This window comes from Actinomadura sp. ATCC 39365 (assembly GCF_054392275.1).
The window spans coordinates 9,675,978-9,731,050 of record NZ_CP184335.1 but is presented as its reverse complement, the minus strand read 5'-3'; the positions used below and the strand labels follow the sequence as shown (position 1 = coordinate 9,731,050).

The 55,073-nt window shown below is 72.1% G+C and carries 55 protein-coding genes and 1 pseudogene (2 of these 56 cut by a window edge); 27 read left to right on the top strand and 29 right to left on the bottom strand.

The features are described 5' to 3' along the window. Both ACNF49_RS46560 and ACNF49_RS46555 read right to left on the bottom strand, forming a co-directional pair. Window positions 1–1,067 carry the 5' portion of a glycoside hydrolase family 18 protein gene (locus ACNF49_RS46560; RefSeq protein WP_482941723.1) on the bottom strand. 178 nt of this gene lie to the left of the window's left edge, so the window shows 1,067 of its 1,245 coding nt (coding positions 1–1,067); it begins with the start codon at window positions 1,065–1,067; its stop codon lies beyond the left edge, outside the window. A 62-nt stretch (window positions 1,068–1,129) separates the two neighbouring features. Then, window positions 1,130–2,335, bottom strand: a complete 1,206-nt coding sequence (locus ACNF49_RS46555; protein ID WP_482941722.1) for a styrene monooxygenase/indole monooxygenase family protein — start codon at window positions 2,333–2,335, stop codon at window positions 1,130–1,132. A gap of 55 nt (window positions 2,336–2,390) precedes the next feature. Here ACNF49_RS46555 and hemW point away from each other — a divergent pair, with 55 nt between their 5' ends. After that, a complete protein-coding gene (gene hemW / locus ACNF49_RS46550) occupies window positions 2,391–3,608 on the top strand; it encodes a radical SAM family heme chaperone HemW (protein ID WP_482941721.1) in 1,218 nt (405 codons plus the stop codon). On the opposite strand, the gene ACNF49_RS46545 is transcribed toward hemW, so the two are convergent. The 3 genes from ACNF49_RS46545 to ACNF49_RS46535 all read right to left on the bottom strand — a co-directional run bounded on the left by ACNF49_RS46545 (window position 3,601) and on the right by ACNF49_RS46535 (window position 5,883). Next, complete coding sequence (locus ACNF49_RS46545; RefSeq protein ID WP_482941720.1) at window positions 3,601–3,945, bottom strand: DUF4870 domain-containing protein; 345 nt, start codon at window positions 3,943–3,945, stop codon at window positions 3,601–3,603. The two genes, hemW and ACNF49_RS46545, sit on opposite strands and share 8 nt — an antisense overlap. 283 nt (window positions 3,946–4,228) lie before the next feature. Continuing rightward, the gene (locus ACNF49_RS46540; protein ID WP_357985309.1) at window positions 4,229–5,038 is read right to left on the bottom strand and encodes a DUF3097 domain-containing protein; all 810 of its coding nucleotides are present in this window, start codon (window positions 5,036–5,038) and stop codon (window positions 4,229–4,231) included. Window positions 5,039–5,055: 17 nt separating this feature from the next. Then, entirely contained in the window at window positions 5,056–5,883 is an 828-nt protein-coding gene (locus ACNF49_RS46535) for a DUF456 domain-containing protein (RefSeq protein ID WP_482941719.1), read from the bottom strand. A gap of 156 nt (window positions 5,884–6,039) precedes the next feature. Here ACNF49_RS46535 and hrcA point away from each other — a divergent pair, with 156 nt between their 5' ends. Genes hrcA through ACNF49_RS46520 form a run of 3 tightly spaced genes read left to right on the top strand, consistent with a single transcriptional unit; the run spans window position 6,040 to window position 8,942 of the window. Beyond that, window positions 6,040–7,053 carry a heat-inducible transcriptional repressor HrcA gene (gene hrcA, locus ACNF49_RS46530; RefSeq protein WP_357985315.1) on the top strand — a complete coding sequence of 338 codons (1,014 nt, stop codon included), beginning with the start codon at window positions 6,040–6,042 and terminating at the stop codon, window positions 7,051–7,053. An 11-nt stretch (window positions 7,054–7,064) separates the two neighbouring features. After that, window positions 7,065–8,207 (top strand): molecular chaperone DnaJ, encoded by a 1,143-nt coding sequence (dnaJ, locus tag ACNF49_RS46525; RefSeq protein WP_352352467.1) that lies wholly within the window; start codon window positions 7,065–7,067, stop codon window positions 8,205–8,207. A gap of 9 nt (window positions 8,208–8,216) precedes the next feature. Beyond that, window positions 8,217–8,942, top strand: coding sequence for a 16S rRNA (uracil(1498)-N(3))-methyltransferase (locus tag ACNF49_RS46520; protein WP_482941718.1), 726 nt, complete (start codon window positions 8,217–8,219; stop codon window positions 8,940–8,942). A gap of 18 nt (window positions 8,943–8,960) precedes the next feature. Here the strand turns inward: ACNF49_RS46520 and ACNF49_RS46515 are convergent, their stop codons facing one another. Next, the gene (locus ACNF49_RS46515) at window positions 8,961–9,587 is read right to left on the bottom strand and encodes a hypothetical protein (RefSeq protein ID WP_482941717.1); all 627 of its coding nucleotides are present in this window, start codon (window positions 9,585–9,587) and stop codon (window positions 8,961–8,963) included. Beyond that, window positions 9,584–10,096 carry a SigE family RNA polymerase sigma factor gene (locus ACNF49_RS46510; RefSeq protein WP_049573205.1) on the bottom strand — a complete coding sequence of 171 codons (513 nt, stop codon included), beginning with the start codon at window positions 10,094–10,096 and terminating at the stop codon, window positions 9,584–9,586. The genes ACNF49_RS46515 and ACNF49_RS46510 overlap by 4 nt, the downstream gene beginning before the upstream one ends. A gap of 279 nt (window positions 10,097–10,375) precedes the next feature. Between ACNF49_RS46510 and ACNF49_RS46505 the strand changes: the two genes are divergently transcribed. From ACNF49_RS46505 to era, 8 genes are all read left to right on the top strand, one after another. Then, on the top strand, window positions 10,376–10,720 hold the full coding sequence (locus ACNF49_RS46505; protein ID WP_357985324.1) for a histidine triad nucleotide-binding protein: 345 nt from the start codon (window positions 10,376–10,378) through the stop codon (window positions 10,718–10,720). 90 nt (window positions 10,721–10,810) lie between these two features. Beyond that, window positions 10,811–11,848, top strand: a complete 1,038-nt coding sequence (locus ACNF49_RS46500; RefSeq protein ID WP_352352470.1) for a PhoH family protein — start codon at window positions 10,811–10,813, stop codon at window positions 11,846–11,848. Then, window positions 11,845–12,321 carry an rRNA maturation RNase YbeY gene (ybeY, locus tag ACNF49_RS46495; protein WP_352329052.1) on the top strand — a complete coding sequence of 159 codons (477 nt, stop codon included), beginning with the start codon at window positions 11,845–11,847 and terminating at the stop codon, window positions 12,319–12,321. Before ACNF49_RS46500 ends, ybeY begins: the two co-directional genes overlap by 4 nt. Then, on the top strand, window positions 12,318–13,613 hold the full coding sequence (locus ACNF49_RS46490; RefSeq protein ID WP_357985328.1) for a hemolysin family protein: 1,296 nt from the start codon (window positions 12,318–12,320) through the stop codon (window positions 13,611–13,613). Before ybeY ends, ACNF49_RS46490 begins: the two co-directional genes overlap by 4 nt. A 308-nt stretch (window positions 13,614–13,921) precedes the next feature. Beyond that, a complete protein-coding gene (locus ACNF49_RS46485) occupies window positions 13,922–14,575 on the top strand; it encodes a hypothetical protein (RefSeq protein WP_357985331.1) in 654 nt (217 codons plus the stop codon). A 10-nt stretch (window positions 14,576–14,585) separates the two neighbouring features. After that, window positions 14,586–14,903, top strand: coding sequence for a cytidine deaminase-like protein (locus ACNF49_RS46480; RefSeq protein WP_482941716.1), 318 nt, complete (start codon window positions 14,586–14,588; stop codon window positions 14,901–14,903). Between the two features lie 7 nt (window positions 14,904–14,910). Next, window positions 14,911–15,381, top strand: coding sequence for an NUDIX domain-containing protein (locus ACNF49_RS46475; RefSeq protein WP_357985346.1), 471 nt, complete (start codon window positions 14,911–14,913; stop codon window positions 15,379–15,381). 18 nt (window positions 15,382–15,399) lie between these two features. Next, window positions 15,400–16,308 carry a GTPase Era gene (gene era, locus ACNF49_RS46470; protein WP_498703542.1) on the top strand — a complete coding sequence of 303 codons (909 nt, stop codon included), beginning with the start codon at window positions 15,400–15,402 and terminating at the stop codon, window positions 16,306–16,308. A 30-nt stretch (window positions 16,309–16,338) separates the two neighbouring features. Here the strand turns inward: era and ACNF49_RS46465 are convergent, their stop codons facing one another. Both ACNF49_RS46465 and ACNF49_RS46460 read right to left on the bottom strand, forming a co-directional pair. Then, complete coding sequence (locus tag ACNF49_RS46465; RefSeq protein ID WP_357985337.1) at window positions 16,339–16,812, bottom strand: hypothetical protein; 474 nt, start codon at window positions 16,810–16,812, stop codon at window positions 16,339–16,341. Window positions 16,813–17,022: 210 nt separating this feature from the next. After that, a complete protein-coding gene (locus tag ACNF49_RS46460; RefSeq protein ID WP_482941715.1) occupies window positions 17,023–19,590 on the bottom strand; it encodes an AfsR/SARP family transcriptional regulator in 2,568 nt (855 codons plus the stop codon). A 79-nt stretch (window positions 19,591–19,669) separates the two neighbouring features. Here ACNF49_RS46460 and ACNF49_RS46455 point away from each other — a divergent pair, with 79 nt between their 5' ends. Further along, entirely contained in the window at window positions 19,670–21,979 is a 2,310-nt protein-coding gene (locus ACNF49_RS46455) for a WD40 repeat domain-containing serine/threonine protein kinase (RefSeq protein WP_482941714.1), read from the top strand. A 1,102-nt stretch (window positions 21,980–23,081) separates the two neighbouring features. Here the strand turns inward: ACNF49_RS46455 and ACNF49_RS46450 are convergent. Continuing rightward, the gene (locus ACNF49_RS46450) at window positions 23,082–23,522 is read right to left on the bottom strand and encodes an ATP-binding protein (RefSeq protein WP_357979301.1); all 441 of its coding nucleotides are present in this window, start codon (window positions 23,520–23,522) and stop codon (window positions 23,082–23,084) included. 107 nt (window positions 23,523–23,629) lie between these two features. Between ACNF49_RS46450 and ACNF49_RS46445 the strand changes: the two genes are divergently transcribed. Continuing rightward, complete coding sequence (locus tag ACNF49_RS46445) at window positions 23,630–24,403, top strand: helix-turn-helix domain-containing protein (RefSeq protein ID WP_357979303.1); 774 nt, start codon at window positions 23,630–23,632, stop codon at window positions 24,401–24,403. Continuing rightward, window positions 24,394–24,633: a DUF397 domain-containing protein gene (locus ACNF49_RS46440; protein WP_357979305.1), complete on the top strand. Its 240-nt coding sequence runs from the start codon at window positions 24,394–24,396 to the stop codon at window positions 24,631–24,633. The genes ACNF49_RS46445 and ACNF49_RS46440 overlap by 10 nt, the downstream gene beginning before the upstream one ends. 32 nt (window positions 24,634–24,665) lie before the next feature. Here ACNF49_RS46440 and ACNF49_RS46435 read toward each other — a convergent pair whose 3' ends face one another. Both ACNF49_RS46435 and ACNF49_RS46430 read right to left on the bottom strand, forming a co-directional pair. After that, the gene (locus ACNF49_RS46435; RefSeq protein ID WP_358011266.1) at window positions 24,666–25,145 is read right to left on the bottom strand and encodes a hypothetical protein; all 480 of its coding nucleotides are present in this window, start codon (window positions 25,143–25,145) and stop codon (window positions 24,666–24,668) included. A gap of 324 nt (window positions 25,146–25,469) precedes the next feature. After that, entirely contained in the window at window positions 25,470–26,201 is a 732-nt protein-coding gene (locus ACNF49_RS46430) for a Mut7-C RNAse domain-containing protein (protein ID WP_357979309.1), read from the bottom strand. Between the two features lie 26 nt (window positions 26,202–26,227). Between ACNF49_RS46430 and ACNF49_RS46425 the strand changes: the two genes are divergently transcribed. Continuing rightward, a complete protein-coding gene (locus ACNF49_RS46425; RefSeq protein ID WP_482941713.1) occupies window positions 26,228–27,127 on the top strand; it encodes a TAXI family TRAP transporter solute-binding subunit in 900 nt (299 codons plus the stop codon). On the opposite strand, the gene ACNF49_RS46420 is transcribed toward ACNF49_RS46425, so the two are convergent. The 6 genes from ACNF49_RS46420 to ACNF49_RS46395 all read right to left on the bottom strand — a co-directional run bounded on the left by ACNF49_RS46420 (window position 27,118) and on the right by ACNF49_RS46395 (window position 33,966). Next, window positions 27,118–28,443: a sensor histidine kinase gene (locus tag ACNF49_RS46420; RefSeq protein ID WP_357979313.1), complete on the bottom strand. Its 1,326-nt coding sequence runs from the start codon at window positions 28,441–28,443 to the stop codon at window positions 27,118–27,120. The two genes, ACNF49_RS46425 and ACNF49_RS46420, sit on opposite strands and share 10 nt — an antisense overlap. Next, on the bottom strand, window positions 28,440–29,105 hold the full coding sequence (locus ACNF49_RS46415) for a response regulator transcription factor (RefSeq protein ID WP_357979315.1): 666 nt from the start codon (window positions 29,103–29,105) through the stop codon (window positions 28,440–28,442). Before ACNF49_RS46415 ends, ACNF49_RS46420 begins: the two co-directional genes overlap by 4 nt. 9 nt (window positions 29,106–29,114) lie before the next feature. Further along, window positions 29,115–30,425, bottom strand: a complete 1,311-nt coding sequence (locus ACNF49_RS46410) for an MFS transporter (protein ID WP_357979317.1) — start codon at window positions 30,423–30,425, stop codon at window positions 29,115–29,117. 108 nt (window positions 30,426–30,533) lie between these two features. Then, on the bottom strand, window positions 30,534–32,660 hold the full coding sequence (locus ACNF49_RS46405) for a glycoside hydrolase family 6 protein (RefSeq protein ID WP_482941712.1): 2,127 nt from the start codon (window positions 32,658–32,660) through the stop codon (window positions 30,534–30,536). A 26-nt stretch (window positions 32,661–32,686) separates the two neighbouring features. Continuing rightward, window positions 32,687–33,661, bottom strand: coding sequence for a GNAT family N-acetyltransferase (locus ACNF49_RS46400; RefSeq protein WP_482941711.1), 975 nt, complete (start codon window positions 33,659–33,661; stop codon window positions 32,687–32,689). Window positions 33,662–33,720: 59 nt separating this feature from the next. After that, window positions 33,721–33,966 (bottom strand): DUF2630 family protein, encoded by a 246-nt coding sequence (locus ACNF49_RS46395; RefSeq protein ID WP_352327988.1) that lies wholly within the window; start codon window positions 33,964–33,966, stop codon window positions 33,721–33,723. 38 nt (window positions 33,967–34,004) lie between these two features. On the opposite strand from ACNF49_RS46395, the gene ddaH (ACNF49_RS46390) reads away from it, so the two are divergent. Together ddaH (ACNF49_RS46390) and leuA are read left to right on the top strand one after the other, a co-directional pair. Further along, window positions 34,005–34,751, top strand: a complete 747-nt coding sequence (ddaH, locus tag ACNF49_RS46390; protein ID WP_357979323.1) for a dimethylargininase — start codon at window positions 34,005–34,007, stop codon at window positions 34,749–34,751. Window positions 34,752–34,990: 239 nt separating this feature from the next. Then, window positions 34,991–36,697: a 2-isopropylmalate synthase gene (leuA, locus tag ACNF49_RS46385; protein WP_482941710.1), complete on the top strand. Its 1,707-nt coding sequence runs from the start codon at window positions 34,991–34,993 to the stop codon at window positions 36,695–36,697. A 67-nt stretch (window positions 36,698–36,764) separates the two neighbouring features. On the opposite strand, the gene ACNF49_RS46380 is transcribed toward leuA, so the two are convergent. After that, window positions 36,765–37,460 (bottom strand): TetR/AcrR family transcriptional regulator, encoded by a 696-nt coding sequence (locus ACNF49_RS46380; protein WP_357979327.1) that lies wholly within the window; start codon window positions 37,458–37,460, stop codon window positions 36,765–36,767. A 117-nt stretch (window positions 37,461–37,577) separates the two neighbouring features. Between ACNF49_RS46380 and ACNF49_RS46375 the strand changes: the two genes are divergently transcribed. The 3 genes from ACNF49_RS46375 to ACNF49_RS46365 are packed head-to-tail and all read left to right on the top strand — an operon-like array spanning window position 37,578 to window position 39,726. Next, a complete protein-coding gene (locus ACNF49_RS46375; RefSeq protein WP_482941709.1) occupies window positions 37,578–37,931 on the top strand; it encodes a YrdB family protein in 354 nt (117 codons plus the stop codon). Between the two features lie 2 nt (window positions 37,932–37,933). After that, window positions 37,934–38,845, top strand: a complete 912-nt coding sequence (locus ACNF49_RS46370; RefSeq protein WP_482941708.1) for an NAD-dependent epimerase/dehydratase family protein — start codon at window positions 37,934–37,936, stop codon at window positions 38,843–38,845. Beyond that, window positions 38,842–39,726 carry a Gfo/Idh/MocA family protein gene (locus tag ACNF49_RS46365; protein ID WP_357979333.1) on the top strand — a complete coding sequence of 295 codons (885 nt, stop codon included), beginning with the start codon at window positions 38,842–38,844 and terminating at the stop codon, window positions 39,724–39,726. Before ACNF49_RS46370 ends, ACNF49_RS46365 begins: the two co-directional genes overlap by 4 nt. Here ACNF49_RS46365 and ACNF49_RS46360 read toward each other — a convergent pair. The 4 genes and pseudogenes from ACNF49_RS46360 to ACNF49_RS46345 form a co-directional block, all read right to left on the bottom strand. Then, window positions 39,710–40,534, bottom strand: a complete 825-nt coding sequence (locus ACNF49_RS46360; protein WP_357979335.1) for a trypsin-like serine peptidase — start codon at window positions 40,532–40,534, stop codon at window positions 39,710–39,712. The two genes, ACNF49_RS46365 and ACNF49_RS46360, sit on opposite strands and share 17 nt — an antisense overlap. Before the next feature lie 71 nt (window positions 40,535–40,605). Next, window positions 40,606–41,610, bottom strand: a complete 1,005-nt coding sequence (locus tag ACNF49_RS46355) for an acetamidase/formamidase family protein (RefSeq protein ID WP_357979337.1) — start codon at window positions 41,608–41,610, stop codon at window positions 40,606–40,608. After that, window positions 41,607–42,974 carry an APC family permease gene (locus ACNF49_RS46350; RefSeq protein ID WP_357979339.1) on the bottom strand — a complete coding sequence of 456 codons (1,368 nt, stop codon included), beginning with the start codon at window positions 42,972–42,974 and terminating at the stop codon, window positions 41,607–41,609. The genes ACNF49_RS46355 and ACNF49_RS46350 overlap by 4 nt, the downstream gene beginning before the upstream one ends. A gap of 57 nt (window positions 42,975–43,031) precedes the next feature. Beyond that, window positions 43,032–44,014: pseudogene (locus ACNF49_RS46345) on the bottom strand (substrate-binding domain-containing protein). Window positions 44,015–44,161: 147 nt separating this feature from the next. Here ACNF49_RS46345 and ACNF49_RS46340 point away from each other — a divergent pair. Continuing rightward, window positions 44,162–44,647, top strand: a complete 486-nt coding sequence (locus tag ACNF49_RS46340) for a MarR family winged helix-turn-helix transcriptional regulator (protein ID WP_357979343.1) — start codon at window positions 44,162–44,164, stop codon at window positions 44,645–44,647. On the opposite strand, the gene ACNF49_RS46335 is transcribed toward ACNF49_RS46340, so the two are convergent. The 3 genes from ACNF49_RS46335 to ACNF49_RS46325 all read right to left on the bottom strand — a co-directional run bounded on the left by ACNF49_RS46335 (window position 44,616) and on the right by ACNF49_RS46325 (window position 46,671). After that, window positions 44,616–45,098 carry a cupin domain-containing protein gene (locus ACNF49_RS46335; protein WP_357979345.1) on the bottom strand — a complete coding sequence of 161 codons (483 nt, stop codon included), beginning with the start codon at window positions 45,096–45,098 and terminating at the stop codon, window positions 44,616–44,618. The genes ACNF49_RS46340 and ACNF49_RS46335 overlap by 32 nt on opposite strands. Window positions 45,099–45,126: 28 nt before the next feature. Beyond that, on the bottom strand, window positions 45,127–45,321 hold the full coding sequence (locus ACNF49_RS46330; RefSeq protein ID WP_357979347.1) for a hypothetical protein: 195 nt from the start codon (window positions 45,319–45,321) through the stop codon (window positions 45,127–45,129). Between the two features lie 72 nt (window positions 45,322–45,393). After that, a complete protein-coding gene (locus ACNF49_RS46325; RefSeq protein ID WP_357979349.1) occupies window positions 45,394–46,671 on the bottom strand; it encodes a Glu/Leu/Phe/Val family dehydrogenase in 1,278 nt (425 codons plus the stop codon). A 216-nt stretch (window positions 46,672–46,887) separates the two neighbouring features. On the opposite strand from ACNF49_RS46325, the gene ACNF49_RS46320 reads away from it, so the two are divergent. The 4 genes from ACNF49_RS46320 (at window position 46,888) to ACNF49_RS46305 (ending at window position 51,017) form a co-directional block, all read left to right on the top strand. Continuing rightward, on the top strand, window positions 46,888–48,441 hold the full coding sequence (locus ACNF49_RS46320; RefSeq protein ID WP_498703534.1) for an alkaline phosphatase D family protein: 1,554 nt from the start codon (window positions 46,888–46,890) through the stop codon (window positions 48,439–48,441). Window positions 48,442–48,450: 9 nt separating this feature from the next. Then, the gene (locus tag ACNF49_RS46315; RefSeq protein WP_482941705.1) at window positions 48,451–49,167 is read left to right on the top strand and encodes a class I SAM-dependent methyltransferase; all 717 of its coding nucleotides are present in this window, start codon (window positions 48,451–48,453) and stop codon (window positions 49,165–49,167) included. Window positions 49,168–49,240: 73 nt separating this feature from the next. Then, window positions 49,241–49,831 carry an RNA polymerase sigma factor gene (locus ACNF49_RS46310; protein ID WP_352352506.1) on the top strand — a complete coding sequence of 197 codons (591 nt, stop codon included), beginning with the start codon at window positions 49,241–49,243 and terminating at the stop codon, window positions 49,829–49,831. Next, window positions 49,824–51,017, top strand: a complete 1,194-nt coding sequence (locus ACNF49_RS46305) for a CU044_5270 family protein (protein ID WP_482941704.1) — start codon at window positions 49,824–49,826, stop codon at window positions 51,015–51,017. Before ACNF49_RS46310 ends, ACNF49_RS46305 begins: the two co-directional genes overlap by 8 nt. Before the next feature lie 140 nt (window positions 51,018–51,157). Here ACNF49_RS46305 and rocD read toward each other — a convergent pair whose 3' ends face one another. The 3 genes from rocD to ACNF49_RS46290 form a co-directional block, all read right to left on the bottom strand. Further along, complete coding sequence (rocD, locus tag ACNF49_RS46300) at window positions 51,158–52,363, bottom strand: ornithine--oxo-acid transaminase (protein WP_352323415.1); 1,206 nt, start codon at window positions 52,361–52,363, stop codon at window positions 51,158–51,160. A gap of 1 nt (window position 52,364) precedes the next feature. Continuing rightward, on the bottom strand, window positions 52,365–53,162 hold the full coding sequence (gene ddaH / locus ACNF49_RS46295; protein ID WP_352323414.1) for a dimethylargininase: 798 nt from the start codon (window positions 53,160–53,162) through the stop codon (window positions 52,365–52,367). A gap of 121 nt (window positions 53,163–53,283) precedes the next feature. Beyond that, window positions 53,284–53,772 carry an Lrp/AsnC family transcriptional regulator gene (locus ACNF49_RS46290; RefSeq protein ID WP_357979360.1) on the bottom strand — a complete coding sequence of 163 codons (489 nt, stop codon included), beginning with the start codon at window positions 53,770–53,772 and terminating at the stop codon, window positions 53,284–53,286. Between the two features lie 91 nt (window positions 53,773–53,863). Between ACNF49_RS46290 and ACNF49_RS46285 the strand changes: the two genes are divergently transcribed. Beyond that, window positions 53,864–55,073 carry the 5' portion of a GH1 family beta-glucosidase gene (locus ACNF49_RS46285; RefSeq protein ID WP_482941703.1) on the top strand. Its footprint extends 1,139 nt past the window's final position, so 1,210 of the gene's 2,349 nt are visible here — the first part of the coding sequence; its start codon is at window positions 53,864–53,866; its stop codon lies beyond the right edge, outside the window.

Genomic DNA, 55,073 nt, shown 5'->3' with positions numbered 1-55,073 from the left:
GTGCGCAGGTCCCGGTAGCGCTTGCCGGGCTTGGCCGCCAGGTCCTTGTAGTCCTCGCTGCCCGGCCCCCACTTGCCGGCTGCCGGTCCGGTCGCGGGCTGCCAGAGGCCGTCGCCGCCGCCGGTCACGCCGGTCCAGCCCTGCCCGTACGCGGGCACGCCCACGACGATCTTGCGGCCGGGCGCGCCGCGCGACAGGTAGTCGCGGACGGTCTGGTCCACGCTGTACCTGACGGGGTTGGGGTCGCGGCGGTCGTTGAACAGGTTCCCGTTGTGCCCGGTCCGCGATTCCCACGTGCCGTGCAGGTCGTACCCCTGGACGGTGGCGAAGTCGAGCGAGCGGAACACGCGGCGCACCTCGAACCCGGCGTCGATCTTCGCGGCGGCGGCCGGGAGGAAGGCCGTGAGCTGGGAGCTCGCCGAGAAGGCCCGGAGCTGGGCGCGCAGTTCCTCGACGAAGAGGGTGAAGTTCCGCCGGTCCTCGGGCCTGATCACGTTCCCGTCGTTGCCCGCCGAGCCCGGCCACTCCCAGTCCAGGTCGACGCCGTCGAACACGCCGGCGCCCGCGCCCGGCTCGAGGCCCGGCAGGTTGCCGCGCAGCCACAGGTCGACGCACGACCGGGCCAGCGCGGACCGCGACTCGGCGGTGAGCACCGCGTCGGAGAAGTACTTGGACCCGGTCCAGCCGCCGAGCGAGATCAGCACCTTGAGGCCGGGGTGCTTGGCCTTGAGCTTGCGCAGCTGGTTGAGGTTGCCGTTGAGCGCCTGGCCCGGCTGGTCGGCGACGCCGTCCACGCTCTGCTCGGCCGGCACCGGGCGCTGCCAGTCGGCCCAGGGGTCGGCCGAGTAGCAGGAGCCCTCGGCGTTGACGAAGCCGAAGGCGTAGTTGAGGTGGGTGAGCTTGGCGGCGGCGCCGCTGGTATCCACGTCCTTGACGTGGTAGTTGCGCCCGTACACGCCCCACTGGATGAAGTAGGCGACCCGCTTGAATCCGGGATGGGCCTCGGCGGGCGCGGACACCGCCGTGAGCCCGAGTAAGAGCGAGAGTGCGAGGAGGATCTTCTTCACGGGCGCTCCTGGGGGTGAACTTATAAGAAACTTTCCTATAAGTTGACGCGATCGTAGAACCGTCACCCCGTGCCGTCAACGACGCGCGCCACCTCCTCGGCGCTGGAGAACAGCCGCCACGCGCGCGCCGGGTCGCCGAACAGCGACAGCACCAGATCGGCCACCTCCTGCCTGGTCGCGGCGGCGGCGAGCAGGGTCAGGACGTGCTCCGCCGGAGGCCGCAGGAAGGCGTTCGTCCACGCGACGACCGGCTCGGCCGCCACCCACATGCGCCGGGCCGTCTCCCGCGCGAACGCCGCGTCGTACGGCCCGCCCGCCGCGACGGCGTCGGCCGCGATCCAGGCGCAGGCCGAGCCCAGGTTCGCGCCCTGCCCGGTGATCGGGTCGTTGGTGACCCAGGCGTCGCCGATCGCCAGCGCCACGCCGCCGCCGGGCAACTCGGCCACCGCCTCGCGCACCACCGGCGTGATCGCGCCCTGCAGCAGGTCCTCCGGCCCGAGCAGCTCGAACGCGGCCGGATCGAGCTGCTCGGCCAGGCGCGGCGCGTGCTCGGGCAGCAGGGCGAGCAGCGTCTTGCAGAACTCGTCGGCGGGCACCCGGGCCAGCACGTCGAGCGGCCCGCCGGGGATCGCCTCGACCAGGACGCCGCCCCGCACGCCCGACCGCGTCATCATCGCCATGCACAGGATCTCGCCGCAGTCGGGCGAGATGTTGAAACCGAAGGCCGGCCCCGGATCGAACCCGTGGAACAGCCCGGCGGCCAGGATCCGCTGCGGCGCCTCGTACGGAGACCACGCCGGAACGCGCGGGAACAGCTCGCGCACCGAGCGCCGCCCGGTGGCCACCACCATCAGCTCGTGCCCTCGGGACCAGCGGGCGACCTGGCCGGCGTCCGGCGGGAGGGGATCGACGACCAGGTGGCCGCCCCTGCTCGTGTAGTCGTCCATGAGCGCAGGCAGCAGCACCCGGAAGTCGACCCCGTGGAACGGCTCCGTCACGCGGCCGGTGAACTCCAGCGGCGGATCGCCCTTGATCGAGAGGCTGCCGCTGACCAGCAGGCAGCCCGGGTCGAGGAAGTGCAGGCTGCCCAGCTCCCGCTCGCGGTCCTGCGCGCGGCCCATCCTGCCGACCGTGTTCGGCAGCCGCCCACGGCCCAGGTCGGCCGCGTCGCCCTCGCTGTAGAGCGTGGTCGCGACGCCGAGCTGCTGGAGTCGCAGGGCCAGCGTCAGCCCGGAGATCCCCGCGCCCACGATTCCGACGCCCGTCATGTGCCGCCTCCTTCGATGGCTCGGAGCACACCCGTGAGCAGGCACACTGGATGACGTGCCATCCACCCTGCCCGACGGCGATCCGGCGCCCGCCTCCGGCGAGCTGCCCGACAGCGCGCTGCGCGGGCTCGGCGAGCGCCCGTTCGGCTTCTACGTGCACGTGCCCTTCTGCGTCACCCGCTGCGGCTACTGCGATTTCAACACCTACACCGCCGCCGAGCTAGGGCCCGGCGCCTCCCATCGCGACTACGCCGACACGGTCGTGGCGGAGGTGCGCCTGGCCCGGCGCGTGCTCGGCGACGCCGACCTGCCCGTGGAGACGGTGTTCTTCGGCGGCGGCACGCCCACGCTGCTGCCTCCCGAGGACCTGGCGCGCGTCCTGGCCGCCATCGACGCCGAGTTCGGGCTGCGGCCGGGGGCGGAGGTCACCACCGAGGCCAACCCCGAGTCCGTCGACCCCGCCTACCTCGACAAACTCCGCCAGGGCGGCTTCAACCGGGTCAGCTTCGGCATGCAGAGCGCGCGTGAGCACGTGCTGCAGGTGCTCGACCGCAGGCACACGCCGGGCCGTCCGGCACGGGCCGTCAAGGAGGCGCGGGCGGCCGGGTTCGAGCACGTCAACCTCGACCTGATCTACAGCACGCCGGGGGAGTCCGACGACGACTGGCGGGCCTCGCTGGCCGCCGCGATCGAGGCCGGGCCCGACCACGTGTCGGCGTACTCGCTGATCGTGGAGGAGGGCACCAGGCTCGCGGCCCGGATCCGGCGCGGCGAGCTGCCGATGCCCGACGACGACGTCGCCGCCGACCGCTACCTGATCGCCGAGAAGATGCTGACCGAGGCCGGTTTCGGCTGGTACGAGGTGTCCAACTGGGCGACCTCCGAGCAGGCCCGCTGCCGGCACAACCTGCTCTACTGGACCGGCGGCGACTGGTGGGCCGCCGGCCCCGGCGCCCACAGCCACGTCGGCGGCACCCGCTGGTGGAACGTCAAGCACCCGGCCGCCTACGCCCAGCGCCCGGCGGCGGGCACCTCGCCCGCGCACGCGCGCGAGGTGCTCACCGACGACGACCGGGCCGCCGAGCGGCTGATGCTGGAGCTGCGGCTGGTCTCCGGCTACCCGCTCGCCGAGGTCGCCCCCGGCGCGCGCACGTCCGTGGCCAGCGCGCTGGCGCGCGGGCTGCTGGAGCCCGAGCCGTTCAGGGCGGGCCGGATGGTGCTCACCCTCAAGGGGCGGCTGCTGGCCGACGCCCTGATCACCGAGCTCATGTGATCAGGCGGATGGCGAACGGATAGCGGTAGTTCTCGCCCCGGTTGGTGGCTATGGCCGCCTGCACGTGGAAGATCAGCGACACGATCCACACGATCGGGAACAGCAGCAGGCCGACCAGCACGATCGTCAGCACGGTCGCCACCAGGTAGCCGATGAACATGGTGATCTGGAAGTTCAGGGCCTCGGCGGCCTGGTCCCTGACGTAGGGGGACTCGTCCTTCTTCATCAGGTAGATGATCAGCGGGCCGATCCAGGAGACCAGCAGGCCCAGCAGGTGGGAGAGCATGGCCATCGTGGTGTCGTCGCTGCCGCGGCGCGGGCCGAACCGGCCGGGCACGTACGGCCCGGCGGGGTAGCCGTAGCCCGGCTGCTGCCCGTAGCCCGGGGCCTGGCCATGGCCGGGGGCTGGCCGTAGCCCGGCGGCGGGGGCACGTAACGGGGCGGCGAGGGCATGGGACCGGGGTGCGGACCGGGGCCGCTCGGCGGCTGCCGCCCGTAGTCGGGCTGGGAGCCCGGCTGCTGGCCGTAGCCGAGCTGTGGGCCCGAGCCCTGGCCGCGGGGTACGTCGGAAGGCGGGACGTAAGGGGTGGAGTCGTCGGCGGGCGGCGGCGGGTCCTGGCTCATGATGCCTCCGTAACGAAGTCGATCAGTTCCTCGACCCGGCCGAGCAGCTCCGGCTCCAGGTCGGTGTAGGACGAGACGGCGCCCAGAATGCGCCGCCAGGCGTCCGCTGGCTCCATGCGCCAGCCCAGTGCGGCGAGCACGCCCTCCTTCCACGGCACCCCGCGCGGCACGTCGGGCCACCCCGGGATGCGCAGCACGGACGGTTTGACCGCCTGCCAGATGTCGATGTACGGATGACCCACGACGAGCACGTGCGGCGAGGTGATCCGGGCCGCGATCCGGCTCTCCTTCGACCCCGGCACCAGGTGGTCGACCAGCACGCCCAGCCTGCGGCCCGGCTCGGGGGCGAACTCGGCCACGATGGCGGGCAGGTCGTCGACGCCCTCCAGGTACTCGACCACGACCCCCTCGACGCGCAGGTCGTGGCCCCAGATCTTCTCCACGAGCGCGGCGTCGTGCACGCCCTCGACGTAGATCCGGCTCTCCTTGGCGACCCGGGCCCGCAGCCCCTCCACGGCGATGGACCCGGACGCGCTGCGCCTGGGCCCCGCCGGGGCCGCGGCCGCCGGGCGCACCAGCGTCACGGCCCTGCCCTCCAGCAGGAACGCGGCCGGCGCCAGCGGGAACAGGCGGCGTTTGCCGAACCGGTCCTCAAGGGTGACGGCCTCCTTGTCACAGGCCACCACGGCGCCGCAGAAGCCGCTGTCGGCGTCCTCCACGACCAGGTCGAGTTCGGCGGGTACCTTCGGGATCTTGCCCTTGCCCGGCCGCCGCCAATTGCCCGCCAGCACATCACCCTCGTACACACGGGGACCGTAGCAAATCACCCGCTGACCGCAAGGCGCTTACGCGCGCCGCTGCGCCGTACGAGGATGACGACGGTGCCGATGATGCCGATGAGCAGGCCGGCGCCGGGGAACAGGAACAGGGCCGCGACCCCGCCGAACATGCCGCCCGCCGCGGAGAGCAGGTCACGGCCCACGCCGAAGCGGGCCGACGACTCCTCCTGCGTGGCGCAGGTCAGCTGGTAGTCGCCCTTGGCGGGGGCGTTGACGGCGAGGATCTGCTGCCAGGTGGTCCCGCCGGCGCTGAGCGTCTGGGTGCCGGAGACCTTGACCAGCCTGGCCTGGGCCGGGCCGCCGGAGATCTCGCACTGGTAGTTGACCCGCGTGTCGGTGGCGATGTAGACGGCCGGGCGCTTGGCGGGGTCGATCGCGACCTTCACGCTTTCGCCCGCCGCGAACGTGGTCGTCGGGGCCGTGTCCGTGACGCTGCTCAGCACGCCGCCGGCGAACACGACCACGCCCACGACGCCCAGCACGACGGCGACGGCCCACACGACGGCGATCCACCACAGGCGCGGCTTGATCGCCTTGCCGTCGATCCTGGCCGGGAACTGCGGCTGCCGGCCGTACTGGTTGTGGGCGCCGTACTGGTCGGGCTGGGCGTACTGGTCAGGCTGGGCGTATTGGTTCTGCTGGCCGTACCCGGGCGGGGGGCCGTACTGGGCGGGCGGCTGTTGTTGCTGGTAGGGCGGCTGGCCGTACTGCTGGGGCTGGTACGGCTGCTGACCGTACTGGTTCGGCTGACCGTAGTAGGGACCCTGCCCCTGGGGCGGTCCGTACTGCGGGGGCTGGGAATTGTCGGTCATGCGGCAAGTGTGAGGCCTGTCGCTTGTAAGTCGCTAGCAACAGGATGGGACCTGGTGTTATCGCACCTTGTGGGCGAGAGCCGTACACTTGGCACTCGGGAACACGGAGTGCTAGACCTGTCGTTTCCCTGTTAGGCAGAGGCAGGAGGTGAGCACGTGCTCGACGATCGGAAGCTTGCGGTGCTCCGCGCCATTGTCGAAGACTACGTGTCCACCAACGAACCGGTGGGCTCCAAGGCGCTGGCGGAGCGCCACAACCTCAAGGTCTCCCCGGCAACGGTCAGGAACGACATGGCCGCTCTGGAGGAGGAGGGCTACATCACCCAGCCGCACACCAGCGCGGGCCGCGTGCCGACGGACAAGGGCTACCGCCTGTTCGTCGACCGGCTCTCGCAGGTCAAGCCCCTGTCGGGGGCCGAGCGGCGGGCGATCGAGACCTTCCTCGCCGGCGCGGTCGACCTCGACGACGTGGTCTTCCGCACCGTGCGGCTGCTCGCGCAGCTCACCAGGCAGGTCGCGGTCGTGCAGTACCCGACGCTGACCCGTTCCACGGTCAGGCACGTCGAGCTGGTCCCGCTCAACGACCGGCGGGTCATGCTCGTGCTGATCACCAACACCGGGCGCGTCGAGCAGCGCGTGATCGAGCTGCCCGAGGTGGTGGAGGACGACCGCATCGCCCATCTGCGCGCGGTGCTCAACTCCTGCCTCGACGGCTGCGGGCTGGGCAACGTCCCCGAGCTGGTCGCCGACCTGCCCGAGCGGCTGCCCGCCGAGGATCGGCCCGCCGTGGCCACGATCCTGTCGGTGCTGCTCGAAACCCTCGTCGAACGCCATGACGAGAAGATCGTGTTCGCCGGCGCGGCCAATCTCGCGGGCGCCGACTTCGCCACCGGCCTGCGCGACGTGCTGGAGGCGCTGGAGGAGCAGGTCGTGCTCATGCGGTTGCTCGGCGAGACTTCCACAGACACCCCGTCCGCGCTCACCGTGCGCATCGGCTCGGAAAACCCCTACCTTCGCGGCACGTCCATCGTCGCAACCGGATACGGTTCTGGCGACAACCAACTGGCCCGGCTCGGCGTGCTGGGGCCCACGAGGATGGACTACCCCGTGACGATGGGCGCCGTACGCGCGGTGGCACGCTACGTCAGCCAGATCCTGGCTGCATCTTAAGAGGTCGATAAGTGGCAAACAGCGACTACTACGCCACCCTCGGGGTGCGCCGTGACGCCAGTCAGGACGAGATCAAGAAGGCCTACCGCCGCCTCGCCCGCGAGCTGCACCCCGACGTGAACCCCGATCCTGAGACCCAGGAGCGGTTCAAGGAGATCACGCAGGCCTACGAGGTGCTGTCCGACCCGAACAAGCGCCAGATGTACGACCTGGGCGGCGACCCCTTCGGCGGCGGCGCGGGTGCGGGCGCGGGCGCCGGTGGCTTCGGCGCGGGTTTCCCCTTCAGCGACATCATGGACGCCTTCTTCGGCACCGCGGGCGGCACCCGCGGGCCGCGCTCGCGCGCCAGGAGGGGCCGCAACGCCACCATCAGGGTCGAGCTCGACCTGCGCGAGACGGCGTTCGGCACCACCCGCGAGCTGGTCGTGGACACCGCCGTGCTGTGCGAGGTGTGCCACGGCGCCGGCGCGGCCCCCGGCACCCACCCCGACACCTGTGACATGTGCAGCGGGCGCGGCGAGATCTCCCAGGTCACCCGCTCGTTCCTGGGCCAGGTCATGACCTCGCGGCCGTGCCCCCAGTGCGGCGGCTTCGGCAGCATCATCCGCCACCCCTGCCAGGAGTGCTCGGGCGACGGCCGGGTGCGCACCCGCCGTACGATCAAGGTCCGCATCCCCGCGGGCGTCGAGGACGGCACCCACATCCAGCTCGCCGGCGAGGGCGAGGTCGGCCCCGGCGGCGGCCCGCCCGGAGACCTCTTCCTGGAGATCGTCGAGCGCGCGCACGAGATCTTCGAGCGGCGCGGCGACGACCTCCACTGCACGGTCCAGATCCCGATGACGGCCGCCGCGCTCGGCACGATCCTCGCCGTCGAGACGCTCGACGGCTCCGAGGAGATCGACGTGCGCCCCGGCACCCAGTCCGGCCAGGTCATCACCATGTACGGGCGCGGCGTGCAGCGGCTCAACGAGTCCGGCAGGGGCGACCTGCTCATCCACGTCAACGTCGAGACCCCGATGCGGCTCGACCAGACGCAGGAGGACCTGCTGCGCGAGCTGTCGAGGTTGCGTGGAGAGGAGCGGCCGCCGGGCAAGTTCGCCCCGGGCCAGCAGGGTTTTTTCTCCCGCCTGCGTGACGCCTTCAACGGCAGGTGACGATCACCCGTGACCGTCCCCGTGTTCCTCGCCGAGGACCTCGACGGCGCCGAGCTGACGCTCGACGGGCCTGAGGGGCGGCACGCGGCCTCCGTGCGGCGCCTGCGCGCCGGCGAGCGGGTCGACCTGACCAACGGCGCGGGCGACGTCGCCGAGTGCGTGGTGCGCGAGGTGTTCAAGGACGGCCTCGCGCTCGACGTGCTCGCCCGCTACACCGTCGAGCCGCCCGCGCGGCGGCTGGTGGTCGTCCAGGGGCTGCCCAAGGGCGACAGAGGCGAGCTGGCCGTCGAGATGATGACCGAGGTGGGGGTCGACGTGATCGTCCCCTGGGCCGCCTCGCGCAGCATCACGCAGTGGAAGGGCGACAAGATCGCCAAGGCGCTGGGCCGGTGGCGTTCCACGGCCCGCGAGGCCGGCAAGCAGGCACGCCGGTTCCACCTGCCCGAGGTGGCCGAGCTCGCCTCCACCGCCCAGGTCGAGGGGCTGCTGGCCGACGCGGCGCTGGGGCTCGTGCTGCACGAGGAGGCCGCCGAGCCGCTGTCGAAGGTGGCGCTGCCGCCCGGCGGCGACATCGTCGTCGTCGTGGGGCCCGAGGGCGGCGTCTCTGCGGAGGAGCTGCGCAGGTTCGCCGCGGCCGAGGCGGTGCCCGTGCTGCTCGGGCCCACCGTGCTGCGCACCTCCACGGCGGGGGTGGCGGCGGCGGCCGTGCTGCTCGCGCGTACCGGGCGCTGGTAGGCCCGGCTCAGGGCGCTCTCACGGCGTCGTGTGCGGCACGTCCACCAGCGGGCTGCTCAGGTCGCTCGGGCCGGTGGGCATGTCGTCCGGCGGGCACTCCTCGGAGGGGCACGACGTCGGCGCGTCGGTCGTCTCCGTCGGGGTCGGCGTGGGGGTCGGCGTGATCTCGGGGCACTCCTGGTCGCCGGTGGGCTCGCCGCTCGGGCAGGGCGTCGAGGACGGCGTCGGCGACGGCGTGGGCTGCCTGGTCGACCTGGCCGTCTCCGCGGGCCGGTGGGTCTCGCTGTGGCTCGGCGGCACGACCACCACGGGCGGGGGCTCGGCGCTGTGACTGTCGGGCCTGGGCGGCGTGGACAGCCTGGTGGAGGAGTTGCCGGGGGTGGTGGTCGAGTTGTCCACCACCTTGACGGGCGTCTCGAAGATCTGGGAGCGCAGCCCGGGAACGACCATCACGATCGTCCCCGCCACCAGCACGGCGCTGACCGCCGCCGCGCCCGCACGCCACCAGAACAGGTTACGGACGCCGCGCCGCTCGATGCGGGCGCGGATGATCTGCAGTCCTTCCGGCGAGGGCACGACCGCGTCCGCCTCTGCGCGGAGCGCACGGCGCAGGACGTCGCCGTACTCGTCGGGGGGCTGGGTCATGACATCTTCTCCAGGACGGACCGCAACGCGGCCATTCCACGGGCGGTGTGGCTCTTGACCGCGCCCTTGCTGATGCCCATGGCGTGGGCGATCTCAGCTTCGGACAGATCTCCGTAATAACGCAGAACCAGTGCTTCTCTCTGTCGGGTCGGCAGGGCGCGTAACGCCTCGATGACGGCGGAGCGTTCCAGCTCGCCGATCGCGCCGTTCTCGGCGCTCGGGGCGTCCGGCAGGCCCTTGGGTGCGTACTTCTCGACGACCGCGCGGTGACGCAGCACGGAACGGGACCGGTTGACGACAGACTGACGCAGGTAAGCGAGTGCTTTGTCGGGATCACGCAGTCTGCGCCAGGCGCCGTGAATGGCGACGAACGCGTCCTGCACGACTTCCTCGGCGGTTGCCATGTCACGCACCAGCAACACCGCGAGACGCACCAATGACCGGAAGTGCGCGCTGTAGAGCGCGGTCACGGCCATGTCGGCATCCCACCCGACCGGCACCGCCCCCATCGACCTGTCGGCCAGAAGGGTTTCGGTGGTCACATCAGTGGGACGCGCGGCCTTCCCAGAGGGTTTACTCTCTTCCGGTTCTGAAGGTTTCCCCGGTTCCTTAGGGTGCATTACCCAGTCGTGTTCCTCGCCAGGTGGCGCTCGCCCGACCCTGAATCATCTTTTTTGCTCTGAAGTGTCGCACACTCACCCTAACCGCGCGGATCTTCGGGCGCACGACACCACGGATTACCGATTCGCAACGGCCAGCCGAACGGTCGCTCTCGATAGGGTACTGCCGTGAGCGACTGCCTCTTCTGCAAAATCGTGGCCAAGGAAATTCCGGCCGACGTCGTCTACGAGAACGCCAGGGCGCTGGCGTTCCGCGACATCAATCCGCAGGCCCCGACGCACGTGCTGGTCATCCCGCGCGCGCACTACCCCGACGCGGCGTCTCTGGCCGCCGCCGACGACGGGCTCGCCGACGACGTGCTCAAGGCCGCGCACGCCGTCGCCGTCCAGGACGGCGTGGCCGAGGGGGGCTACCGGGTCGTCTTCAACACCGGCCCCGGCGCCGGCCAGACCGTCTTCCACGTGCACGCCCATGTTCTCGGAGGGCGTGACCTCACGTGGCCGCCCGGCTGATATTGACGCGAGCAATCAGCCTGGTGCCGGATACGATGGGCGGAGAAGAACACCGAACAGACCGGGAGGCATCAGGCCGCTGGCCTGCCCATGTCCGAACTACATGAATCCCGACGCACGGCACCTCCCTCGCGCACTCAAGCCAAGGTGCTGATTCCGGACGAATACCCGATGGTCAGCCTCCTCGGCTCCCGTGACGAGCTGCTTCGCGTCATCGAGGGCGCCTTCAGGGCCGACATCCACGTGCGGGGCAACGAGATCACCGTCACCGGCAGCCCCGACGAGAGCGGCGCTGTCGTGCGCCTGTTCGAGGAGCTGGTCGAGGTGCTGCGCAGCGGGGGCGAGCTCACGCCCGACGCGGTCGAGCGGAGCATCGCCATGCTGCGCATGACCTCCGACCGTCCGGCCGAGGTGCTCTCGCTCGACATCCTGTCCTCCCGCGGCCGCACGATCAGGCCGAAGACCGTCAACCAGAAGCGGTACGTCGACGCGATCGACCAGCACACGATCGTCTTCGGCATCGGGCCCGCGGGCACCGGCAAGACGTACCTGGCGATGGCCAAGGCCGTGCGCGCGCTGCAGGAGAAGCGGGTCAACCGCATCATCCTGACCAGGCCGGCGGTCGAGGCGGGCGAGCGGCTCGGCTTCCTGCCCGGCACCCTCTACGAGAAGATCGACCCCTACCTGCGGCCGCTCTACGACGCGCTGCACGACATGGTCGACCCCGACTCGATCCCGAAGCTGATGGCCGCGGGCACGATCGAGGTCGCGCCGCTGGCCTACATGCGCGGCCGTACCCTCAACGACGCCTTCATCATCCTCGACGAGGCCCAGAACTCCTCGGCCGAGCAGATGAAGATGTTCCTGACCCGGCTGGGGTTCAACTCCAAGATCGTGGTCACCGGCGACGTGACCCAGGTCGACCTGCCCTCGGGCACGGTGAGCGGGCTGCGGGTCGTCCAGGACATCCTGGAGGGCATCCCCGACATCCACTTCGCCCGCCTGTCCAGCGCCGACGTCGTGCGCCACAAGCTGGTGAGCGACATCGTCGACGCCTACGGGCGCTACGACGCCACCCAGGCCGCCCAGGAGCCCAAGGCCATCCACCGGGGGAAACGACGCCCGTGAGCATCGAGATCAACAACGAGTCCGGCGTCGGCGTCGACGAGGAGAACCTCGTCGCGCTGGCCACCCACGTGCTCGGCGAGATGGGCATCAACCCGCTCGCCGAGCTGTCCATCGTGGTGGTCGACGAAGACGCCATGTCCGAGCTGCACGAGAAGTGGATGGGCGAGCCCGGCCCGACCGACGTGCTGGCCTTCCCGATGGACGAGCTGCGTCCCGGCGGCGGCGCGCGCGGCGACGGCGAGAGCCCGGCCGACCCGGCGCTGCTCGGCGACGTGGTGCTCTGCCCGCAGGTCGCGGCCAGGCAGGCCAAGGAGGCCGGGCACAGCGCCCAGGCCGAGCTTGAGCTCCTGTGCACCCACGGCATCCTGCACCTGCTCGGCTACGACCACGCCGAGCCCGAGGAGCACAAGGAGATGTTCGGGCTGCAGGCCCAGATGCTCGAGTCCTGGCAGGAGGTGCGCGACTCGCGGTGAACGCCTGGTTGCTGTGGGCCATCGCCCTTGTGATCATCGGTGGCCTGATCGCCAGTGCGGAAACGGCACTGACGCGCATCTCCAGGGTGCGCGCGGAGGAGTTCGCGCGCGAGGGCCGGCGCGGGGCCGAACGGCTCCAGGCCATCGTCACCGACCCGCCCCGCTACCTCAACCTGCTCCTGCTGCTGCGCCTGAGCTGCGAGCTGGTCGCCACGGTCATCGCCACGTTGCTGTTCATCGACCTCATGCACGACCAGGGCTGGGCCTACGTGGCCGCCGCGGCCGTCATGATCGTGGTCAGCTACGTCGTCGTCGGGGTCATGCCGCGTACGCTGGGGCGCCAGCACGCCGAGCCGGTCGCGCTGGCCGGGGCGCCCATCGTCTACGGCCTGACCCGCATCTTCGGCCCGCTGCCCAAGCTGCTCATCCTGCTCGGCAACGCCCTGACCCCCGGCAAGGGCTTCCGCGACGGCCCGTTCACCTCCGAGGCCGAGCTGCGCGACCTGGTCGACCTGGCCGAGGAGCGCCGGGTGATCGAGCCGGACGAGCGCGAGATGATCCACTCGGTCTTCGAGCTGGGTGACACGCTGGTCCGCGAGGTCATGGTGCCCCGCACCGACATGGTCTACATCGAGCGCGGCAAGACGATCAGCCAGGCGCTGTCGCTCGCGCTGCGCAGCGGCTTCTCCCGCATCCCGGTCGTGGGCGAGAACGAGGACGACGTCATCGGCATCGCCTACCTCAAGGACATCGCCCGCAAGATCCACGAGTCGGGCGAGGGCGGCGGCAAGGAGACGGTCGAGTCGATCATGCGGCCGGCCGCGTACGTGCCGGAGAGCAAGCCCATCGACCAGCTCATGCGCGAGATGCAGGCCCGGCAGATCCACATGGCGATCGTCATCGACGAGTACGGCGGCACCGCCGGCCTGGTCACCATCGAAGACGTCCTGGAGGAGATCGTCGGCGAGATCACCGACGAGTACGACCAGGAGGCCCCGCGCGTGGAGACCATGTCCGAGGGCGCGCTGCGGGTGACCGCCCGCATGCCGGTCGACGAGCTGGGCGAGCTGTTCGACACCGAGATCGAGGTCGACGACGTCGAGACCGTCGGCGGCCTGCTGGCCCACGCGCTCGGCCGGGTGCCGATCGCCGGGTCGCAGGCGGAGGTGGCGGGGCTGGAGCTGACGGCCGAAAGCCTGGCCGGGCGGCGCAACCGCATCAGCACGGTCGTCGTCCGCCGGGTCGCGCCGTCCGAGGAGGACGACGCCCAGGCCGCCGCCGAACGCGACTGACCCACTTTGCGGGCAGATGTCGCAAGCGTTCTACAAGTCGTCTGCAAGTGGGGTCCGGCAGTCTCATACCTGACACCCGGTGCGGTGGGTGTCACGAGGAAGCGTCCGAACGCCGGGTGGGGTTCGCGGCCGGAGGGCGCTCCTGGGGGGACGACGACGTTCCGGCCAGCTAGCCGGTCAGGACGTCGATCGGCGTAAAGGGTGTTCTCGTCTGGAAACCGGGCGAGGGCACCCTTTTTGCGTTTGGTGGAGACTCTGCGGAGATTGCCGCATTCGTCGCCGGGGGAGGCTGCGGTCCAGGGGGAATCATGAAAGCGCGGATCATCGTGTACGGGCTGCTGGCCGCGACCCTGGCGGGCTGCGCGGGCAGCGGCAGCGGCAGCGGCGCGGGCGTGGCGGCCGTCGTCGACGCCCAGGCCATGGCCCAGCTCCGTGAGGTGCTCAACCGGCGGCCGAGCCTGCCGGACGGCTTCGCGCAACGGCCTGAGCAGGCCTGGCGGGTGCCGTTCGGCCGGGTGGACCAGGCGTGCAGGTCCGCGCTCGACGTGGCGGCCGGGCACGCGCCCCAGGAGGGGCTCACCGGCCAGGCGGCGGTCAGCTACCAGGGGGACGGCCTGGGGGAGCGGGCGGCCGTCGGCCTGGCCCGGTACGCCGGCGACGAGGCCGAGGCGCGCTTCGACGACCTGAGCGAGGCCCTGGAGTCGTGCCGGGAGATCCGCACGGCGGGCGGCACCGCCCTGCGGGCCCGCAGGCTGGACGTCGGCGACGCCGCCCGCTCCGGGGACGAGGCCGCCGCGGCACGGTTGCGCGGACGGCTGAACGGCTACCCGTACGCCCTCGACGTCGTGCTGTCGCGGGACGGCGACACGCTGGTGTCGGTCGTGCACGCGGGCATGAGCGACGTGAACCGGGACCGGACGAGGAAGCTGGTCGCCGCCCTGCTGTCGATGTCCACCGCCTAACCTGGTTCCCGTGACTCTCGATCCTGAAGACAGCAAGATCATCACCCTGGCGCGGGCGGTCAGGGCGCGCAACGAGGCCGCCGAGGGCGCCGCCGTGCGCGACGAGACCGGGCGCACGTACTCGGCGACCGGCGTCGCGTTGTCGTCGCTGACGCTGTCGGCGGTGCAGGTCGCGGTGGCCATGGCGGTCTCCGGCGGCGCGCGCTCGCTGGAGGCGGTCGCGCTGGTGACGGCGGGCGAGCCGGCCCCGGCGGACGAGGCGGTCGCGGCCGAGCTGGGCGTCAAGGCCCTGCTCGTGGCCGGTCCCGACGGCACGCTGAGGTCCTGACGTGGGCATGTCGCCGTTCCTGGCCCGGTTGCGCGCCAAGATCGGCAACGACCTGCTCATGCTGCCGTCGGTCAACGGCTGCGTCTTCGACCGCGCCGGGCGGGTGCTGATGGCCCGCCACGGCGACGACGGCCTGTGGGCCACGCCCGGCGGCGGCGTCGACCCCGGCGAGCGGCCCGAGGAGGCGGTGGCCAGGGAGCTGCGCGAAGAGCTGGCCATCGAGGTCGAGGTACGCGGGCTGGTCGGCGTCTACGGCGGCCCCGAGTACCGCACGGTCTACCCCAACGGCCACGAGGTGGCGTACGTCATCGCCATGTACGCCTGCACCCTCGCCTCCGGCACGCCGACCCCGGACGGCGAGGAGATCAACGACTACCGGTGGGTGACCGAGCACGAGGCCGGCGGCCTGACGACGCCGGCCTGGACACCCCTGGCGCTGCCCGACGCGTTCGCCTGGTGGCGTGAACATGGCAGCTGATAAGCGACAATGCACAATGTGACTTCGCCAGACAATCATCGCGCCGGATTCGCCTGCTTCGTGGGAAGGCCGAACGTCGGCAAGTCCACATTGATGAACGCCCTGGTCGGCGCCAAGGTGGCGATCACCTCGTCCAAGCCGCAGACGACCAGGCGGGTCATCAGGGGCATCGTGCACCGCCCCGACGCCCAGATCGTCATCGTGGACACGCCGGGCCTGCACCGGCCGCGCACCCTCCTCGGCGAGCGGCTGGACAGCCTGGTGCTGTCCACGCTCACCGAGGTCGACGTGATCGGCTTCTGCGTGCCGGCCAACGAGCCGATCGGCAAGGGCGACCGCTTCATCGCCGACAAGCTCGCGGCGGTGAAGAAGACGCCCGTGGTCGCCGTGGTGACCAAGTGTGACCTGGCGAGCCGGGAGCAGGTCGCCCAGCAGCTGCTCGCGGTGTCGCAGGTGGCCGAGTTCGCGGCGGTCGTGCCGGTGTCGGCGCGGTCGGGCGAGCAGCTCGACGTGCTGGGCGACGTGCTGATCGAGCACCTGCCCGAGTCGCCGCCGCTGTACGAGGGCGGGCAGCTCACCGACGAGCCCGAGCAGGTGATGGTGGGCGAGCTCATCAGGGAGGCGGCCCTGGAGGGCGTGCGCGACGAGCTGCCGCACTCGATCGCCGTGGTCGTCGACGAGATGATGCCCCGAGAGGGGCGCGACGACCTGCTCGACATCTACGCCCACATGTTCGTCGAGCGGCCCTCCCAGAAGGCCATCGTCATCGGGCACAAGGGCGAGCGGCTGCGCGACGTGGGCACCAAGGCCCGCAAGCAGATCGAGGCGCTGCTCGGCACGCGGGTCTACCTCGACTTGCGGATCAGCGTGGCCAAAGACTGGCAGCGCGACCCCAAGCAGCTGCGCCGCCTCGGCTTCTTCGACTGACCCCGCCGGTGACCCCGCCGGGCCGGGCGGTCAGCGCGCGCGGCGCACCAGGGCCAGCACGGACAACACGACGATCGCGACCGAGCAGGCCAGCGCGGCGAACCAGCCGAACCTGATGACCGGCTCGATCGACAGCAGCCGGCCCAGGTCGATGGAGAGCCGGTCGCCGACGCGCTGCGGGTCGGCGACGAACATCACCAGCAGCAGCGTGGCCACCGCGCCCGGCACCACCGCCAGCGCCGCCACGCGTGGCCGGCCGCCCAGCAGGCCCGTGACGCCGAGCGCCAGCGCGGCCAGCCCGGCGAGCAGCGTGTAGAGGCCCGTGCTGACGTCGATGCCGCGCACGTCGTCGGAGACGCCGCCGCCGAGCAGGTCGCTGCGGGCCTCGATGCCGGCCCAGGGCATGATCGCGGTGAGCACCAGGAGGGCGGCCGCGACGGCGACGGCCAGCGCGGCGCCGCGGCGGGCGGACGTCGTCCGGGCGGGCTTGAGGTCATCGGCCACACGATCACTGTAAGCCGGGCCCCCGGCCGTCACCACCCGACGCGACGGACTCGTCACCAAGCCGGCCACCCACCGCGGCGGGCGGGGGTTGAAAAGGGGGGCGACGGGGACCGGGTGGTGGCCGGCGGGGCCCGAGCGATGGCCGGCGGGGTGCGGAGCCAGCGGGGTGCGGAGCGGCGGGGTGCGGAGCGGCGGGGGCGGGGTGCGGGGTCAGGGGGTGGACAGGAAGGCGCGGGCGTTGGCGGCGGCACGGCGGTCGCCGGTCTCGTCGAAGACCACAAGGGCGGCCGTGGCCAGCTCGCGGGCGCGCCCGGCGGCCCCCTCGGCCCGGTTGACCCCGGCCAGGGCCAGCAGCGCGTACGCGTCCAGCAGGCGGTCGCCGAGCCGTACGGCGATGCCCCTGGCACGTTCGGCGGCCGACCTGGCGTCGGCTTTGGCGCCCTGCGCCAGCCGGACGGCGGCCAGGTCGAGCAGGGTGTCGGCCTGCCGGTGGCGGTCGCCCAGCTCCGTCAGGTGCCCGACGGCCGCCAGGAGGTGCACGGCGGCCTCCTCCAGCCGGCCCGCGCGGCGCAGCACCGCGCCGAGCACGCGCTCGGCGTCGGCGGCGTCCCGCTGGTGGTCGGCCGCCTCCAGGCAGGCCAGCAGCGCCCGCTCGGCCTCCTCCAGCCGGTCCCGCTCCAGGTGCACCCGGCCCAGGCGGCGCCGGGTGTGGTTGACGTCGCGGGTGCGGCCCTGCCGCAGGAACATGCCGAGCGCCAGGCGCAGCTTCTCGTGCGCCAGGTCCCATTCGCGCTCGGCCAGGTGCAGGTCGCCCTGGCCGAGCAGGACGAGCGCCTCGCCCCGGTCGTCGCCGGCCCGCCGCGCGGACTCCAGCGCCCGCTGCGAGACCGCCCGCCAGTCGTCGAGGAACCGGTGCCGCTCCAGGTACGGCCCCAGCAGGTGCGCCAGCCGCCAGCACGGCTCGTCGAGCCCGGCGGCGTGCAGGTCGGCCACCAGGCTCACCAGGAACGGCCGCTCGGCGTCCAGCCACTCGACCGACTCCCTGATGTCCCTGGTCGCCACGGCCGTGCCGGGGTCGCCCGACACCAGCGAGAAGCGCGAGGCCCGCACCCGGGCCAGAACGAGCTCCGACACCTCGGCCAGCACGCCCGGCAGCGGCTGCTCGCGCGCGAACAGCCGGGTCAGGTCGTGCATGCGGTAGCGGATCTGGCCGGCCGCGTCCACGCCGTGCGTCTCCAGCAGGCCGGCGTCCACCAGAGCCTCGGCGCCGCCGCCGAGCCGGTCGGTGAGCCAGTCGGCGAAGTCGGGGGCCGACAGGGCGCCGAGGCCGCGTAACGTCCGCCTGGCCGGTTCTGGCAGGCCCTCGTAGCCGATGGCGAACACGCTGCGGACCGTCTGGTCGCCCGCGTGCAGCCGGTCGAGCCGCTTGTGCTCGTCCTCAAGGAGGCCCACCAGGTAGTCCACCGTCCAGTTCGGGCGGGCCGCCAGCCTGGACGCGGCGATGCGCAGCGCGATCGGCAGGCCGCCGCAGAAGCGGGCCAGCCGGTGCAGGGCCTCGTCCGCGGGCCGTCCGGAGCCGGCCACGAGCAGGGCCAGCGCGTCCTGCCGGTCGAGCACGCCGACCGACAGCCGGGTGGCGCCGGTCAGGCCGCCCAGCGACGAGCGGCTGGTCACGACCGTCGGGCAGGACGTCAGCAGCGGGCGCACCTGGGCCTCGCCGGCGGCGTTGTCCAGCAGGACCAGCAGGCGGCGGTTGGCCGTGTAGGTGCGGAACAGGCGCTCGCGCTGCTCCAGCCCGGCCGGGATGGCCTGGGCCGGGCAGCCGAGCCAGCGCAGGAAGTCCTCCAGGACGGCCGAGGGGGCCGTGGTCTCGCGCAGGTCGGCGTACAGGATGCCGTCGGGGAAGGACTCGCGGGCCCGCCAGGCGGCGTGCACGGCCAGGGCCGACTTGCCCGCGCCGGCCTGGCCGTGCACGACGACGTGGCCGCCGACCACCCGGTCGAGCAGGTCGGCGCGGCCGGTGAAGTTCGCGATGTCCGGCGGCAGCAGCACCGGCGGGCCCGCCGAGACGTGCAGCGACACGTCGTCGTGGAGCATGCGGTGGTAGAGCAGTTGCAGCTCGGGGTCGGGCTCGATGGCGTGGCCGCCGTCGAGCTGGTCGCGCAGCACCGCGTACGCGGCCAGCGCGTCGACCCGGCGGCCGCTGCGGTAGAGGGCCAGCATGTACTGGCCGCGGAAGCGCTGCCACAGCGGGTGCTGCTTGGTCAGCCGTTTCAGCTCGGCCAGCAGCTCGCGGTGGCGGCCGGCGTCGAGGTCGGCCTGGACGCGGCGTTCCAGGGCGAGCAGGCGCAGCTCCTCCAGCTCCTCGCGCAGGCGCCGGGTCTCCTCCCACCGCTCGCCGTCGGGGTCGAGGTCCTCCAGGGCGGGGCCGCGCCACAGCGACAGCGCCTCCTCGTACGAGCCGCGGTCGACCAGCAGCCGGAACCGGTCGACGTCGAGCTGGTGCGCGCCGATCGCCAGCACGTACGAGCCGGACACGGTCGTGATCACGTCCTTGCCCAGGAGCTGGCGGAGCTGGCCCACGTACCCGCGGACGAGGGAGTCGGAGCGGTCGCCGCCCTCGCGTGGCCACAGCAGCCGGCGCAGCCGTTCCACGGTCAGCGGGCGGCCCGCGTTCAGCAGGAACATCGCCAGCAGGTCCCGGTGCTTCGGGGTCGTGGGGGTACGATCACGGCCGCCGTCGCGGACGTCGAGCGGCCCCATGATGCGGAATTCCATGCGGCCTTCCTTTTCGGAGGAGATGTCGATCAGAATGGCACATCTGATGGCTCCCCTGATTTCGTCCGACCCTCACCGCTTGGGGCGTTACTGGCTGGCCGCACGGCTGGGCGCGGGCGGCCAGGGCGTGGTCTACGAGGCGTACGGCGAGGCCGGGGAGCGCGTCGCGGTCAAGGTGCCCAGGTCCGACAGCGCGGAGTCGCGGTCCAGGCTGGTCAAGGAGGCGGCGGCGGCCCAGCGGGTGGCCTCGTTCTGCACGGCCAGGGTGATCGAGGCGCAGGTGGACGACGCGCCGCTGTACATCGTCAGCGAGTACGTGCCGGGGCCGAGCCTGCGGGAGGTGGCCGCGGGGGCGGGGGCGTACGAGGGGGACGCGCTGCGCCGCCTGGCGATCGGCGTCGCGACCGCGCTGACGGCCATCCATCAGGCCGGGATCGTCCACCGCGACCTCAAGCCGGACAACATCATCCTGGGTCCGGACGGCCCGCGCGTGATCGACTTCGGCGTGGCCAGGGAGGTGGGGCCGACCACGACCGGGCCGGTCATGGGCACGCCGGGCTACATGGCGCCCGAGGTGCTCACCGGGCGCGCCGCCACCGAGGCGGCCGACGTGTGGGCGTGGGGGATGGTGGTGCTGTTCGCGGCGCGGGGGCGCGACGCGGTCGAGGCCGGCGAGCCGATGGCGGTCGTGGGCCGGGTGCTGGAGTTCGAGGCGGACGTCACCGGGCTGCCGGAGGAGCTGGCCCCGCTGGTGTCGGCCGCCACCGCCCGCGATCCCGACGCCCGTCCAGCCGCCGGGGACCTGCTGCTCCGCCTGCTGGGCGAGGGCGCCCGCCGGGACGCCGGCGACCCCCTGGCCCGTGGCGGGATCGTGGCGGGGGAGCTGAGGGGGCGGGCCGGGCCCGATCTGGGGGCGATCGCCGAAGAGCTCTACGGCGAGCTGAGCGAGGACGAGCGGACGGCCGTGCCCGAGGTCTTCCTGCGGCTGCTCGACGACGACGGCCTGCGTCCCGTGGAGCGCGAGGAGCTGCCCGAGGCCAAGGCGGTCGACTCGATGCTCGCCGTGTTCGTCTCGGCGGGCATCCTGGCGCCGGGCGGTGGCGCGTACGAACTGGTCGCCCCCGGCCTGGTGCAGGCGTGGCCGCGGCTGCGCGACTGGCTGGCGGGCAACCGCGAGGGGCTGCCCGTGCACCGCCGCCTGGCCGAGGCCGCCGCTGAATGGGACGGCCACGGCCGCAAGCCCGCCGACCTGCTCCAGGGCACCAACCTGGACCGCACGCTGCAGTGGGCCGCCACCGAACGCAAGGACCTCACCCTGGCCGGCCGCGAACGCGACTTCCTGGACGCCGCCGCCGGGCAGGCCCGCAGGCGCACCCGGCGGCGCGGCCTGCTCGCGGCCGTGCTGGCGGTGCTGCTGGTGGCGGCGCTGGGCGGGCTCGGCGCGGCGGAGTACCTGCGCAGGGAGTCGGCCCGGCAACGTGACGAGGCGCTGGCCAGGGAGCTGGCGCTGCGCGCCGCCGGGCTGCGCGAGCTGGAGCCCGCGCTGGCCGGCCTGCTCTCCGTGGCGGCCTGGCGGCTGGCCCCGGCGCTGGTCGAGACGGCGGGCGCGCTGTACGACGCGGGCTCCCAGCACGTCACCGACGTGTTCGTGGCGCCGTACGTGGACGCGGGGAGCGTGCAGGCGCTCAGCACGGACGGCCACGTCCTGGCCTCCGTGACGGACGGCACCGCCCGCCTCTGGGACGTCCCGACCGGCCGGAAGCTGCACGAGCTGGCCGGGCTCGGCGCGGGCGTGCAGAGCGTCGCCGTGAGCCTCGACGGCCGCCTCCTGGCCGCCCTGGACGGCAAGGGCGTGCGGCTGTGGGACACCGTCACCGGCAGCCGCCTCGGCGGCCGGTTCGCGAGCAGGGCGGGCGGGTTCGGGGCGCTGGAGTTCGACCGCACCGGCCGCCGTCTCGCGGTGCCGTACGGCTCCGACGGCGAGCAATGGTGGGACGTCGCCACCCGCACCCCCTCACCGCCCCCGGCGGCGCGATACTCAACGGCGTCAGCCCCGACGGCCGCTACGGCTTCGTCGCCGACGGCGAGGACCGGTCCGAGGTGTGGGACCTGGGCCGCCGCCGGCGGCTGCACCTGCCGGCGCTGCCCGGCACCGGCACCTCCGTCGAGGCCAGGTTCAGCGACGACGGCCGTGCCCTCGTGGTCGTCGAGGACGTGGCCCGCCACGACAAACCCAAGGTCCACCTGTACGAGCTGCCCTCCGGCACCACCGAGTACGAGCTCGAAGGCGAGAACGCCCAGACCGCGGACCTGGTCTTCGACGGCCGGTACGTGGCCACCTGGCGGCCGGCGGACCTGCTCGCCCTGCGGCCGCGCGACAGCCTGGTGACCGCACTGCTGCTCCCGGTGCCGGACGGCGTCACGCAGGTCCGCTTCGACCTGGCGGGCAAGGCCGTACGCCTGCTGAACGCGGCGGGCGGCGTCTCCACCGTCGATGTCTCCACGCTGTTCGATCCCCGGCTCGACGATGAGCTGCCCGACCTGCGGATGAGCCCGGACGGCCGGGTCCTGGCCGTCAAGCGGGACGACCGGCTCGAACTGCTCGACCCGGCGACCCGCCGCCGTCTGGCCGGTCCGATCTCCTGGAAGGGCGACGGCTCGGCGATGGCCTTCAGCGCGGACGGTACGCGGCTGGCCTACGGCGACGGCGCCCGCGTCCGCGTGCTCGATGTCCTGAGCGGGCGGGAGACACACGCGTTCCGGCTGGCCGGGAAGGGGGCGGAGAAGGCCGACGCGCTCGCCTTCGACCCCGGCGGCCGCACCCTGGCCGTGCTGCCGTCCAGGTTCGAGGGACAGCTGCCGCTGGAGCTGCATGACCTCGCCGGCGCGCGGGCGCGGACCACGAAGGTGACGGGCGCCGGGCCCATGAGCTTCGCGCCGGACGGTTCGCGGCTGCTCATGGGAGGCCCTGAGCTGCGGCTCTACGATCCGGCGGGCGGGACCGTGCTGCCGGTGGGGGCCGAGGCCCGGCGGGTCGGCGGCGCCTTCGCCTACAGCCCGGACGGCCGTCAGGTGGCCTTCTCGCATCCCGACCGGATCACGCTGTGGGACCGGGACCTGCGGACCATGCTCGGCGCCTTCCCCAGCGTGCCGGGCGCGGAGCAGTTCGCGCTGCCGGTCTGGTCGCCCGACGGACGGCTGATCGCCACGTACGAGAAGGGCCCGCGGATCCGCCTGTGGGACGTGGCCTCGCGGCGGTACGTCGGGGTCGTGTTCGACGCGATGGCCGAGTCGACCGGCGACAACGTCTGGCTCGGCTTCTCGGCCGACGGCACCAAGCTGTACACCCTGGACGACGACGGCGCCTTCCGTACGCACGACCTCGACCGGCGGCATGTGGCCGCGACCGTGTGCGCCCGCGCCGGCCGCGCGCTCACGGCGGCGGAGTGGCGGACGTACCTGCCGGGGGTCGAGCCGTTCGACGTGTGCCGCTAGGACGTCCAGGCGACGACCTGGAACCAGACCGCCTTGCCGGGCGGCACGGGGTTCCAGCCCCAGTCGTAGGACAGCCGATGGACGATGGCCAGCCCCCGCCCCCGGCAGGCCAGCGGATCGGCCTGGCCCATCCGGGGGAGGGCCGCGCACGAGTCGCGGACCTCCACGGTCAGCAGCCGGCCCTCCCTGACCACCACGACCCGGACGGGTTCGGTCGAGGAGTCGTGGGTGAGCGCGTTGGTGGCCAGCTCCGAGACGAGCAGTTGCGCGATCTCGACGGCCGCCTCCGCCGCTTCGTGATCCGTGGCGACGTCGCGGACGAACCGCCGGACGGAGGAGACGCATCCGGGGTGCCGGGGCATCCGCCGCTCGCCGAGGACCGTGTCCGGCAGGGGCCGCCGGTGGGCGAGCGTCACGGCGGGACTTTCGGATTTCATGTGGCCAGCGTGACGCCATATGACTACGGTCGGTAGTGACCTGATTGCAAGGAGTGGACTTTGAAGTCCGTGCCGTTGGCGTTGAACCCGGGCGAGGGGAGGGCGGGGTGGCCGACTTCTACGCGCCTCAGGCGATTTGGGGCAGGGAGTTGCGGCACTACCGGAAGTCGGCGGGCCTGACACAGGGGCAGCTCGCCGAGCGTATCCATTTCAGCGAGGGCCTGATCAGCGGCGTCGAGACCGGTCAGCTCCCGGCCAGCCCCGAGTTCGCCGAGGCCTGCGACAAGGCCCTCGGCACCGGTGGAGCCCTGCGCCGCCTGCTCGACTGGCGCAAGGGCCAGATCTTCCCCTCCTGGTTCGGCAAGTGGCACGAGAAGGAGCAGGCGGCGCTCACCCTGCGCACCTACGAGCCGCTCCTGGTGCCCGGCCTCCTGCAGACCGAGCAGTACGCCCGCGCCCTGCTGCGCGGCAACGAGGCCGCGGTGGCGGCGCGCATGGAGAGGCAGGCGATCCTTGCCCGCGACGACCCTCCGTCGCTGCGCTGCGTCATCGACGAGGCGGTGCTGTTCCGGCCCATCGGCGGGCCGGAGCTGATGAAGGGTCAGCTCCGGCGGCTGCTCGACGCGGTCACCCCGCGGCTCAGCATCCAGGTCCTCCCGCACGGGCTGCACTCCGGCTTGACGGGTGGCTTCGTGATCGCGACCCTGGACGGAGGCTCCGAGGTGTTGTACGCGGAAACCGCGGTGCGCGGCATCACCACGAGCGATCATGAGGACGTCTCGGCGGCCGTGGAGCGGTTCGAGGCCATCCGTACCGAGGCGTTGCCCTTGAGCATGTCCCTTGAAACGATAAAGAAAGCCATGGTGGAACGATGGACCTGAGCTATGCCCAGTGGCAGAAGTCCAGTTTTTCCGGCGACAACGGCGGCAACTGCGTGGAGATCGCCGAGCTCAAGAACGTTCCTGGCGGCCCTGAGCACAAGGGCGGGCAGGCCGAGCTGGTCGTCGTGCGTGACTCCAAGGACCCCGACGGGCCCAAGCTGTTCTTCACGCCCGCCGAGTGGGACGCGTTCGTGGCGGGCGTGAAGGCGAGCGAGTTCGACCGCGCCTGACGGCGAGGGCACGGCGAGGCTCAGAGCCGGGTTCAGCAGGTGGCCGGACCGGCGTCCCGCTGGACCTCTATGGAGGGCGTCTCGCCCACGTGCGGCGGCATCGCGGACGCGGACATCAGCGGATCGCCCGGGGTGCCGCCGACCTTCTCCAGGAAGTCGGCCCACTCGGTCGGCACGGTGAGCGCGGTGATCGAATACCACTCCCCGGCCATGGCGGGGTCGCCGCCTTCGAGCGAGACGGGCACGTCCCACTGGCCGGAGGCCCGTACGGTGTCGACGCGGTAGAAGCGGGTGTGTCTGGTGCGCGGCGTGCCGGTCGTGCGGCGTACGCCGATCAGCAGGGTCGTGCCCTCGGGCAGCGTGGCGGTGCCTCTCACCAGCGGGCACGGCGAGGCGGTGGCCCCGGGGCCGGTGACGGGTGCGGTGATGACGAGCCGGGGCGTCTCCCGCTCGCTCTGCGCCTGGCTGTACTTCACCACGACGCCGGGCAGGCCCACCAGCGTCGTGGCCATGCCGACAATGGCGGTCGCCCACTTCCTTCTGACGCTCCATACGCGAGGAGCGGGCCCGGCACCGTGGCCGAGCTTTCGATTCTTGGCCATTTGCGGTATTTCCCCCGATCGTGCGCCGCGAGATGGATACGCGGAAACGCGACGTGTCCGAATTTTTCCGGATAAACGTCGAATTGGAGTCTTTTGCTCAACGGGGTGGAAGGGTGTCGGCGTGCACCCTATTTCGGGTGATGCCGTTTCCCCTGCTCATACCCTTGATCGTCCGCGTAACCCCGGCCGAGGGTGTTTTTGAGATCAACTTGACGGTCGTTCTCAAAGAGGGAATCAGTGGCTATTGGCCCAAATGCGCGCCGATTGTACGATCTCCTCAAGGTTGTCGCTGTGCGCGCCCTGCCAGTAGACCTGGCCGCAGTCGCCGCACCGGCCGTAGGCGTCGTAGCTGCGCCGGGTGCCGGCCTCCAGCAGCGGCCCGACCTCGTCCTTCGACACCGGCACGAGCACGCCGTTGCAGGCCGTGCAGCGCGTCCAGGGGGCCAGCGGCGGCTCGAAGCGTTCGAGCACGTCGCGGAGCTGGTCGGCGGGGCGCGAGCCGCGGACGTAGGCCCCCAGCCACAGCGCGCGGCGGCGCAGCAGGCCGCGGTCCTGGGTGAGCAGCACCCGCCGCTCCTCGTTGGCCTGGACCACCAGCGCCGGGTCGTCCATGTCGTTGTGGTACGCGGTGTCCACGCCGAGCAGGCGCAGCCGCCGGGCCAGCGTGCCGAGGTGCACGTCGAGCAGGAACCGCGGCTCGGCGGGCAGCGGCTGCGGCCGGGGCATCGGGTGCACCTCGACCGTCTCGCCCGGCACGAGCAGGTGGGACGGGGCCACGCCGCGGCCGTCCGACACCATCGGGCCGGCCTCGGTCAGCGGGATGCCGAGCGACTCCACGTGGTGGCCGAGCGTCGAGGTGCCGTCGGTGGTCACCTCCTGCCACTCCCGCCGGCGGCTCACGGGCAGGAACATCCTCAGCTCGGCGGCGATGCGCAGGCGTGCGTCCCGTTCGGTCACACTGTCCATTCTGCGGGACCGGATACCGTGAAATCATGCCCATGTCCCGCCGAGCCTTCCTCGGGCTCGCCGCGCTCGCGGCCGGCTGCTCCACGGCCAGGCCCGCCGAGCTGCGGCTGGTCACCGGGCTGGCGGGCGGCCCGTACGGCGTGCTCGGTCAGCGGCTGGCGGGCGAGCTGCGGCACGACGGGCTGACCGTGCGGGTGGTGGAGACCGCGGCCAGCGTCCAGAACCTCACCATGATGGCCGGCGGCCGGGCCGACGTCGGGTTCGCGCTGGCCGACAGCGCCGACGACGCGGTCAGGGTGCGCCACCAGCCGGTCTCCGCGCTGGCCCGGATGTACATGAACTACGTGCATCTGGTCGTCCGCGAGGGCGCGCGCATCACCGGCGTCGGCGACCTGGCGGGACGTCCGGTGTCGATCGGGGTCGAGGGGTCGGGCACGGCGGTGACCGCGACGCGCGTGTTGTCGGCCGCCGGGCTGCGCACGCCGCCGCGGATCACCAGGCTCGGCCTCGACGCCTCCGTCACCGAGCTGCGCGCCGGCCGCATCGAGGCGTTCTTCTGGTCGGGCGGCGTGCCGACGCCCGCGCTCGCCGCGCTCGACGACATCGCGCTGGTGCCGCTGGAGTCGCTGGTGCCGGTGCTGCGCCGCCGCTACGGGCCGGTCTACGAGCACGCCGCCGTGCCGGCCGGCGCGTACGGGCCGGCCAGGCAGGTGCCGACCGTGGGCACGCCGAGCTACCTGATGTGCCGTACGACGCTCCCCGACGACCTGGCCTTCACCGTCACCGAGACGCTCTTCCGCGCCCGCGACCGCCTCCAGGCCCCCTCGGCCCCCGGCGGCCGCCTCGACAGGCGTTACGCCATCGGCACCGGCGTCGTGCCCCTGCACCCGGGCGCGGCCCGCTACTACCGCTCGGTCTACGGCTGAGCCAGGGCCAGCTCGACCACCAGCCCGTGCGGCACGGCGGGCAGCAGCCGCAGGGTGGCCCCGCACGCCTTGGCCAGCTCGGCGGCGATGGCCAGGCCGAGCCCGCTGCCCGGCACGTTCGCGTGCGCCCCCGACCGCCAGAACCGCCCCAGCGCCTCGGCCCGCTCCTCCGCGCCCAGCCCCGGCCCGTCGTCGGCGACGCGCAGCACCTCGCCGTCGAGCGTGACCGTCACCGTGCCGCCCTCGGGGACGAACTTCTGGGCGTTGTCCAGGGCGATGTCGGCGATCCTGGCCGCCGCCTCCGGCACCACCGCGCCCGCGGGGACGTCGGCCACCAGGCACACGCCCTTGGCCGCGTAGACCTCGCGCCACACCGCCAGCCGCTCGCCGAGCACGACCTCCTTGCCCGCCAGACCCGCGCCCGCCTCCACCTTGGCCAGCGCCAGCAGGTCCTCCACCAGCAACGCCAGCCGGTCGAGCTCGGACATCGCCTCGGCGTACTCGGCCGTGCCCTCCTCGCGCAGGTGCGGCTCCAGGTTCTCCAGCCGCAGCCCGAGCACGGTCAGCGGGGTGCGCAGCTCGTGCGAGGCGTCGGCCACGAACGCGCGTTGCCGTTCCATCGCGGCCGAGACCGCGTCGGCCATCGCGTTGAAGCGCTCCTCCAGCCGCCGCAGCTCCGACGGGCCCGCCCCGGGATGCGCCCGCGCGTCGAGCTGACCCTGCGCGATGGCCCGCGTGGTGCGGTCGAGCTCGGTCACCGGCCGCAGGATCCAGCGGGCCAGCCGCCGGGCCGCCAGCGCCGACCAGGCCAGCGCGACCAGCGCCCCCGCCGCCAGCGCGCCCCAGACCAGGGACACGTCCAGCCGGGCCTGCCCGGTCGGGGCCTCCAGCAGCACCACGCCAGACAGCTGCGCGTCACGCCCGGCGGGCTCGGCCAGCAGCACCGTGGCCGGGCCGAACGGGCTGACCGTGGGCAGGTCCTCGGTCGTGCGGCCGGACAGCGCGAGCCGGGTCGCCTCCCGGTCGTCGGCCTCGAACCGGCCGGCCGAGACCAGGATCGAGCCGTCGCGGTCGCGCACCCGGACGGCCGCGCCGTACAGGTCGGCGTAGCGGGAGACCTCGGTGATCAGGCCCGTACGGTCGTCGTCGCGGGCCGCGGCGTCGGCCAGCTCGGCGAAGCGGGTGGCGTCGGCACGCCGGTCGAGCAGCAGGCGGTTGGTCCGGTGGGAGGCGTAGGCCAGGCCGAGCGGCACCGCCAGCGCCGCGATCAGGAAGACGATCAGCGTGGTGAACGTGACCACCAGACGCGCGTTCATCCCGCCGGACCCAGCCGGTAGCCGGTGCCGCGCAACGTCTCCACCAGCCCGGGACGCCCGGTCTTGGACCGCAGCCCCGCCACGTGCACGTCGAGCGACCGGGACGCCGACAGCAGCGGATCGCCCCAGACCTCGTCGAGGATCTCCTCCCGGCTGCGCACCACGCCCGGCTCGCGGGCCAGCAGTGCCAGCACGTCGAACTCGCGCCTGGTCAGCGCCACCGGCTGCCCGGCCACCGTGACCTGCCTGCACTCCAGGTCGATGCGCACGTCGCCGACGCACACCACGTGGTCGCGCACCGGCATCGGACGCGTGCCGCGCCGCAGCACCGCCTCCATGCGGGCCATCAGCTCGACCGTGCGGAACGGCTTGACCAGGTAGTCGTCGGCCCCCGAGCGCAGGCCGCGCAGCACCTCGCGCTCCTGCGTGCGCGCGGTGACCACGATGAGCGGCACCGCCGAGACGCGGCGCAGCCGGCGCAGCACGTCGAGCCCGTCCATGTCGGGCAGGCCCAGGTCGAGCAGCACGAAGTCGACGCCCCCCGCCAGGCGGAGGGCGTCGACGGCCAGGCCGGCGCGGGTGACCGAATGGCCGTGCCGGGCCAGCGCCGTGGTGAGCGCGGAGGCGAGGCGATCGTCGTCCTCGACCAGGAGAACCCGCATGGTGCCAGGTTAGACGCGGGCGGTGACCGGATCCGACGGCTCGGCGCCCTCGCTGCGGGACAGCGCCGCGTCGCGGGTCTCGCGCATGGTCAGGTAGACGACCAGGGAGACGGCGGCGCAGGCGGAGACGTACCAGAAGAAGCCGGACTCGATGCCCTTGTCCTTGAACCACAGGGCGACGTACTCGGCGGTGCCGCCGAACAGGGCGTTCGCGATCGCGTACGGCAGCGCCACCCCCAGCGCGCGCACGTGCGTCGGGAACAGCTCGGCCTTCACCACGGCGTTGATCGAGGTGTAGCCGGTGACGATCACCAGGCCGGCGAGCGACAGGACGAGCGCGCCCCCGAAGCCGCTCGCCCCGCCCAGCGCGGTCATCAACGGCACCGTCCCCAGCATCGACCCGATCCCGAACGTGATCAGCAGCGGCCTGCGCCCGATGCGGTCCGACAGCGCCCCGGCCAGCGGCTGCAGGCACATGAAGATGAACAGCGCGCAGAAGCTGACCAGCGTGGCCGTCTCCTTCGCCAGGCCCGCGGTGTTCGACAGGTACTTGGTGAGGTACGTCGTGTAGGTGTAGTACGCGACCGTGCCGCCCATGGTCAGGGCGATGACCAGCAGCGCCTCCTTCTTGTGCGCGAGGAGCTGCCTGATGGTGCCCTTGTCCCGGCGCTCCTCTTCCTCCTCGCCGTACGCCTCGGTCTCCAGCAGGCTGCGGCGCAGGTAGAACACGACGGCGGCGGCCAGGGCGCCGACCACGAACGGCACGCGCCAGCCGTAGGAGTTCAGGGCCTCCTTCGACATCGTGTTCTGCAGGATGATCTGCAGGCCGAGGCCGACGAGCTGGCCGGCGGTCATGGAGACGTACTGGAAGCTGGAGGCGAAGCCGCGCCGGCCGCGCGGGGTGGCCTCGGTCAGGTACGTGGCGCTGGCGGCGTACTCGCCGCCGACCGACAGGCCCTGGAGCAGCCGCGCGACCACCAGGACCAGCGCGCCGGCGTAACCGACCGACTCGTACGTCGGGGCGACGGCGATCAGCAGCGCGCTGGCCGACATCAGCGTGACGGTGAGCGTGAGCGCCGCCTTGCGGCCCCGGCGGTCGGCGTAGCGGCCGAGCAGCCAGCCGCCGAGCGGGCGCATGAAGAAGCCGACGGCGAAGATGGCCGCGGTGTTGAGCAGCTTGGCCGTGTCGTCCCCGTCAGGGAAGAACGAAGCGGCGAAGTACACGGCGAAGCTGCTGTAGACGAACCAGTCGTACCACTCGACCAGATTGCCGACGGAACCGCCGATCACTGCCTTCCACGGCACGCGCGCTTTGTTCATGTAGGACCTCCTGGGGGGAGTGGGTGCAGGCCAGAGCCTCTCCCCAGAAGGTTGTTCGGACAAGGTGCGGCGGCTCAGATCTAACGTGCGCTTAACATCGGGTTCTCCTCAGCGCAACGGGGGCCGGGCGTTCCTCGCGCGTTCGAGCGCCAGGTCGGCCCACCACTCGCCGCTCTCCGGCGCCACCACGCCGCGCTCGGGGTCCTTGTCGCCGTCCGTGCCGCGCCGGCACCGTCCGCCGGAGCTGCCGGCCCGGGTGATCCACAGGAAGGCGTCCGCCAGCTCGTCGCCCGTGTCGGTCGTGGGCCGCTCGCCGACGCCACGGCCCGGTGGGTTGCACCAGGTCTGCGGGTCCTTGTACTTCTTCGTCGGCGACCACGAGCCCTGGCCGTTCCTGGCCGTGTCCACCACGAAGTGCGGCAGGTCGCCGCCGGGGTCGGCGTCCTTCGGGCAGGTGGTGCCGCCGGTTTTGCGCATGACGGCGATGCAGGCCGACAGCGACTTGCCGTACTCGACGGCCCTGGGGGTGCGCTGGAAGGAGGCGGTGTTGACGAAGAACCCGTCGGCCTGGTCGATGCCCGCGCCGATCAGGCGCTGGGCCATGACCTCGGTGCCGGGGTAGAGGTCCTGGCTGCCGTCGAGGTAGACGGCCGTGCCGGCGTGCCCGGTCCTGAGCGACCGCACGGCCTCGCGCAGGTCGCGGTAGCGCTGCTCGGCCGTGCCGGCAGACGTGCAGTCCTTGGTGCCGGGGAGGTTGACCAGGCTGGACGGCTCCAGGATGATCACGGCCTTGCGGTCCCCGATCTGGTGGGCGACGCCCTTGACCCACTCCTGGTAGACCTTCATCTCGCCGGCGCCCGTGGCGGCGCAGTCGCCGCCGCCCGGCATGTAGTTGATCAGGAACACGGGCACGCCGCCCGCCTCCTGCGCGGCGGTCACGGCGGTCTCGACCGTGGCCCTGACCTCGGGCTGGTTCAGGCGGATGGCGTGGGGGACGGCGGCCAGCCGGTCCATGAGCGCGGCGTCGGCCGGGCGGTCCTTCCGCCAGACGGCGGCCTGGCGGGCGGCGGCCTTCTCCTTCTCGGAGTAGAAGGTGACGCCGTTCTCGCGCAGCGGGTTGCGGGCTGTCGAGGTGGTGGCCGGTGTCGTGGTGGTGGCCGTGCGGCTGCTCGCGGGGGTGTCGTCGTGGGGCCACAGCAGGACCGTGGTGACGCCGGCGGCCGCCACCACGACGGCCGCGGCCGTGGCCAGCAGCCTCGTCCGCCGCTTCCCCGCCGTCGTCTCCTCGGAGGGTGAAGGGGGGAGGGTGTCCGGCGATCCGGTGGGGGGTGGTGGTGTGGCGTTCGGGCGCCGCTTCTCCGCCGTCGTCTCTTCGGGGGGTGAAGGGGGGAGGGTGTCCGGCGGCCCGGCGGGAGGTCGTGTGGCGGCGGCTGAGGGGGTGGCGGTGCTGAGGTGGTCGATCAGGTCCTGGGCGGTGGGGCGGGCGGCCGGGCTCTTGGACAGGGACGCCGTCACCAGGTCCAGCAGCGGCCCCGACAACCCCCGCAGCTCGGGAGCCTCGTTGACGATGCGTAACAGGATCGTCGGCACCGACCCCGACCCGAACGGCGGCCGCCCCCCGGCGGCGAAGGCGACCGTGCAGCCCCACGAGAAGATGTCCGAGGCCGGCCCGACCCGCGACCCCGCCACCTGCTCGGGCGACATGTACGACGGCGTCCCCACGATCGCGCTGCTCATCTCCGACTCCGCCAGCCGCGCGATGCCGAAGTCGATGACCTTGGGCCCCACCTGGGACAGCAGCACGTTCGACGGTTTGAGGTCACGGTGCACGACCCCGGCCCCGTGGATGGCCCGCAATGCCATCGCCATGGCCGCGGCCAGCCCGTCGAGCGCGGAGCCCTTCAGCGGCCCGGAGTCGCGCACCGCGTCGTCCAGGCTGGGGCCCTCGACGTACTCGGTGACCAGGTACGCCACGTCCGCGTGCACGTCGGCGTCGAGCACCGGGGCGGTGCAGAAGCGGGCGACCCGCCGGGCCGCGGCCACCTCGCGGGCGAACCTGCGCCGGAAGTCGGGGTCGGCGTCCATCCTGGCGTGGATGAGCTTGACGGCCACCCGCGTGCCGCCGGGGTCCTCGCCCAGGTAGACGACGCCCATGCCGCCCTCGCCCAGCCGGCCCAGGAGGGCGTAGCGCCCCACCTGCCGTGGATCCGCGTCCCTCAACGCCTCCAACGTCATGACGTGTCAGGTTAGCCGGGGAAAGGTCAGACCGTCAGCCGCCACTCGTCCCATTCGTCGAGCAGCTCGAACCCCATGGCCTCGTTGATGGCCAGCATGTGGGCGTTGGACGTGGCGTTCCAGGTGATGATCCGCTCCAGGTGCGGCTCGCGCTCGCGCAGCCACAGCAGGTTGGAGAGCTTGAGCAGCAGGCCCAGGCGATGGCCGCGGTGCTCGCGCAGGACGGTGGTGTCGGCCTGGTGGCCCCAGCCGTCGGAGCGGTCGGCGGTGAGGTAGATCCGGGTGTAGCCGGCGGGCGCGCCGTCGGAGTCGCGCCTGGCGATCATCGTGTAACAGGTCTCGCCGCCGAGCGTGACGCGCTCCTCGCGCAGGCGCAGGCGGTCGAGGCTGAAGGTCATGTCCTCGACGTCGGCGTCGCGCGGGGCGTCGTTCATGCCGCCCATCAGCGTGGCGAGGTCGGCCAGCAGCTCAGGACCGGCCGGGCCGGCGAACCGCTCGATGGTGTAGCCGGGCACCTCGGGCAGCATGCCGCGCAGCGCGGCCCAGTCGGCCGTGCGCAGGTCGAGCGTGCGGCGGGCCTCCTGGAGGGCGACCGTCATGCCGTGGGCACGGGCGAAGCGGGCGCCGACGCCGGTGGTGGGGGTCTCGGTGAGCAGCAGGGTGCGGCCGTGGGCGCGCATCCGGCCGAGGGCGTGCTCGAACAGCTCGCCGCCGAGGCCGCGGCCGCGCAGCTCGGGCCGGACCACGAGCGGGAAGAGCCAGCCCATGTGCCGGTTGTCGTACTGGTGCAGCGCCAGGGAGTAGCCGCCGGCGACCTTGCCGCCGTCGGTCGTCACCCAGGTCTCGACCTGGTCGCCGGGGCCGCCCAGGCGGGCGATGACGGACAGGCGGGCGAGTGACAACTTGGGGCCGGGCTCGTGCGCGTGGGCGGCCAGGTAGGCGTCGTGCAGGCCCGTCATCAGCTCGCCCGGCCGGTCGAAGTCGATTGGCTGGATGTGCATCCGTCCAGCCAATCGCATCGGCGGCGCCCCCTGCCAGCTGTTTTACCGTCGGTGGGGTGCTACTGCCGGTAGTTCTCCACCTCGCCGGCCGGGCGGACGGCCGCGCCGTCGGGGTCCTCGCCCGCGCCGCGCCTGGCCCGGCGCTGGCGGAGCAGGTCCCAGCACTGGTCGAGCGCCACCTCCAGCTGCTTGACCCGCGCGTGCTCCTCGTCGGAGGTGACCTCGCCCGCCGACAGCCTGCCGCGCAGCTCGTGCTCCTCGGCGACCAGAGCGCTGATCCTGGTGAGAATCTCGTCGTCCCGCATGCCCAAGACTCTAACGACTGCGTGATAGAACACGCCCTATGTCTGGTATCGCGCTGGTAAGGAAGCCCGGACCCCGGATCGCCGAGGGCATCGTCACGCACATCGAGCGTGCGCCCGTGGATCACGAACGTGCACGTCACCAGCATGACGCCTACGTCGCGGCGCTGGCCGCGGCCGGTTGGCGGCCGGTCTACGCCGAGGACGCCGACCACCTGCCCGACGCGCCCTTCGTGGAGGACGCCGTGGTGGTGTCGGGGCGGCTGGCCGTGCTCACCCGGCCGGGCGCGCCGGAGCGGCGTCCGGAGGTGGAGTCCGTGGAGCGGGCCGTACGGGAGCTCGGTCTGAAGGCGGTCAGGATCGCCCGCCCCGGCACCCTGGACGGCGGCGACGTGCTCCAGGTCGGCCCCACCGTGTACGTCGGCAGGTCGGCCCGCACCGACGACGAGGGCGTCACCCAGCTCGCCGCCCTGCTGCCCGAGCGGCAGGTCGTGCCCGTGGACCTGCGCGGCGTGCTGCACCTGAAGTCGGCGGTGACCGCCCTGCCCGACGGGACACTCATCGGCGATCCCGGTCGCGTCGAGCTGCCGGGCCTGCTGGAACCGCCGGAGGAGCCGGGCGCGCACGTGGTGCCGCTGGGCGGTGACCGGGTGCTGCTGGCCGCCTCGGCCCCGAGGACCGCGGCGATGCTGGAGAAGCGCGGGCTCGTCGTGACGAGGGTGGACATCTCGGAGTTCGAGCGGCTGGAGGGTTGCGTCACCTGCCTGAGCGTGCTCATCCCGGACTAGCGATGGCCGCAGCCGGAATTTCACGGCCCTGACCAGGTGTTTCACCATCGGTGGACCGATCGGCTCTCATGATATGAGATCAAGGGCAGCGAATCCCGAGACGTCTGGTAGCGTGCTTGGCATGCTGCGCGGGCTGCTTCTTAGCTGCCGCGGCGAGGGCCTGTAAGGCCGGCTCCCTCGTCGCGGAGCCAGTCATGCGCGTCGGCCGCTTTCGACTCGACCGACGAGGAGCAGCAGACATGAACGCCCAGCAGCCCAGTCCCATGCCGGCCCATCGTTATCAGCCGTTCGAACCGATCAGGCTGACCGATCGCACCTGGCCCGACCAGGTCATCACCAAGGCGCCCCGATGGTGCGCGGTCGATCTGCGCGACGGCAACCAGGCCCTGATCGACCCGATGGACTCCCACCGCAAGCTCCAGATGTTCGAGCTGCTGGTACGCATGGGCTACAAGGAGATCGAGGTGGGCTTCCCGGCCGCCTCCCAGACCGACTTCGACTTCGTCCGGCAGATCATCGACGAGGGCCGCATCCCCGACGACGTCGTCATCCAGGTGCTGACCCAGGCCAGGCCCGAGCTGATCGAGCGCACCTTCGAGGCGATCGAGGGCGCCAAGCAGGCCATCGTCCACCTGTACAACTCGACCTCCACCCTCCAGCGCCGCGTCGTGTTCGGCCAGGACAAGGAGGGCGTCACCGCCATCGCCGTCGAGGGCGCCAAGCTGGTCAGGAAGCTGGCCGAGGCCACCGACGTCGACGTGTTCTTCCAGTACTCGCCCGAGTCGTTCACCGGCACCGAGCTGGAGTACGCCGTCGAGGTGTGCGACGCCGTCAACGAGGTGTGGCAGCCCACCCCCGACCGCAAGGTCATCATCAACCTGCCCGCCACGGTCGAGATGGCCACGCCCAACGTCTACGCCGACCAGATCGAGTGGATGCACCGCAACCTGCGCCACCGCGACTCGATCGTGCTGTCGCTGCACCCGCACAACGACCGGGGCAGCGCCGTGGCCGCCGCCGAGCTGGGCTACATGGCCGGCGCCGACCGCATCGAGGGCTGCCTGTTCGGCAACGGCGAGCGCACCGGCAACGTGTGCCTGGTCACCCTGGGCATGAACCTGTTCTCGCAGGGCGTCGACCCCGAGATCGACTTCAGTGACATCGACGAGATCCGCCGCGTCACCGAGTACTGCAACCAGCTGCCGGTGCACCCGCGCCACCCGTGGGGCGGCGAGCTGGTCTACACCGCCTTCTCCGGCTCGCACCAAGATGCCATCAAGAAGGGCTTCGAGCACCTGGAGCGCGACGCCGCGGCGGCCGGCACGCCGGTGGCCGAGTTCACCTGGGCGGTGCCCTACCTGCCGATCGACCCCAAGGACATCGGCCGCACCTACGAGGCCGTCATCCGGGTCAACAGCCAGTCGGGCAAGGGCGGCGTGGCCTACATCATGAAGGCCGACCACCAGCTCGACCTGCCGCGCCGGCTGCAGATCGAGTTCTCCAAGGTCGTGCAGGCCCGCACCGACGAAGGCGGCGGCGAGATCAGCCCCACCGCCATGTACGAGATCTTCCGCGACGAATACCTGCCCAACCCCGCCAACCGCTGGGGCCGGCTGAGCCTCATGGCCCACCGCCACGAGTCGACCGTCGACGACAAAGACCGCATCGGCGCCGACGTGCGCCTCGACGGTGAGATCCGGGAGATCGCGGGCGTGGGCAACGGCCCGATCTCGGCCTTCATCGACGCCATCGCCGGCGTCGGCATCAAGGTGCGGGTCCTCGACTACGTCGAGCACGCGATGAGCGCGGGCAGCGACGCCAAGGCCGCCTCCTACCTGGAGTGCGAGGTCGACGGGCAGGTGCTGTGGGGTGTGGGCATCGACGCCAACACCACCACGGCCTCGCTCAAGGCCATCATCTCGGCGGTCAACCGCGCCGCGCGCTGACGTCCTCGCGGAAAGGGGCAGGAGTGCCGGGCACTCCTGCCCCTTTCGCCTTGCCGGGACGTTCCGATCACGCGGCGAGGCCGAGCGCCGCGGCGGCCAGCCGCAGCGCGTGGTCGAAGGCCGCCCGCCGGCTGTCGATCGTGTTGTTGAACTGGCCGAACACCTCGAAGCTGACCCAGCCGTAGAGCGTCGACCAGGACGCCATGGCCCGCCACACCACGTCGTCGGGCACGCCGGGCATCAGGGCGCGGATGTTCTCGGCGTCCGCGGCCACCTCGGCGGGCGGCTCGGGAGCGGCCGGCGGGTGCAGCTCGCCCGCGTCCCAGGCGTCGGCGACGAGCGCGCCGAGCACGGTGACGTCGCGCAGCCGGGCCGCGACGGTGTCCTGCGGCGCCTGGTAGCCGGGCACGGGCGAGCCGTAGAGCAGGGCGTACTCGTGGGGGTGGGTCACCGCCCAGTCGCGTACGGCGTGGCCGGCGGCCAGCCAGCGGTCGAGGTGGGCCGTGCGCGGGCAGGCGGCCTCGGCCTGCTCGACGGCCTCGCCCAGCGCGTTGTAGCCGTCGATGATCAGCGCGGTCAGCAGGTCGTCGCGGCTCGGGAAGTAGCGGTAGATGGCCGAGGAGACCATGCCCATCTCCCGCGCCACGGCCCGCAGCGACAGGCCGCCCGCGCCGTCGGTGGCCAGTTGGCGGCGGGCGATGTCGGTGATCTCCCTGGTGAGCTCGGCTCTCACGCGCTCTCGCGCGGTTCGGCTGGCTGTCATGGACAGCAGGCTACCAGAGCACTGGCAAAAAACGAGAGCACCGCTCTTGACGAATGCCGCTCTTTTGAGAGAGCATTGCTCTCGTAAGCGAACAGCGCACCCCCTCAGGAGATCCCCATGCTCGCCCTCGCCAAGAACGCCAACGCCGCCCTGATGTTCTTCCTGGAGCTCGGCGTGCTGGGCGCGGTGGCCTACTGGGGCTTCACGCTCAGCCCGAACTGGGTGATCAAGCTCCTGGCGGGGCTGGGCGGCCCGGCGCTGTTCATCGCCGTGTGGGCGCTGTTCGGCGCGGGTGGCGGCGCGAACGCCACGATCCCGCTCACCGGCCTGGCCCGCGTCGCGCTGGAGATCGTCTGGTTCGGCGGCGGCGCGCTCGCCCTCTACGCCGCTGGCCGGGCCACCCCGGCGATCGTCTTCGCCGCCGTCTTCGTCGTCAACGCGCTGCTGCGCGTCATCTGGAAGCAGGTCTGATCATGGGTAAGCACGTCGTCGTGGGGTCCGGCCAGGTCGGCACGCACCTGGCCGCCAAGCTCGCCGCGCAGGGGCACGAGGTCGTCGTCGTGACCCGCTCGGGCCGCGGGCCGGAGGGCACGGTCAGGGTGGCCGCCGACGTGGCCGACCAGGCCCGGCTGTCCGAGCTGGCCAAGGGGGCCGACGTCCTCTACAACTGCGTCAACCCGGCCTACCACCGCTGGCTGACCGACTGGCCGCCGATGGCCGCCTCGTTCCTGGCCGCCGCGGAGTCGAGCGGGGCCGTGCTCGCCATCCTGGGCAACCTCTACCCGTACGGGCCCGTCTCCGGACCGATGACCGAGGACCTGCCGCTGGCCTCCACCACCCCCAAGGCCCGGGTGCGGGCGAAGATCTGGCACGACGCGCTGGCCGCCCACCGCGAAGGACGCGTCAGGGTGACCGAGGTGCGCGGCTCGGACTTCTTCGGCCCCGGCGCCACCGACCAGTCCCACCTGGGCACCCGCTTCATCCCCGCGCTCAGGGCCGGCCGGACGATCCGGCTGGTCTTCCCCGCCGACGTCCCGCACAGCTGGACCTACCTGCCGGACGTGGCCGACGCCCTGATCACCGCCGGCGCCGACGAGCGGGCCTGGGGCCGCCCCTGGCACGTGCCCACGAACGACCCGATGACCTTCCGCGAGGTCGGCGCCCGGATGGCCGCCCTGCTGGACCTGCCGGAGCCTGCGATGACCACGCTGCCGTGGCCGCTGCTGCGGACGGCCGGGCTGTTCTCGCCCACGATCGGCGAGCTGCGGCACGTGCGCTACCAGTTCACCGCGCCCTACGTGCTCGACTCCTCGGCGTTTCAGCAGGTCTTCGGCGTCGCGCCTACGCCGGTGGAGGCCGCGCTGAAGGCTACGCTCGACGGATGAAGATAGCCATGATCGGCCTGGGCGACATCGCGGAGAAGGCGTACCTGCCCGTGCTCGCCGCCCAGTCCCTCGACCTCCACCTGTGCACCCGCAACACCGCGCGGCTCGACCGGCTCGGTGACGCCTACCGCGTCGCCGACCGGTCCACCAGCGTCGACGAGGTGATCAAGGCGGGGGTCGACGCCGCGTTCGTGCACGCCGCGACCGAGGCGCACCCGGAGATCGTCGAGCCGCTGCTCAGCGCCGGGATCCACGTCTACGTCGACAAGCCGATCGCCTACAGCCTGGCCGAGTCCGAGCGCCTGGTGCGCCTGGCCGAGTCCGAGGGCAGGTCGCTGATGGTCGGGTTCAACCGCCGCCACGCCCCCGGCTACGCAGGGCTCATGGCCCTTCCCCGTCATCTCGTGCTGCTGGAGAAGAATCGCGACAACTACCCCGACGCGCCCCGGCGGGCCATCTTCGAGGACTTCATCCACGTCGTGGACACGCTCAGGTTCCTCGCCCCCGGCCCGGTCACCGAGACCAGGATCCGCACCCGCGTCCGCCGCGACCTGCTCGAGCACATCGTCCTCGAGCTGTCGGGCGCCGGGTTCACCGCGATCGGGGTCATGAACCGGGTCAGCGGCGCCGCCGAGGAGACCTGCGAGGTCATGGGCGACGGCATCAAGCGGCGCGTGGTCAACCTCGGCGACGTCCTCGACTACGAGGGCGGCGAGACGCTCACCAGGCGGCCCGACTGGGTGCCGGTCGCCCGGCAGCGCGGCATCGAGCAGATCTGCCAGGAGTTCCTGCTCGCGGTCCGCGAGGGCCGGGTGATCAGCGCCGACGACGCCCTGATCACCCACGCCATCTGCGAAGAGGCCGTCAGCCAGGCTTCCTGACCCGCATCGACTCGTCGGCCCTGGCGAACATGCGGTCGAACGTCGTCCCGCCCAGCCGGGCGAGCACCGTGTAGCCGTCGGTGTCGCTCAGCGGGCTGGAGGAGGAGACCACGCCCGCCACCGAGTCGCCGTACAGCACCGGGCCGCCGCTCCCTCCGGCGGCGGCATGGCAGTTGCGGGTGACCATCAGCCCGGGGCCCACCGTCGAGCCCTCGACCGCGTCGCCCAGGCACCGGTACATCTGCGTACCGGGGTAGCGTTTGCCCGCCGGGTAGCCGAGCAGTTCGAGCCCGCGCAGCTCGGCGCCGCGGCTCGTGCGCAGGGGCGGCAGGCCCTGGCCGACCACGTCCTCCAGCGGGCGCCTGCCCTTGACGACCCCGACCAGGCCGACGTCGTACGGCAGCACGTCGGGGGAGTCGGGGTTCGCCCGCCAGCGGTCCGGCGCCCACGTGCGCACCGCGGACCAGACGCCGTGCCGCGGGTTGCCCCTGTCGAACCCGGGCATGAACACCAGCCGCTTGAGCGGCCGGCCGTCGTGGTAGAGGCAGTGCGCGGCCGTCAGCACCAGGCTGCGGCTGCGCGAGCCGATGATCGCGCCGCCGCACCACACGTCGGTGCGGGTGACGGGATCATGGCCGAGCAGCACCCCGGTCAGCCGCCGCGCCCCCGTGTAGGGGCGCGGGACCGGCGCGTAGCCCAGGCGGTCGCCGTCCGGGGTCAGCACCTGGGGGACGGGGACGCTGCGCTGCGCGACATCGGTGACGCCAGCCGGATCGAGCAGGACCAGAGACAGTACCAACCTGAGCACTTTCCCACTCTACGGGGAAGATGATCAATGCTCTGACCTGCGACACCAAGGTTTACCTAAGTGGGGGATTGTCATGCGTCGTACTGGGCGCCCAGGGCGCGCAGGCGGGCGTGGGCGTCCTCGTACACCGAGGGGGCGCCCAGGTAGGTCTTGGGCAGCTTGGCGACCATGGTGTAGTTGGTGTCGCACACGTTCCCGACCGGCGCCTGGCCGGCCTGGCTGACGAGCTGGTACGCGTCCAGCGTGTCGAGCCCGGTCAGCTCCGACGTCCAGGTCACCAGGTCGTGCTGGCTGATGCGGTAGGCGTCCTCCAGGGGCCTGGCCGAGCCGGTGGACATCAGGTGCAGGTCGTCCTCCAGCCGGGGCCACGGCGTGGCCACGCCCTTGATCAGCTCGACCGCGACCACGGTGTTCATGGCCGCCTCGACGGCCGTGCCGCAGACCTCGCCGTGCCCCTGCAGGCCGTGGCCGTCGCCGATCGAGAACAGCCCGCCCTCGACGTTGACGCCCAGGTAGACGGTGACGCCGGCGCGCAGTTCGGGGGTGTCCATGTTGCCGCCGTGCGCGTCGGGGGTGATGGTCATGCGGGCCTCGTTCGCGCCCGGGGCCACGCCCACCGTGCCGTGCATCGGGTCGAGCGGCAGCGCGACGCTGAAGTCGCTGTTGCGCGCGTGGTAGACGGCCACGCCCTTGTCCACGTCGATGTCGTAGCGCCAGACCCGCTCCTCCAGCGGCGGCTGGAGCGTCGCCGTGGTGTGGGTGCCGGTCAGCGCGCCGAAGTGCGGGAACGTGGTGGAGACCGCCCAGTCGCGGGCCGGGGTGATCTTGACGAAGTGCAGCGCCAGCGTGTCGCCCGGCTCGGCCCCCTCCACGTGGAAGGGACCGGTCACCGGGTTCAGGTACGGGAACTCGCAGACCTGCGACGGCAGGTCCGCCACGGTCCGCACCCGGCCGCCGAAGCAGTCCTCGGTGTACAGCTCCAGCACCGTCCCGGGCCGCACCCTGCCCAGGGCGGCACGGCCGCCGAAGGTGTAGCTGAGCTCCTCCGGCGAGGGGTGGTAGGAGACGACGTTCACTTGACCTCCGAAGGGAGAACGGGCCTGCGGCCGATCAGATAGCTGACGCCGAGGACGACGAGACCGACCGCCAGCCAGATCAGGCCGACCGTCTGGGTCACCAGCTTGGTGTTGTACACCACGGCGGCCAGGACGAGGAAGCCTATCGCCGGCGCGATCAGATGGGCCCACACGTTCCGGCTGCGCCTGCGGAACCGGTAGTGGACGACGACGGCCACGTGCAGGATCAGGAAGGCGGTCATCGCGCCGAAGTTCACGAGCTGGCTGAGCAGCGCGATGCCGTCCTCACGGCTGTTCATGTAGAGGCCGATGCCCAGCGACAGCACGGCGACCGCCAGCGTGGCGTTGACCGGCACCTGGTGCTTGGGGTGCACCTTGGCCAGGAACGAGGGGAGCATGCGGTCGCGGGCCATCGCGAACAGCAGCCGCGAGGTGGCCGCCTGGGCGACCAGCGAGTTGGCGAAGCCCCACGCGATCGCGGTGGCGACCGCGGTCAGCACGCTCAGCCAGTGGCCGCCGGCGAACTCCGCCATGCGGTAGAAGGCGTCGCCGGCGGGGTCGCCCTCGGCGATCAGCTGGGCGCGGTCCGGCATGAGCAGCGCCGCGACCCATGTCTGCGCCACGAACAGCACCGCGGCCAGCCCGAGCGCGGCCACCATCGAACGGCCGAGCCGCCTGCCGTCCTCCTTGTTCTCCTCGGCCAGCGTGGAGATGCCGTCGAAGCCGAGGAAGGACAGCACCGCCGTGGCCGCCGCGCCGAACACCAGCGTCCAGCTGAACGCGGAGGACTCGAAGATCGGGGTGAACGCGCCCGCCTGGGCCTTGCCCTGCGCCAGGGCGATGCCGCCGACCACCAGGAAGATCGCCAGCACGGCCAGCTCGGCGACCAGCATCACCCGCGTGATGCGCGCGGTCATCTGGATGCCCATGTAGTTGACCGCGGTGTTGAGCAGCACGAAGATGACCAGCCAGCCCCACACCGGGATCCCGGGCACGAACGAGTTCATGGCCAGGCTGGCGATGAGGTAGAGCAGCGACGGCACCAGGATGTAGTCGAGCAGGATCGCCCATCCGGCGATGAACCCGACCGGCGCCGAGATGCCGCGCCCGGCGTAGGTGTAGACGGAGCCGGCCATGGGGAACGCCTGGGCCATCTGCGAGTACGACAGCGCCGTGAACGCCATGGCGACCAGGCCGATGATGTAGGCCAGCGCGACCATGCCGCCGGACGACTGGAACACGCCGCCGAAGATGCCGAACGGTGCGATCGGCACCATGAAGATCAGGCCATAGATCATCAGGTCGGCGAAGCCCAGAGAGCGTTTGAGCTCTTGGCGGTAGCCGAACTGCTCAACGGTGCTCATAGTGCGCGGCTCCTTGTTGAGGTTGGGGGGCGATTGGCACCCTAGAGCCAAAGCTTTCTAGTGAAAAGGTTTCTCAAGCAAGAAATCCAGGCCGTCCGCCCTGCCGAGGTGCACCGTGCGCCGTACCTGCCGGTTCAGCAGCGTGAGCGGGCCGCGCGCGCTGATGATCGTGGTGCCGTCGGCGACCGCGTCGAGGGCGGGCACGGCCAGGCTGCCCGCCCGTCCGGACAGGGCGGCGAGCATCGCGACGGCCTCGTAGCAGCCCTGGCCGTGGGCGTTGAGCATGGGGGCGTGCGGGCCGAAGCGTTTGGCGTAGCGCTCGGCGAAGTGCAGGCTGGCCTCGGTCGGCAGGTCGCGGAAGTAGCCCATCGACGCGTAGAGCTCGCCGGTGCCGTCGCCGCCGATGCCGAGCAGGCCGTGCTCCTCCAGCGCCCCGCACAGCCGGGCCGCGCCGAGGCCGGCGGCCGCGTAGGCGCGGTTGAAGGCGACCAGGTCGCTGCCGATCAGCGTGAGCAGGATCGCGTCGGGGCGGGCGTCGGCGATCCGGCCGAGCCAGGAGGCCGCCTCGCCGTAGCGGACGAACGCCTCGCCGACGACGGTCGCGCCGCGCGCGCGCAACCGGCGCCGGGCGCCCGCGTGCACCAGGCGCGGCCAGACGTAGTCGTTGCCCAACAGGTACCAGCGGCGTGCCCGGTGGACGCTGACCAGCCATTCGATGCCCGGTTCGAGCTGCCTGCCGGGGGTCTCGCCGAGGAAGTAGACGCCCGGCGCGTGCCCCCGCCCTCGTACGGCGGCGCGTACACGAACGGGACCCGCCCGCCGATCGCCGCGACCACGTCGATCCGCACGTCGCTCGCGTGCGTGCCCACCACCGCCTCGACCGTGCCGGACGCGACCAGCCCGGCCACCTCGGCCGCCACCTCGCGCCCCGGCCGCCCGCCGTCGACCAGCACCAGCTCGACCTGCCTGCCGAGCACGCCGCCCCGGGCGTTGACCTCCTCGGCGGCCAGCACCGCGCAGTTGATCGCGCACGGCCCCACCAGCCCGAGCACCCCCGACACGGGCACGACCAGGCCGATCCGGACCGCGTCCGAGGGGATGAGCCGGGCCTCGAAAGGATCGACGATCGCCGCCACGCCGACGAGTATCCTCCGAACTAGCTCTCCGGTGAAAGGACCTGATCTCTCATGGCTAAATCCGGGCTGGGGTCCTCACTCGCGTACGTGCTCAGCCGCGCCGAACGCGACGTCACGCGCGGTCTGGCGGCGACCCTGGCCGGCGAGGACGTCACCGTCGAGCAGTGGCGCATCCTGCGCGCGCTGGCCGACGGGCGCGGCCACTCGATGGGGGAGCTGGCCGAGGCGGTGCTCATGCCGCACCCGACGCTCACCAAGGCGGTCGACCGGCTGATCGACCGGGCGCTGGTCCACCGGGGCGCGTCGGCGGGCGACCGGCGGCGGGTGGCGGTGTTCCTGGCCGACCGGGGGCGCGACCTGCTGGCCCGCGTGGACGGCGCGGTGGCCGAGCACCACCGGGCCATCGCCGCCGCGTTCGGCCAGGAGCGCACCGAGCGGCTGATGCGCGAGCTGGAAGACCTGGCGGCGGCCCTCGACCGGGCCTCGGCGCAGGCGCCGGGCCCCGTCAGTCCAGCCAGTACGTGTCGTGGCGGATGAAGAACTCGGCCTTCTCCTCCTCGCTCTTGCCGGCCAGGTCGAGCAGCCCCTCGAAGTAGCCCTCGCGCGGGGCGCCGGGGGCGAAGTGCAGCAGCATGGTCGCGGGCTCGCCCGACTCGTTGCGGAAGGCGTGCACGCCGCCCTCGGGCACGTGCACCCAGTCGCCGGGGCGGGTGTCGATCCAGCGGCTGCCGTCGTAGATCCGCACCGATCCGTCGAGGACGTAGAACGACTCGGAGATCGACTTGTGGAAGTGGGGGCTCGGGCCGGACGGCTCGGGCCCCATCACCCAGCGGTAGAGCCCGAACTGACCGTTGGTGGTGGCCCCAGTGGCCAGGTAGTGGACGGTGTTGCCGCTCGGGTAGGTCAGCTCGGGGGCGTGCTCGTAGGGGCGGTACGTGGCGGACAGTTCGCCTTTGTCGCCCGAATAGCGTGGTTCCGGATAGGTCATGAGGCCATCCTGCCCGACCAGCCCGCGATCAGCTCCGGCGGTTCTTCCCGTCGTGGCCGGACCACAGCAGCAACGCCAGGCCCACGACCGCGAGCCCCAGGTAGGCCGCCAGCGGCAGCTCCACGAACCGCCCCACGAACCCCCACTCCGTGTCGAACCAGACGCGCCCGGCGAACCCGCCGAGCCCTTGGATGATGGCGATGACCCCGATGAAACCCCTCATGACCCCGACCGTCGCAGAACGGGACCCGCCCCGGCATCCGACCTTGGGCGGGTCACGTGCGACCAAAGTAGGTCAGGGGTAGAGGCCCCGCATGCTGTGGGCCTCGGCGACCCGGCCCACGCCGATCACGTGCGCCGCCTCCCGCAGCGTCAGCCCGCGCTCGGCGGACATCGACTTGACCTCGGCGAAGGCGCCCTCCATCAGGTCGCGCAGCTTCACCTCGACCTCGCGGGAGCTCCAGGAGAAGGCCTGCATGTTCTGCACCCACTCCAGGTAGGACACGATCACCCCGCCCGCGTTGGCGAGGATGTCCGGCACGACGGTGGTGCCGTTCGCGGCCAGGATCTCGTCGGCCTCCGGCGTGGTGGGGCCGTTGGCGCCCTCCACGATCAGCCGGGCGCGCACGCGGGGCGCGTTCGCCTCGGTGATCACGCCTTCGAGCGCGGCCGGGACGAGCACGTCCACGTCCAGCTCGAACAGGTCGTCGTGGGCCATCGCGTCGGCGTGCGGGTAGCCGGCCACGCCGCCGGTCTCGGCCACCCAGGCGCGCACGCGGGCGACGTCGAGGCCGCCGGGCGCGTGGACCGCGCCGGTGACGTCGGAGACGGCCACCACCTTGCAGCCCTCGTCGGACAGGTACTGCGCGGCCAGCGCGCCCACCTTGCCGAAGCCCTGCACGGCGACCGTGACGCCTTCAGGCGAGCGCCCGAGCGCGGCCAGGGCCGCGATCTGCACGCCGCGCGAGGTCGAGCCGGTGCGGCCGAGCGAGCCGCCGAGCGTCATCGGCTTGCCGGTGACCACGCCGGGCACCGAGTAGCCGGCGTTGACGCTGTAGGTGTCCATGATCCAGGCCATGGTCTGCTCGTCGGTGCCGACGTCGGGGGCCGGGATGTCCTTCTCCGGGCCGATCAGCGGCAGGATCTCGTTGACGTAGCGGCGGGTGAGCCGTTCGAGCTCGATGGTGGTCAGCGCGCCCGGGTCCACGGCCACGCCGCCCTTGGCGCCGCCGTACGGGATGCCGACCAGTGCGCACTTCCACGTCATCCACATCGCCAGGGCGGTGACCTCGTGGATGTCGGTGCTGGGATGAAAGCGGATGCCGCCCTTGGCGGGGCCGCGCGAGACGTTGTGCTGGACGCGGTAGCCCTGGACGACGTCCATGCGTCCGTCCTCGCGGCGCACCGGGACCGAGACGGTCAGCGAGCGGCGGGGCGTGGCCAGCATCGTGCGGAGGCCGTCGTCGAGCCCGAGGTGGGCGGCGGCCTGGTTGAGTTGGTGAAGAGCGGAGTCGAGCGCCTGTTGACCAGGTGTGATCAGCGCCGGCGTCTTTGACGGCACCATGATGCTCATGGTCGAGTTTCCTCCTGTATGCGCGCCCATTTTGTGGGAGAAGGCGCCGTTGCCTTCCCTCTTGGGCGTGTTGTCTCGATCATCCTAGGCCGGGCAGTTTGACCTTGCCTAGGTTATGAAGGGATATCCAAGCCGTTGATCAACGTGCCGGGAACGTGCCACTCTGGCAGGCTGTCGAGCGAGAGTGTGCCGAATCGTCGAAAACCGGAGGGTTGGATGCCCGCACTCGTGGTTGGGCCGATGTTGCGTCACGTCGACTCGGTCAGTGCCTCGATCTGGGTGGAGACCAGCGAGCCCTGCACGGTCACCGTCGAGACGGCAGGCGGGGCTTATCGGTCGCCCACCTTCACCGTGCACGGTCACCACTACGCGATCGTGGATCTCGTTGAGCTGTCCCAGGATATCGCCTCCTATTCCGTCAGCCTCGACGGGGACCAGGTCTGGCCCCTGGCGGGTCGCCCGGCCAGCCGGGTGCGGCTGCTGCCCGCCGAAGGGCCCCGCAGGCTGGCGTTCGGGTCGTGCCGCACGAGCGTGCCGCACGACTCGGCCCACGTGCGCACCCACGGCGACGACGTGCTGCGCGCCTACGGCGTGAGCCTCATGCGCGCCGACGAGGAGGAGTGGCCCGACCTGCTGCTGCTCCTCGGCGACCAGGTCTACGCCGACAGCCCCTCGCCCCAGATGCTCGACTACATCCACGCGCGCAGGACCACCGAGCCACAGGGCGAGATCGCCGACTACGAGGAGTACGCCGAGCTCTACCGCCAGGCATGGACCGACCCCGAGATCCGCTGGCTGCTGTCCACCGTGCCCACCGCCATGATCTTCGACGACCACGACCTGCGCGACGACTGGAACACCTCCCAGCCCTGGCGGGAGAAGATGGCCCTGACGAGCTGGTGGCCGCGCCGCGTGGTCGCCGGGCTCGGGGCCTACTTCGTCTACCAGCACCTCGGCAACCTGACCCCGGCCGAGCGCGCGGCCGACCCGCTGGTGCGCGAGCTCACCGAGGGCGGCGGCGACGGCGGCCCGGCCCTCGACGCCTTCGCCGCCAAGGCCGACGCCGAGCCGAGCAGCAACCGCTGGAGCTACACCCGCGACCTCGGGCACACCCGGCTCATCATGATCGACACCCGGTGCGCCAGGCAGCTCACCCCCGGCGACCGGCGCATGCTCGACCCCGAGGAGTGGGCCTGGCTCCAGGAGCAGGCCGCCGCCCCCGCCGAGCGGCTGGTCATCGGCTCCTCGATCCCGTTCCTGCTGCCCGAGGGCGTGCACGGCGTCCAGAACTGGAACGAGGCGCTGTGCGACGGCAAGTGGGGCCGTACGGTGCAGCGGTGGTCGGAGCAGCTCCGCCAGGCCGTCGACCTGGAGCACTGGGCGGCCTTCCGCCGCTCGTTCGAGGACCTGGGCAGGCTGCTGGTCCGGCTCGGCAAGCCGGCGGTGATCCTGTCCGGCGACGTCCACTACTCCTATCTGGCCAAGGCCTCGGCCGGGCAGATCTACCAGGTCGTCTGCTCGCCGATCCGCAACCCGCTCAGCCGGCTGCTGCGCTGGGCCAACGTGCTCACCCAGTTCGGGCTGGCGACGCTGGTGGGCAGCCTGCTGGCGCGGCTGGCCGGCATCCCGCGGCCGCCGTTCCGCTGGCGGGTGACCAAGGGCCCGCTGTTCCAGAACGCCCTGGCCACGCTGACCTTCCCCGACACGATCACCTGGTACGAGTCGGTGGGCGACGGTGTCAGACCGATCGACTCGGCCCGGCTGGCGTAGAAATGACCCATGAATGACGACCAGTACTCCAGGGCCGTGCCGTTCTACGACCTGTGGCACGAGGACGGGCACGTCCCCGAGATCCGCGAGTCGCTGCCGCCCCTGCTGAAGGGGGTGCGGCGCGGCGTCATGGAGATCGGCGCGGGCACCGGCCTGATCACCGAGCTGATCGTGCGTGAGACGCCGGGCGAGGTGTTCGCCGTCGAGCCGGCGCTCGCCATGCGGTCGGTGCTGCTGTCGCGGCTGGCCGCCAGCGAGGAGGCCCGGCGCCGGGTCACCGTGCTGGCCTGCGGGGCGCTCGACGTCGACGTCGACGAGCCGGTCGAGACCGTCGTGATGATCTCGGTGCTGCAGGCGTTCCCGGCCGGGCGGCGGGAGGAGCTGTGGCGGGTGCTGGCCAGGCAGCTCGAACCGGGCGGGCTGCTGCTGTTCAACTGGCGCGAGCGGCCCGCGCCCACGCCCGGCGAGCTGGAGCTCATGGGGTCCTACCAGGTCGGGCGGCACGCCTACGAGGTCTGGGGCCAGGTGCTCGACGTCCGCGGCGAGACCGTGCGCTCCCGCTTCCTCTACCGGGTCAGGCAGCGCGGCGTGGTGATCGGCGAGGACGAGGTGACCAGCGAGGCCCACCGGCCCGGCGGCGACCGGCTCGCCGCGGAGCTGACGGCGGCCGGGTTCACCAGGGACGAGGCCCCCGACGGCCTGTCCGCCTGGCGAAAGGCGGCATAACCCGAAATAGGTGGAACCGGGCTTCCGGGTGCGGCCAACAACAGGGTGACCGCATGAGAGAGGACCGGATGTGGTGAGTGTCGAGGACACAACCGCAACGCTGGATGACTCGACCCTGATCGGGCATTCGCTGAGCGATCCTGAGCGTTTCGCCGCGCTCTTCGACCGGCACGCCGACGAGATCCACAGGTACGCCGCCCGCCGCCTGGGCGCCGAGCTGGCCGACGACGTGACGGGGGAGGTGTTCCTCGTCGCCTTCCGCGGCCGCGGCCGCTACGACCGCACCCTGCCCGACGCCCGTCCCTGGCTGTACGGCATCGCCACCAAGGTCGTGTCCCAGCACCGCAGGGCCGAACGGCGGCGCACCGCGGCCATGGCCAGGGTCGGCGCCGAGCGTCCGGGCACGTTCGACGAGCGCAGCGCCGACCGGGTCACCGCCGAGCAGCTCCAGCCCCGCCTGGCCAGGGCGCTGACCAGGCTCAGCGCGAGCGAGCGCGACCTGCTGCTGCTCGTGGCGTGGGCCGACCTGACCTATGAGGACGCCGCGCGCGCCCTCGGGGTGCCCGTCGGCACCGTCCGGTCCAGGCTGCACCGGCTCCGCGTCAAGGTACGCAGGGCGCTCGGCGGCATCGATCCCTTCGCAGAGGAGCCCCAGCATGGATGACGAGATCCGGACGTTCGCCGACGGCAGGCCGTCGGCGCCGGCGTACGAGCCGCAGGCCCGCGCGCGGGCCAGGGAACGGCTGCTGGCCGAGGCGCGCGGCGGGCGGCGCCTGCGGCTGCCGAGGCTGGGCTGGCAGGCGGCCGCGGCCTTCGGCGTCACGGTGGTCCTGGTCGGCGGCGTGGCGGTGGCGCTGTCCGGCCAGGGCGGGACGGACGCCCGCCCGGCCACCTCCGTGCTGCTCGCGGCCGGCGAGCTGAACCCCCGGCCGGACCAGTTCATCCTGATCGAGTCCGACACCATGTACGGCTCGCACTCGATCGACAGCTCCGGCGCACAGAGCCGCTACCTCTACCGCCAGCACCGCAGGATCTGGAAGTCCGTGGACGGCAGCAAGGACGGCCTGCTGCAGATCGAAGGCCGCGAGCCGCGCCCCTGGCCGGGCGAGCCGCTGCCCGCGGACGCCACCAGCCGGCAGGGCAGCGAGTGGAACCGGCTGGCCGCCTGCCCCGACCGGCGCGGCCCCTACCGCGACGACTACGCCTACCTGAGCACGCTCCCGGCCGACGCCACGGGCATGCGCGACCGCCTGTACCAGTCGTCCCCCAAGGGCGGCAAGGACGTCGATCCCGACGCCGTCGCCTTCACCCGCGCCGGCGACCTCGTCAGGGAGAACTACCTGCCCAAGGCGCAGCGGGAGGCCCTGTTCGAGGCGGTGAAGGCGATCCCCGGCGTCGAGGCGGCCGAGGGCGTCGCCGACTCCTCGGGACGCGTGGGCGTGGCGCTGGGCCGGATCGCCGACTGGGGCGTGCGCGAGGAGCTGATCTTCGACCCGGCCGGGCACACGTTCCTGGGCGAGCGGCAGGTCGTGGTCGACGCCAAGGCGGGCGCGCCCAAGGACAGCGTCCTGGCGCTGACCGCCCAGCTCGACGTCTCCGTGGTGGACGCCCTGCCGGAGGCCCCCGGCGCCGCCTCCGACGCGAGTTGCATGGCGGAGACCCTGGCCCCCACGCCCGTCCCGTCGGAGTCCGGCTCGACGACGGCGGAGCTGCCGACGGCCGAGGCGACGATCACGTTCACCCCGGAGCCGACCAGCGTGCCCGCGGCCGAGTCGACCGGCGAGCCGGAGCCGACGGTGACGCGTACCGTCACCCCTACCCCGATGGAGAGCGCCCCCGCCGGTTCGTGACCCCCGGCCGGCCGACCACCCAGCAGGCCCACAGGGCGCGCCGTCACGGCGGCGCGCCCGTGAAGGGTCAGCGGCCGTTTCCTGGAGGGCCGCCGGCCGTAGTACGGCGGGCGGCGTGACCAGGCGAAGCCGTAAGAGACCTAGAGGTCTTCAAGGACGGCGGCGAGCTGGTCGACCGCCCAGACCAGGTCCTCCTCGGAGATCACGATCGGCGGCGCGAGCCGGATCGTGGACCCGTGGGTGTCCTTGGCGAGCACGCCGCGCGCCATCAGCGCCTTGGAGACCTCGCGCCCGGTGCCGAGGGCCGGGTCGATGTCCACGCCCGCCCACAGCCCGCGCCCGCGCACCGCCACCACGCCCTTGCCGGCCAGCTCGCGCAGCCGCGCGTGCAGCACCTCGCCGAGCCGGGCGGCCCTGGCCTGGAACTCGCCGGTGTTCAGGATGTCGATGACGGCGATGCCGACCGCGCAGGCCAGCGGGTTGCCGCCGAACGTGGATCCGTGCTGGCCCGGCTTGATGACCCCGAGGACGTCCTCGTCCGCGGCGATGGCCGAGACCGGCACCACGCCGCCGCCGAGCGCCTTGCCCAGGATGTAGACGTCGGGGACGACGTTCTCGTGGTCGCAGGCGAACGTGCGGCCGGTGCGCCCGAGGCCCGACTGGATCTCGTCGGCGATCATCAGCACGTTGTTCTCGGTGCAGATGCGCCGGACCTCGGTCAGGTAGCCGTCCGGCGGCACCAGCACGCCGGCCTCGCCCTGGATAGGCTCGACGAGGACGGCCACGGTGTTGTCGTCGATCGCCTCACGAATCGCCTCGGCCGAGCCGTAGCGGACGATCCGGAACCCGGGCGTGTACGGCCCGAACCCGTCGTGCGCGTCGGGGTCGGTGGAGAAGCTGATGATCGTGGTGGTGCGGCCGTGGAAGTTGTCCTCCATCACGATGATGTTGGCCTGCTCCGGCGCGACGCCCTTGACCTCGTAACCCCACTTGCGGGCCACCTTGATCGCGGTCTCGACGGCCTCGGCGCCGGTGTTCATCGGCAGGATCATGTCCTTGCCGGTGAGGTCGCCGAGCCCGGCGCAGAACTGGGCGAACTGGTCGTGGTAGAAGGCCCGGCTGGTCAGCGTGAGGTTCTTCAGCTGCTCCTGGGCGGCCTCGATGATCTTCGGGTTGCCGTGACCGAAGTTCAGTGACGAGTAGCCCGACAGGCAGTCGAGATAACGCTTGCCCTCGACGTCGGTGACCCACGCGCCGTGCGCCTCGTGGATGACCACGGGCAGCGGATGGTAGTTGTGCGCGCTGCGGCGCTCGCTTACTTCGATCAGCTCTGCGCTGGTGCTCATGTTACTTCTCCCCCCTGATCTCCAGTGTGCAGCACTTGGGACCGCCGCCCGCCTTGCGCAGCTCCGACAGCTCGACCGGGATCACCTCGTAGCCGTGCCGCTTGAGCTCCAGCTGGAGCCCGGACGCCTCGGAGTTGATCACCACGTTCCTGCCGTCGCTGACCGCGTTGAGGCCGAGCACCTCGGCGTCCTCGGCGGTCGCGATCACCGCGTCCGGGAACATCGCGCGCAGCACCTCCTGGCTGCCCTGGGAGAAGGCGCCGGGGTAGTAGGCGACGTTGCGGCCGTCGAGCGGGAACAGCGCGGTGTCCAGGTGGTAGAAGCGCGGGTCGACCAGCTTCAGCGAGACGACCGGGCGGCCCAGGTACTCCTGCGCCTCCTGGTGGGCGACCACGTCGGTGCGGAAGCCGGTGCCGGCCAGGATGACGTCGTCGAGGGTGAGGAAGTCGCCCTCGCCCTCGTTGACGTGCGTGGGCTCCAGCGTCGGGTAGCCGCGCTCGACGAACCAGCGCAGGTAGGCCGGGCCCTCGGGGCCGCGCTCGGGGAAGGTGAAGCGGGCGCCGTAGACCCGGCCGCCGACGACCAGCGCGCCGTTGGCGGCGAACACCATGTCGGGCAGGCCCTCGATCGGGTCGATGAGGCTGACCTGGTGCCCGAGCTCCTCGTACGCCGACTTCAGCCCTTCCCACTGCCGGATCGCCACCTCACGGTCGGCGCCGGCCTCGGGGTCCATCCACGGGTTGATGGCGTACTCGACCGCGAAGTAGTCCGGGCGGCACATGAGGAAGTGTTTGGGCATGCAGGGCTCCGTCGTCATTGCAGGGGAAGTTCCCGTGTCGGGGGAGACGAGCACAGCCTAAGAATTGACGTTTGCGCAGGCCAAGCGGTGCGCATTGCGCGTTGGCGCAGGTCTGTTGCGTCTATCGGCCGGCGACGTGCGATCCGTTGCGCGACTCCGTCAGGGCGGCTCCGGGAGGGGTGTCGACCAGCCGCGACAGCACGATCGAGCTCTTGGTCCGCACCACGAAAGCCTGCGCCGCGATGCGCTCGATGACCCGCTCGACGTGCCGCACGTCCGTGGCCCTGATGTGCAGCAGCGCGTCGGCCTCGCCGGTGATCGTGGCCGCCGCCACCACCTCGGGGAACTTGGCCACCGCCAGGGCGATGTCCGACGGCTTGGTCTTGCCCTGGCAGAACAGCTCGACGTACGCCTCGGTGGTCCAGCCGAGCGCCTGCGGCGCGACCCGCGCGCTGAAGCCGGTGATCGCCCCGCTCTTCTGCAGCCGGTCGACCCGCCGCTTGACGGCCGACGCGCTCAGCCCCACCTGCTGGCCGATGTCCGCGTAGGTCGCGCGGGCGTCGTCGACGAGCGCCGCGATGATGTCACGATCGAGCCGGTCCAGTTCCACGGGCTCTGTATACCGCCTGGCCAGGCTGGCGCGCGACGAGCGGCGCGCGGGAGACTGGGCGTTCGGTCCACTGCCGGAGGATTGCCGCCACATGAACAGCGCACGTTTTCCCGAGGGTTTCGTCTGGGGGGTCTCGACGTCGGCCTTCCAGATCGAGGGCGGCACGGCCGCCGACGGCCGTGGGCCGTCCATTTGGGACGCCTTCGCCGGTGGCCCGGCCGACGCCTGCGACCATTACCGCCGATATCGCGAGGACGTCTCGCTGATGAAAGACCTGGGAATGGCCGCGTACCGGTTCTCGGTGAGCTGGCCGCGCATTCTCCCGGACGGCTCCGGAAAGGTGAACGCGGCCGGTCTCGACTTTTACCAGCGGCTGGTCGACGCCCTGCTGGAGGCGGGCATCACGCCCTTGGCCACCCTTTATCACTGGGATCTGCCGCAGGCGCTGCAGGAGCGCGGCGGATGGCCGTCCCGCGACACCGCCCGCTGTTTCGCGGACTACGCGGCGATCGTGGCCGAGCGGCTGAGCGACCGGGTCGGCACCTGGCTCACCGTCAACGAGCCGTGGGTGGCGGCCTTCGTCGGCCACGGCTCGGGGGTGCACGCGCCGGGCCGCCGGTCGGCCGCCGAGGCGTTCAGAAGCGCTCACCACCTGCTGCTCGCCCACGGCCTGGGCGCCCAGGCCCTGCGCGCCGCCGGGGCCGCCGAGGTGGGGGCCGTGCTCAACTTCTCGCCCGTGCTGACGCCGGCCCAGGTCGGCGACTTCGACCGGCCGCTGTCGGAGGAGGACGCCGAGGCCGTGGCCAGGATCGACGCGCTCGTCCACCGGCAGTTCCTCGACCCGATGCTGCGCGGCGCCTACCCCGCCGACCTGCTGCCGGTCATCGAGGAGCACGCCGGGCTCGGGCACGTCCACGACGGCGACCTGGCCGACATCGCCCAGCCGCTCGACCTGCTCGGCGTCAACTACTACGCGCCCGCCGTCGTCCAGGCGCAGCCCGGCGAACCGGCCGACCCGGCTTATCCGGGAAGCGCGGGCGTGCTTTTCAGCACCATTCCCACGGCGGTCACCGCGATGGGCTGGCCGATCGTCCCGAACGCCCTTTCCCTGTTACTGCGGCGGCTCGCCGGCGAATATCCCGGGCTCGAACTCATGATTACCGAGAATGGCGCGGACTTCGTCGACACGGTCACTCCCGACGGCATTCACGACGTCGACCGCGTGCATTTCATCGAGGAACATCTGCGGGCCCTGCGGACCGCCGTCGAGGAGGGCGCGAACGTCCGCGGATATCTCGCCT

Bases quoted from the DNA above. Each gene is read 5' to 3' on its own strand.
- ACNF49_RS46555 (WP_482941722.1), bottom strand. From the start codon at position 2,335: ATGACGGGCGTCGGAATCGTGGGCGCGGGGATCTCCGGGCTGACGCTG.
- ACNF49_RS46535 (WP_482941719.1), bottom strand. From the start codon at position 5,883: ATGACCGACAATTCCCAGCCCCCGCAGTACGGACCGCCCCAGGGGCAG.
- ACNF49_RS46515 (WP_482941717.1), bottom strand. From the start codon at position 9,587: ATGACCCAGCCCCCCGACGAGTACGGCGACGTCCTGCGCCGTGCGCTC.
- ACNF49_RS46510 (WP_049573205.1), bottom strand. From the start codon at position 10,096: ATGGGGGCGGTGCCGGTCGGGTGGGATGCCGACATGGCCGTGACCGCG.
- ACNF49_RS46500 (WP_352352470.1), top strand. From the start codon at position 10,811: ATGTCCGAACTACATGAATCCCGACGCACGGCACCTCCCTCGCGCACT.
- ACNF49_RS46485 (WP_357985331.1), top strand. From the start codon at position 13,922: ATGAAAGCGCGGATCATCGTGTACGGGCTGCTGGCCGCGACCCTGGCG.
- ACNF49_RS46475 (WP_357985346.1), top strand. From the start codon at position 14,911: ATGTCGCCGTTCCTGGCCCGGTTGCGCGCCAAGATCGGCAACGACCTG.
- ACNF49_RS46460 (WP_482941715.1), bottom strand. From the start codon at position 19,590: ATGGAATTCCGCATCATGGGGCCGCTCGACGTCCGCGACGGCGGCCGT.
- ACNF49_RS46450 (WP_357979301.1), bottom strand. From the start codon at position 23,522: ATGAAATCCGAAAGTCCCGCCGTGACGCTCGCCCACCGGCGGCCCCTG.
- ACNF49_RS46440 (WP_357979305.1), top strand. From the start codon at position 24,394: ATGGACCTGAGCTATGCCCAGTGGCAGAAGTCCAGTTTTTCCGGCGAC.
- ACNF49_RS46435 (WP_358011266.1), bottom strand. From the start codon at position 25,145: ATGGCCACGACGCTGGTGGGCCTGCCCGGCGTCGTGGTGAAGTACAGC.
- ACNF49_RS46430 (WP_357979309.1), bottom strand. From the start codon at position 26,201: ATGGACAGTGTGACCGAACGGGACGCACGCCTGCGCATCGCCGCCGAG.
- ACNF49_RS46425 (WP_482941713.1), top strand. From the start codon at position 26,228: ATGCCCATGTCCCGCCGAGCCTTCCTCGGGCTCGCCGCGCTCGCGGCC.
- ACNF49_RS46420 (WP_357979313.1), bottom strand. From the start codon at position 28,443: ATGAACGCGCGTCTGGTGGTCACGTTCACCACGCTGATCGTCTTCCTG.
- ACNF49_RS46415 (WP_357979315.1), bottom strand. From the start codon at position 29,105: ATGCGGGTTCTCCTGGTCGAGGACGACGATCGCCTCGCCTCCGCGCTC.
- ACNF49_RS46410 (WP_357979317.1), bottom strand. From the start codon at position 30,425: ATGAACAAAGCGCGCGTGCCGTGGAAGGCAGTGATCGGCGGTTCCGTC.
- ACNF49_RS46405 (WP_482941712.1), bottom strand. From the start codon at position 32,660: ATGACGTTGGAGGCGTTGAGGGACGCGGATCCACGGCAGGTGGGGCGC.
- ACNF49_RS46400 (WP_482941711.1), bottom strand. From the start codon at position 33,661: ATGCACATCCAGCCAATCGACTTCGACCGGCCGGGCGAGCTGATGACG.
- ACNF49_RS46395 (WP_352327988.1), bottom strand. From the start codon at position 33,966: ATGCGGGACGACGAGATTCTCACCAGGATCAGCGCTCTGGTCGCCGAG.
- ddaH (WP_357979323.1), top strand. From the start codon at position 34,005: ATGTCTGGTATCGCGCTGGTAAGGAAGCCCGGACCCCGGATCGCCGAG.
- leuA (WP_482941710.1), top strand. From the start codon at position 34,991: ATGAACGCCCAGCAGCCCAGTCCCATGCCGGCCCATCGTTATCAGCCG.
- ACNF49_RS46380 (WP_357979327.1), bottom strand. From the start codon at position 37,460: ATGACAGCCAGCCGAACCGCGCGAGAGCGCGTGAGAGCCGAGCTCACC.
- ACNF49_RS46375 (WP_482941709.1), top strand. From the start codon at position 37,578: ATGCTCGCCCTCGCCAAGAACGCCAACGCCGCCCTGATGTTCTTCCTG.
- ACNF49_RS46370 (WP_482941708.1), top strand. From the start codon at position 37,934: ATGGGTAAGCACGTCGTCGTGGGGTCCGGCCAGGTCGGCACGCACCTG.
- ACNF49_RS46365 (WP_357979333.1), top strand. From the start codon at position 38,842: ATGAAGATAGCCATGATCGGCCTGGGCGACATCGCGGAGAAGGCGTAC.
- ACNF49_RS46350 (WP_357979339.1), bottom strand. From the start codon at position 42,974: ATGAGCACCGTTGAGCAGTTCGGCTACCGCCAAGAGCTCAAACGCTCT.
- ACNF49_RS46340 (WP_357979343.1), top strand. From the start codon at position 44,162: ATGGCTAAATCCGGGCTGGGGTCCTCACTCGCGTACGTGCTCAGCCGC.
- ACNF49_RS46335 (WP_357979345.1), bottom strand. From the start codon at position 45,098: ATGACCTATCCGGAACCACGCTATTCGGGCGACAAAGGCGAACTGTCC.
- ACNF49_RS46330 (WP_357979347.1), bottom strand. From the start codon at position 45,321: ATGAGGGGTTTCATCGGGGTCATCGCCATCATCCAAGGGCTCGGCGGG.
- ACNF49_RS46325 (WP_357979349.1), bottom strand. From the start codon at position 46,671: ATGAGCATCATGGTGCCGTCAAAGACGCCGGCGCTGATCACACCTGGT.
- ACNF49_RS46320 (WP_498703534.1), top strand. From the start codon at position 46,888: ATGCCCGCACTCGTGGTTGGGCCGATGTTGCGTCACGTCGACTCGGTC.
- ACNF49_RS46315 (WP_482941705.1), top strand. From the start codon at position 48,451: ATGAATGACGACCAGTACTCCAGGGCCGTGCCGTTCTACGACCTGTGG.
- ACNF49_RS46305 (WP_482941704.1), top strand. From the start codon at position 49,824: ATGGATGACGAGATCCGGACGTTCGCCGACGGCAGGCCGTCGGCGCCG.
- rocD (WP_352323415.1), bottom strand. From the start codon at position 52,363: ATGAGCACCAGCGCAGAGCTGATCGAAGTAAGCGAGCGCCGCAGCGCG.
- ddaH (WP_352323414.1), bottom strand. From the start codon at position 53,162: ATGCCCAAACACTTCCTCATGTGCCGCCCGGACTACTTCGCGGTCGAG.